Origin of the sequence: Ornatilinea apprima (genome assembly GCF_001306115.1) — a bacterium.
Taxonomy (GTDB): Bacteria; Chloroflexota; Anaerolineae; order Anaerolineales; family Anaerolineaceae; genus Ornatilinea; species Ornatilinea apprima.
The window spans coordinates 288358-346028 of the sequence record NZ_LGCL01000016.1 but is presented as its reverse complement, the minus strand read 5'-3'; the positions used below and the strand labels follow the sequence as shown (position 1 = coordinate 346028).

At 53.3% G+C, this 57671-nt stretch carries 50 protein-coding genes (2 of these 50 only partly in view); 27 read left to right on the top strand and 23 right to left on the bottom strand.

Annotated elements, in window-relative coordinates; translation table 11 throughout:
• A protein-coding gene (locus ADN00_RS06565) for a hypothetical protein (protein ID WP_075062152.1) crosses the window boundary here: on the top strand, nucleotides 1-2103 show its 3' portion. The gene continues 237 nt to the left of window position 1, outside the view; only the last 2103 of its 2340 coding nucleotides appear in the window; the start codon falls outside the window, past its left edge; the stop codon is at nucleotides 2101-2103.
• A gap of 77 nt (nucleotides 2104-2180) precedes the next feature.
• Here ADN00_RS06565 and ADN00_RS06560 read toward each other — a convergent pair whose 3' ends face one another.
• Nucleotides 2181-2669: a hypothetical protein gene (locus tag ADN00_RS06560; RefSeq protein ID WP_075062151.1), complete on the bottom strand. Its 489-nt coding sequence runs from the start codon at nucleotides 2667-2669 to the stop codon at nucleotides 2181-2183.
• Nucleotides 2670-3173: 504 nt separating this feature from the next.
• Between ADN00_RS06560 and ADN00_RS06555 the strand changes: the two genes are divergently transcribed.
• From ADN00_RS06555 to ADN00_RS06545, 3 genes are read left to right on the top strand one after another with little or no spacing between them, the layout of a single operon-like run.
• Nucleotides 3174-4598, top strand: coding sequence for an efflux RND transporter periplasmic adaptor subunit (locus ADN00_RS06555; RefSeq protein WP_075062150.1), 1425 nt, complete (start codon nucleotides 3174-3176; stop codon nucleotides 4596-4598).
• A 2-nt stretch (nucleotides 4599-4600) separates the two neighbouring features.
• Nucleotides 4601-5293 carry an ABC transporter ATP-binding protein gene (locus tag ADN00_RS06550; RefSeq protein ID WP_075062149.1) on the top strand — a complete coding sequence of 231 codons (693 nt, stop codon included), beginning with the start codon at nucleotides 4601-4603 and terminating at the stop codon, nucleotides 5291-5293.
• Between the two features lie 7 nt (nucleotides 5294-5300).
• Nucleotides 5301-6542, top strand: coding sequence for an ABC transporter permease (locus ADN00_RS06545; RefSeq protein ID WP_075062148.1), 1242 nt, complete (start codon nucleotides 5301-5303; stop codon nucleotides 6540-6542).
• A 98-nt stretch (nucleotides 6543-6640) separates the two neighbouring features.
• Here the strand turns inward: ADN00_RS06545 and ADN00_RS06540 are convergent, their stop codons facing one another.
• Together ADN00_RS06540 and ADN00_RS06535 are read right to left on the bottom strand one after the other, a co-directional pair.
• Nucleotides 6641-7312, bottom strand: a complete 672-nt coding sequence (locus ADN00_RS06540; RefSeq protein WP_075062147.1) for a response regulator — start codon at nucleotides 7310-7312, stop codon at nucleotides 6641-6643.
• On the bottom strand, nucleotides 7309-8763 hold the full coding sequence (locus ADN00_RS06535) for a sensor histidine kinase (RefSeq protein ID WP_075062146.1): 1455 nt from the start codon (nucleotides 8761-8763) through the stop codon (nucleotides 7309-7311). The genes ADN00_RS06540 and ADN00_RS06535 overlap by 4 nt, the downstream gene beginning before the upstream one ends.
• Nucleotides 8764-9419: 656 nt before the next feature.
• On the opposite strand from ADN00_RS06535, the gene ADN00_RS06530 reads away from it, so the two are divergent.
• The 11 genes from ADN00_RS06530 to ADN00_RS06480 all read left to right on the top strand — a co-directional run bounded on the left by ADN00_RS06530 (nucleotide 9420) and on the right by ADN00_RS06480 (nucleotide 23422).
• A complete protein-coding gene (locus ADN00_RS06530; RefSeq protein WP_075062145.1) occupies nucleotides 9420-10031 on the top strand; it encodes a flavodoxin domain-containing protein in 612 nt (203 codons plus the stop codon).
• Between the two features lie 181 nt (nucleotides 10032-10212).
• Nucleotides 10213-11409 carry a glycosyltransferase family 2 protein gene (locus tag ADN00_RS06525; RefSeq protein ID WP_075062144.1) on the top strand — a complete coding sequence of 399 codons (1197 nt, stop codon included), beginning with the start codon at nucleotides 10213-10215 and terminating at the stop codon, nucleotides 11407-11409.
• The gene (locus tag ADN00_RS06520) at nucleotides 11406-12728 is read left to right on the top strand and encodes a glycosyltransferase family 2 protein (RefSeq protein ID WP_075062143.1); all 1323 of its coding nucleotides are present in this window, start codon (nucleotides 11406-11408) and stop codon (nucleotides 12726-12728) included. The genes ADN00_RS06525 and ADN00_RS06520 overlap by 4 nt, the downstream gene beginning before the upstream one ends.
• Nucleotides 12700-13494: an ABC transporter permease gene (locus tag ADN00_RS06515; protein WP_075062142.1), complete on the top strand. Its 795-nt coding sequence runs from the start codon at nucleotides 12700-12702 to the stop codon at nucleotides 13492-13494. Before ADN00_RS06520 ends, ADN00_RS06515 begins: the two co-directional genes overlap by 29 nt.
• 1 nt (nucleotide 13495) lies before the next feature.
• A complete protein-coding gene (locus ADN00_RS06510) occupies nucleotides 13496-14752 on the top strand; it encodes an ABC transporter ATP-binding protein (RefSeq protein WP_075062141.1) in 1257 nt (418 codons plus the stop codon).
• A 36-nt stretch (nucleotides 14753-14788) separates the two neighbouring features.
• Nucleotides 14789-17056, top strand: a complete 2268-nt coding sequence (locus tag ADN00_RS06505) for a glycosyltransferase family 39 protein (RefSeq protein ID WP_075062140.1) — start codon at nucleotides 14789-14791, stop codon at nucleotides 17054-17056.
• Entirely contained in the window at nucleotides 17053-18465 is a 1413-nt protein-coding gene (locus ADN00_RS06500) for a glycosyltransferase (RefSeq protein ID WP_075062139.1), read from the top strand. The genes ADN00_RS06505 and ADN00_RS06500 overlap by 4 nt, the downstream gene beginning before the upstream one ends.
• The gene (locus tag ADN00_RS06495; RefSeq protein ID WP_075062138.1) at nucleotides 18466-19626 is read left to right on the top strand and encodes a glycosyltransferase family 2 protein; all 1161 of its coding nucleotides are present in this window, start codon (nucleotides 18466-18468) and stop codon (nucleotides 19624-19626) included.
• Between the two features lie 85 nt (nucleotides 19627-19711).
• A complete protein-coding gene (locus ADN00_RS06490) occupies nucleotides 19712-21550 on the top strand; it encodes an SLC13 family permease (protein ID WP_075062137.1) in 1839 nt (612 codons plus the stop codon).
• Nucleotides 21551-21577: 27 nt separating this feature from the next.
• Nucleotides 21578-22291, top strand: a complete 714-nt coding sequence (locus tag ADN00_RS06485) for a class I SAM-dependent methyltransferase (RefSeq protein ID WP_075062136.1) — start codon at nucleotides 21578-21580, stop codon at nucleotides 22289-22291.
• Nucleotides 22292-22417: 126 nt separating this feature from the next.
• Nucleotides 22418-23422 carry a tyrosine-type recombinase/integrase gene (locus ADN00_RS06480; RefSeq protein ID WP_075062135.1) on the top strand — a complete coding sequence of 335 codons (1005 nt, stop codon included), beginning with the start codon at nucleotides 22418-22420 and terminating at the stop codon, nucleotides 23420-23422.
• Here ADN00_RS06480 and ADN00_RS06475 read toward each other — a convergent pair.
• Entirely contained in the window at nucleotides 23419-24660 is a 1242-nt protein-coding gene (locus ADN00_RS06475; protein ID WP_075062134.1) for an MFS transporter, read from the bottom strand. The genes ADN00_RS06480 and ADN00_RS06475 overlap by 4 nt on opposite strands.
• A gap of 198 nt (nucleotides 24661-24858) precedes the next feature.
• Here ADN00_RS06475 and ADN00_RS06470 point away from each other — a divergent pair, with 198 nt between their 5' ends.
• Both ADN00_RS06470 and ADN00_RS06465 read left to right on the top strand, forming a co-directional pair.
• Nucleotides 24859-26340: a class I SAM-dependent methyltransferase gene (locus tag ADN00_RS06470; RefSeq protein WP_075062133.1), complete on the top strand. Its 1482-nt coding sequence runs from the start codon at nucleotides 24859-24861 to the stop codon at nucleotides 26338-26340.
• A gap of 231 nt (nucleotides 26341-26571) precedes the next feature.
• Nucleotides 26572-28440 carry a histidine kinase N-terminal 7TM domain-containing diguanylate cyclase gene (locus ADN00_RS06465; protein WP_075062132.1) on the top strand — a complete coding sequence of 623 codons (1869 nt, stop codon included), beginning with the start codon at nucleotides 26572-26574 and terminating at the stop codon, nucleotides 28438-28440.
• A gap of 96 nt (nucleotides 28441-28536) precedes the next feature.
• On the opposite strand, the gene ADN00_RS06460 is transcribed toward ADN00_RS06465, so the two are convergent.
• From ADN00_RS06460 to ADN00_RS06410, 11 genes are all read right to left on the bottom strand, one after another.
• Nucleotides 28537-29736: a pyridoxal phosphate-dependent aminotransferase gene (locus ADN00_RS06460; RefSeq protein ID WP_082389945.1), complete on the bottom strand. Its 1200-nt coding sequence runs from the start codon at nucleotides 29734-29736 to the stop codon at nucleotides 28537-28539.
• Between the two features lie 34 nt (nucleotides 29737-29770).
• The gene (locus ADN00_RS06455) at nucleotides 29771-30739 is read right to left on the bottom strand and encodes an ABC transporter ATP-binding protein (protein ID WP_075062131.1); all 969 of its coding nucleotides are present in this window, start codon (nucleotides 30737-30739) and stop codon (nucleotides 29771-29773) included.
• On the bottom strand, nucleotides 30736-31725 hold the full coding sequence (locus ADN00_RS06450; protein ID WP_075062130.1) for an ABC transporter ATP-binding protein: 990 nt from the start codon (nucleotides 31723-31725) through the stop codon (nucleotides 30736-30738). The genes ADN00_RS06455 and ADN00_RS06450 overlap by 4 nt, the downstream gene beginning before the upstream one ends.
• Nucleotides 31726-31741: 16 nt before the next feature.
• Nucleotides 31742-32827, bottom strand: coding sequence for a M24 family metallopeptidase (locus ADN00_RS06445; protein WP_075062129.1), 1086 nt, complete (start codon nucleotides 32825-32827; stop codon nucleotides 31742-31744).
• 3 nt (nucleotides 32828-32830) lie between these two features.
• On the bottom strand, nucleotides 32831-33754 hold the full coding sequence (gene opp4C / locus ADN00_RS06440) for an oligopeptide ABC transporter permease (protein ID WP_075062128.1): 924 nt from the start codon (nucleotides 33752-33754) through the stop codon (nucleotides 32831-32833).
• A gap of 26 nt (nucleotides 33755-33780) precedes the next feature.
• Nucleotides 33781-34743 (bottom strand): ABC transporter permease, encoded by a 963-nt coding sequence (locus ADN00_RS06435; RefSeq protein ID WP_075062127.1) that lies wholly within the window; start codon nucleotides 34741-34743, stop codon nucleotides 33781-33783.
• Between the two features lie 37 nt (nucleotides 34744-34780).
• The gene (locus tag ADN00_RS06430) at nucleotides 34781-35956 is read right to left on the bottom strand and encodes a M24 family metallopeptidase (RefSeq protein ID WP_075062126.1); all 1176 of its coding nucleotides are present in this window, start codon (nucleotides 35954-35956) and stop codon (nucleotides 34781-34783) included.
• An 8-nt stretch (nucleotides 35957-35964) separates the two neighbouring features.
• Entirely contained in the window at nucleotides 35965-37245 is a 1281-nt protein-coding gene (locus tag ADN00_RS06425) for a M20/M25/M40 family metallo-hydrolase (protein ID WP_075062125.1), read from the bottom strand.
• A 4-nt stretch (nucleotides 37246-37249) separates the two neighbouring features.
• Nucleotides 37250-38461 carry a M24 family metallopeptidase gene (locus ADN00_RS06420; RefSeq protein WP_075062124.1) on the bottom strand — a complete coding sequence of 404 codons (1212 nt, stop codon included), beginning with the start codon at nucleotides 38459-38461 and terminating at the stop codon, nucleotides 37250-37252.
• A complete protein-coding gene (locus tag ADN00_RS06415; protein ID WP_082389943.1) occupies nucleotides 38451-39788 on the bottom strand; it encodes a M20/M25/M40 family metallo-hydrolase in 1338 nt (445 codons plus the stop codon). The genes ADN00_RS06420 and ADN00_RS06415 overlap by 11 nt, the downstream gene beginning before the upstream one ends.
• Before the next feature lie 139 nt (nucleotides 39789-39927).
• Nucleotides 39928-41688, bottom strand: coding sequence for a peptide-binding protein (locus ADN00_RS06410; RefSeq protein WP_075062122.1), 1761 nt, complete (start codon nucleotides 41686-41688; stop codon nucleotides 39928-39930).
• Between the two features lie 301 nt (nucleotides 41689-41989).
• On the opposite strand from ADN00_RS06410, the gene ADN00_RS06405 reads away from it, so the two are divergent.
• The 7 genes from ADN00_RS06405 to ADN00_RS06370 all read left to right on the top strand — a co-directional run bounded on the left by ADN00_RS06405 (nucleotide 41990) and on the right by ADN00_RS06370 (nucleotide 49019).
• On the top strand, nucleotides 41990-42643 hold the full coding sequence (locus ADN00_RS06405) for a Crp/Fnr family transcriptional regulator (protein WP_152966272.1): 654 nt from the start codon (nucleotides 41990-41992) through the stop codon (nucleotides 42641-42643).
• A gap of 391 nt (nucleotides 42644-43034) precedes the next feature.
• Nucleotides 43035-44072, top strand: coding sequence for an amidohydrolase family protein (locus tag ADN00_RS06395; protein ID WP_075062119.1), 1038 nt, complete (start codon nucleotides 43035-43037; stop codon nucleotides 44070-44072).
• A 62-nt stretch (nucleotides 44073-44134) separates the two neighbouring features.
• Nucleotides 44135-45130: an aspartate carbamoyltransferase gene (gene pyrB / locus ADN00_RS06390; RefSeq protein ID WP_201781150.1), complete on the top strand. Its 996-nt coding sequence runs from the start codon at nucleotides 44135-44137 to the stop codon at nucleotides 45128-45130.
• A gap of 33 nt (nucleotides 45131-45163) precedes the next feature.
• Complete coding sequence (pyrF, locus tag ADN00_RS06385; RefSeq protein ID WP_075062118.1) at nucleotides 45164-46573, top strand: orotidine-5'-phosphate decarboxylase; 1410 nt, start codon at nucleotides 45164-45166, stop codon at nucleotides 46571-46573.
• A gap of 5 nt (nucleotides 46574-46578) precedes the next feature.
• Complete coding sequence (locus ADN00_RS06380) at nucleotides 46579-47502, top strand: dihydroorotate dehydrogenase (protein ID WP_075062117.1); 924 nt, start codon at nucleotides 46579-46581, stop codon at nucleotides 47500-47502.
• Entirely contained in the window at nucleotides 47499-48272 is a 774-nt protein-coding gene (locus ADN00_RS06375) for an iron-sulfur cluster-binding protein (protein ID WP_160317477.1), read from the top strand. Before ADN00_RS06380 ends, ADN00_RS06375 begins: the two co-directional genes overlap by 4 nt.
• 102 nt (nucleotides 48273-48374) lie before the next feature.
• Nucleotides 48375-49019 carry a flavodoxin domain-containing protein gene (locus ADN00_RS06370; RefSeq protein ID WP_075062116.1) on the top strand — a complete coding sequence of 215 codons (645 nt, stop codon included), beginning with the start codon at nucleotides 48375-48377 and terminating at the stop codon, nucleotides 49017-49019.
• Between the two features lie 131 nt (nucleotides 49020-49150).
• On the opposite strand, the gene ADN00_RS06365 is transcribed toward ADN00_RS06370, so the two are convergent.
• Nucleotides 49151-49648, bottom strand: a complete 498-nt coding sequence (locus ADN00_RS06365) for a ferritin-like domain-containing protein (protein WP_075062115.1) — start codon at nucleotides 49646-49648, stop codon at nucleotides 49151-49153.
• 386 nt (nucleotides 49649-50034) lie between these two features.
• Here ADN00_RS06365 and ADN00_RS06360 point away from each other — a divergent pair, with 386 nt between their 5' ends.
• Nucleotides 50035-51072: an NAD-dependent epimerase/dehydratase family protein gene (locus ADN00_RS06360; protein ID WP_075062114.1), complete on the top strand. Its 1038-nt coding sequence runs from the start codon at nucleotides 50035-50037 to the stop codon at nucleotides 51070-51072.
• Nucleotides 51073-51133: 61 nt separating this feature from the next.
• On the opposite strand, the gene ADN00_RS06355 is transcribed toward ADN00_RS06360, so the two are convergent.
• The 7 genes from ADN00_RS06355 to ADN00_RS19500 form a co-directional block, all read right to left on the bottom strand.
• Entirely contained in the window at nucleotides 51134-52219 is a 1086-nt protein-coding gene (locus tag ADN00_RS06355; RefSeq protein WP_075062113.1) for an ATP-binding protein, read from the bottom strand.
• A gap of 65 nt (nucleotides 52220-52284) precedes the next feature.
• Entirely contained in the window at nucleotides 52285-53226 is a 942-nt protein-coding gene (locus ADN00_RS06350; protein ID WP_075062112.1) for a radical SAM protein, read from the bottom strand.
• A gap of 62 nt (nucleotides 53227-53288) precedes the next feature.
• Entirely contained in the window at nucleotides 53289-53588 is a 300-nt protein-coding gene (locus ADN00_RS06345; RefSeq protein ID WP_075062111.1) for a metal-sulfur cluster assembly factor, read from the bottom strand.
• Nucleotides 53585-54517 carry an ATP-binding protein gene (locus ADN00_RS06340; protein WP_075062110.1) on the bottom strand — a complete coding sequence of 311 codons (933 nt, stop codon included), beginning with the start codon at nucleotides 54515-54517 and terminating at the stop codon, nucleotides 53585-53587. Before ADN00_RS06340 ends, ADN00_RS06345 begins: the two co-directional genes overlap by 4 nt.
• Complete coding sequence (locus ADN00_RS06335; RefSeq protein WP_075062109.1) at nucleotides 54511-55377, bottom strand: ATP-binding protein; 867 nt, start codon at nucleotides 55375-55377, stop codon at nucleotides 54511-54513. Before ADN00_RS06335 ends, ADN00_RS06340 begins: the two co-directional genes overlap by 7 nt.
• Before the next feature lie 14 nt (nucleotides 55378-55391).
• A complete protein-coding gene (locus tag ADN00_RS06330) occupies nucleotides 55392-55730 on the bottom strand; it encodes a NifB/NifX family molybdenum-iron cluster-binding protein (protein ID WP_075062108.1) in 339 nt (112 codons plus the stop codon).
• 54 nt (nucleotides 55731-55784) lie between these two features.
• Complete coding sequence (locus ADN00_RS19500) at nucleotides 55785-56873, bottom strand: NifB/NifX family molybdenum-iron cluster-binding protein (protein WP_082389941.1); 1089 nt, start codon at nucleotides 56871-56873, stop codon at nucleotides 55785-55787.
• Between the two features lie 207 nt (nucleotides 56874-57080).
• On the opposite strand from ADN00_RS19500, the gene ADN00_RS06310 reads away from it, so the two are divergent.
• Together ADN00_RS06310 and ADN00_RS19975 are read left to right on the top strand one after the other, a co-directional pair.
• Nucleotides 57081-57464, top strand: coding sequence for a PadR family transcriptional regulator (locus tag ADN00_RS06310; protein ID WP_082389940.1), 384 nt, complete (start codon nucleotides 57081-57083; stop codon nucleotides 57462-57464).
• Between the two features lie 14 nt (nucleotides 57465-57478).
• Nucleotides 57479-57671 carry the 5' portion of a DUF5320 domain-containing protein gene (locus ADN00_RS19975; protein ID WP_075062106.1) on the top strand. 47 nt of this gene lie beyond the right edge of the window, so 193 of the gene's 240 nt are visible here — the first part of the coding sequence; its start codon is at nucleotides 57479-57481; its stop codon lies off the right edge, out of view.

Sequence of the window (57671 nt, the reverse complement as noted above, 5' to 3'; positions counted from 1 at the left end):
TACATCGCCAACCCCAGCAGCAACCAGACCGCCAGCGTTGAGGTCTATATAGGCAATACGCTGCGCGGCACCTATTCCATCGCGCCCGGGAATGTAACCAATGCACGCTATTACAGCAGCGGGGTGGGGATTCAGGATGGCCCGGTGCGCGTGGTCAGCACCAACGGCGTCAACATCCTCGCCAGCCAGCGGGTAAATTTTCCCGACACATCTCCCACCGGATACAACGAGATCATGGGCTTTATCGCTCAAGACATGGGAACTGAATTTTGGTTCCCCTGGTACGACAACAAGACCATGCTGTCATGGGTGCTGGTGGGCAACCCCAGCCAATCGCAAACAGCCCAGGTCGAAATCTATGTTGGGAATGTCTTGCGCGGAACCTATTCCATCCCTCCCAATGGCCGGGTAACCCCGCGCTTTTTTGAGAACGGCGGCACCTCTGGCACCGGCCTGCAAGATGGCCCGGTGCGCGTGGTCAGCACCAACGGCGTTACCATCTTCGCCAGCGAGCGCGTTCATTTTAAGGGCGCGCCCCAAACCGGCTTCAGCGAAGTATTAGGCACACCAGTTGGCAAAATGACCACCGAGTATTGGTTTCCCTGGTACGACAACAAGACCATGCTTTCGTGGGTGCTGGTGGGCAACCCCAGCCAATCCGAGACCGCTCAGGTCGAAATCTATGTTGGGAATGTCTTGCGCGGAACCTATTCCGTCCCGCCTAACGGCCGGGTAACCCCGCGCTTTTTTGAGAACGGCGGCACTTCCGGCACCGGCCTGCAGGACGGCCCGGTGCGCGTGGTCAGCACCAACGGCGTCACTATCTTCACCAGCGAGCGCGTTCACTTTCAGACCTCGCCGCAAACCGATTTCAATGAGATCATGGGGCTGTCTCCCAGCCAACTCAGCACCGAGTTCTGGTATCCGTGGTACGACAATAATTCGATGCTTAACTGGGTACTGGTGGGCAACCCCAGCTCAACCGAAACAGCCAATGTAGAAATTTATATTGCTGGCGTGCTGCGCGGCACCTACAGCATTGGGCCGGGCGCGCGTGTAACCCCACGCTTTTTCGCGAATGGGGGTACCTCGGGGGCAGGGCTGGTGCAAGGACCGGTGCGCGTGGTCAGCACCAACGGCGTGAAGGTCTTTTCCAGCGAGCGGGTGCATTTTGCCGAATCTGTGCTGGTGCAGTCTCCGCCGCCTCCGGCATCCAGCTACTACATTAAAACCGTCAGCCCAGATGCCATGTTTGACCTGGGTTGTGAAAAAGGCACCTACGATCTGAACACCCCCGGCAAACAAGACAGCCTGACCATCCTGGCTTTTGGGAAGCCGCGCGAATTGTCGCCTGGTGTCTACGGCGCGCGCCTCTACGGACCGCTGGGACCGGTCACTAACAGTCAAATTCTGGAAGGGGTGAAAGCGTATGGATTGGGGTACAAGGCCTGCGTGGGCAGCGATACCGTCTCGACCCTGCGTGTGGGCCTGGGCACCAGTAATTACGTCTACCCCGGCGAAGAGAACCAGGTTACCTACGGTCACGGCCAGGCCTGGGCACAGCTGGTGAATGACACCAACCAGTATTTCATCAACACCGGATTGTATGGGCAGGTTTCCTTCGTGGGAGCCAGCGACATGGAGCTGAGCTGGAATTCTCCCTCGGTAACTCGCGGCTGGGTGGACGGCTATGATTCAAGAAACCAGTACCCGCTGTATAACTTTGGCGCGGCGGAAGGTTGCCCAACCCGCCTGGCGCCAACCTACAACTGCGCCAATGGCTGGCAATTGGAGGATGTGTGGTACATCTCCTATGGAAATGGCGCCTCATACCCGGTGCCCGAAATTTATGCCACAACGGGTATCAACGCCCGGCAGTGGGCCTGGGTGAGCGTGCACGGCTACCTGGCGCACCAAATGCCCATGTACTTCACCGGCGTGATGACGCAGTACGAAGCCTGCCTGCAACGGGGCGGCTGCAGCGGCATTGACAATACCCCGGCGATGGGCTGGCAGCAAATGTACGACGAGCTTAACCTCGACAGCCGCATCGCCCAAAACACGTTGCGCTGGTCTACCGATATTGAGTGGTACGGCGAATAAACCCTTTGAAACCCGAATTAAAAGGAAAAGGAACTGGCAATCATCTGCCGGTTCCTTTTTTGATCGCAGGGCCGGCATTACTCAGCCGGGTTTACGCCTTCAGGGTTGGTATCCGGCTCAGGGCTGGCTTCTTCAGATTCCACTTTCACCACACTGCGCAGCTGTTCTTTCAACTGCGCGATTTGTTCGGTGATTTCGCGCATGCGGTTGAACAACGCCTCATTGGCCTTAATGCCTTCATTAATGAGGAAAGCGGCACTTTCTGAGCGGCTCTTGGTAATGTCCGCGTCTACCATCATGTCCAGGTGCTTAAGCGCTTCATCATTGACCCGCACCATCACCACGTTGGCGCGCTCTTGTAAAGCATTGTTCAACGCCTGTCCAATTGTCTCCACCTGCTTCCAGGCATCTTGTAACGCGCTTTTGGCAGGCTTGGATTTTGACGCCGGATTTGAGCTGGTTTGAGGCTGCTCTTCCGTTTGGGAATCGTGGGCTTCCACGTCCACAATTTCAGGGATCTCTTCTTGCGGGGCTTCGGAGACCGGTTGAATGATGTCTGGTTCCATATCATCCTCATATATATTCTGTAATTTGTAATTCGTAATTATGTTATATGTTAGCACAAAACAATCGCGAAGTCAACCAGCATGGATAGGGGAGGGGGGTGCGGAAAAAATACTGCTTCTATTCCAACCACAGCAGACTTCGCCAGAATGCACAAGTTGAACGGTATGCAGAGAGCTCCAGCGACAGAGGACGAATAATGGATAACAAAAAACACAACTCGAATAGGAAAACCAGAACATGCGGCAAAAAATGACGGCGTCATTAGATGACCGCCATTGACCCATCCCACGTAAAAATTTGGATCAAATCAGTGGGGGAGACGACCTATTGCAGAACATTATTTCTAATCTTTATGATGTTGATAACTTATATTATACACAACAATAAAAATAACCCGATTCAGCCCTGGGATGGTACCAAAACGCGCCTCCAGAAGCATGCTCTTTCCCCGGCGCGCAGGTATAGTTGTAGCGATTAACGTATCCTTCTTTCGTAGAGGTCGCATGAAGAAAAAAACCTGGCTCATTTTTGCGGGCGTCGCTCTGGTCGCTTTGGCCGCGTTTGTGTTTTTCCAATTCCAAAATTCGCAGAACAGCCTCACCGCTAATCTGCAGCTCGTTACCGTGGAACGCGGTGATTTGAGCGCGGAAATCGGCGCCACCGGCACCGTGCGCGCCAACCAGACCGCGCAGCTTGTCTGGTCAACCTCTGGCATAGTGGATGAGATCAACGTCGAACTTTCTCAATCCGTCGCTGCCGACCAGGTGCTGGCCAGCCTGAGCCGCGGCTCTCTCTCCCAATCCATTATCCTTGCCGAAGCCGACCTGGTGAATGCCCGCAAATCGCTGGAAGATCTGCAAAACTCATCCACGCAAACTGCCAAAGCCAAACTTACCCTGGCTCAGGCTCAAATTGCCTATGAGGACGCGCTGGAAGACCTGCAGTCGAAGCAGTTTCAACGCGCCAGCCAGGCAACCCTCGACGGCTTGAAGGCCGACCTGATTCTGGCTGAAAACACGCTGGACTCAGCCGAGGAGCTGTTTGAGGGCGTCGCAGACCGCGCAGAAGACGACCCCATCCGCGCTACGGCGCTCAGCCAGCTTTCCAACGCGCGCAAAGCCTATGACCGCGCCAATTACAACTATGAATACGCCAACGCCCTGCCCGACTCGGATGAAGTAGAAGAAGCGCAGGCCAAGGTGGACGTTGCCAAAGCCAACCTGGAAGACGCAGAGCGCGAATGGGAGCGCGTTAAAAACGGCGTTGACGCGGATGAGATTGCCGCCGCCAAAGCGCGTGTCGCGGCCGCCGAAGCCACTTTGGACATGCAATATATCCAATCCCCTTTCAGCGGCACCATCACCGCCATTCATAACAAAGAAGGCGACCAGGTCAACCCCAATACTGCCGCCTTTCGCATCGATGACCTTTCAAAATTGCTGGTGGATGTGAATCTCTCCGAAATTGACATTAATCAAGTTACAATTGGACAATCCGCGCGCCTCACCTTTGACGCCATCCAGGGGAAAGAATACCAGGGAGAAGTCGTTGAGATCGCGCGGGTCGGAACCACCACCCCCAATGGGGTTGAATTCCAGGTTACGATTGAACTGTCCGAAATCGATGACGCCGTTTTGCCCGGCATGACTGCCGCCGTGGATATCATCACCAAGCGCATCGACGATGTGCTGCTGGTGCCCAACCGGGCTGTGCGGCGCGTGGACGGCAAGCAGGTCGTTTATCAACTCATCGGCGGTGAAATTGTGCCGGTCGAAATTGAAATTGGCGCGTATGAAGAAACCTACAGCCAGGTGATTTCTGGGGACATCCAGGAAGGTGAGCAGATTATCGCCAACCCATCTTCAGATATCTCATTTACACCCGGCTCTGGCGGACGCGGGATCATCATGGGCGCACCATCGAGGTAGAAATGATTGAGAGTCAACCAAACAACGATGTGATCATTGCCAACGATTTGCGCAAGATCTACAAAATGGGAGAAATTGAAGTCCGCGCGCTGGACGGCGTTACCTTCAATATCCAAAAAGGCGAAGTGGTCGCGATCATGGGACCGTCTGGTTCCGGAAAATCAACGATGATGAACATTCTGGGCTGCCTGGCGCTGCCCTCCAGTGGAGACTATATTTTGGACGGCGAGCGTGTCTCTGACCTGGACGACGATCAGTTGGCCGATATCCGCAACCGAAAAGTGGGCTTTGTTTTTCAGAGCTTCAACCTGCTCTCCAAACAGACCGCCCTGGCGAATGTGGAGCTTCCCATGCGCTACGCGGGCATCCCGGCCAAAGAACGGGTAGACCGCGCCACCGCCGCCCTCTTCGCCGTGGGGTTGGGCAACCGCCTGCACCATAAACCCACCGAACTTTCTGGCGGCCAGCAGCAGCGCGTAGCGGTAGCCAGAGCGCTGATCAACGACCCGGCCATCATCATGGCCGATGAGCCTACCGGCAACCTCGATTCCAAATCTGGCGTTGAGATTATGGACCTGATCCTCTCGCTTAACCGCGACCGGGGCACCACTATCATCATTGTTACCCACGACCCCCGCATTGGCGAACAGGCGCAGCGCGTGATTCGCCTGGTGGACGGCCGCCGGGTGGAGTAAGCCTGCCATGAACCTAAAAAACATCGCGCCCGCTTTCATTGAAGCTCTGGAAAGCCTGAATGCCAACAAAATGCGCTCCGGCCTGACCATATTGGGTATTGTGATCGGGGTGGGCGCTGTCATTGCCATGCTGGCGTTGGGCGAAGGCGTGCAGGCCAGCATCACCGGCGAGATCAATTCGGTCGGCTCAAATTTGATATTTGTTGTCGAAGGCAACCAAACCGAAGAAGTGCGCAACGCCCGCCCGCTGACTCTTTCGGACGTCAAAGCGATCAGCGACCCGTACCAGGCCCCCTCTGTACTGGCTGCTGTGCCGGCAGTGTCCGGTTCCGTTGAAATCAGCTACAGCGGTGTTACCGAGCAAAGCAGCCTCACCGGCACGCTGCCCGAATACCAGCAGGTGCGCTCTCTGGAACTGCTCGAAGGTGATTTCATCACCAGCGAGAACCAGAACGGCATTGCCTCGGTGGCCGTGATCGGAGTGGATGTAGCCGATACCCTTTACGGCCGCCAGGAACAGGTCGTAGGCGAAAGCATCCGCCTGAATGGCCAGCTCTTCCGTGTGATTGGTCTGCTAAAATCGCAGGGCGGCAACGCCATGGGCAGCCAGGATAACATTGTCATTGTGCCCTTCAGCACCGCTCAGTCCCGTTTGCTCAGCCGCGAAAACCACGAACAGGTGGATGTGATCTACGCCCAGGCAATTGACGCTGACAGCACGACAGCGGCCGTCAGCGAGATTACCGACACGCTGCGCGCCCGCCACCGCCTGAGTGTTGAAGACCCGGACGACTTTACCATTTTTACTCAAGATTCTTTCCTAGACATGGCCAACACCATCACCAGCACCGTGATTATCTTCCTGGGTGGTGTGGCGGGCATCTCCCTGCTGGTGGGCGGAATCGGCATTATGAATATCATGCTGGTTTCGGTTACCGAGCGCACCCGAGAGATTGGCCTGCGCAAAGCGCTGGGTGCCAAAAAGTCCGATATTATGATCCAGTTTCTGATCGAATCCGGTTTACTTTCGTTGTTGGGCGGCATATTGGGAATTCTGTTGGGCGCGCTGCTGTCCTTCGCGGTCAGCCAGATCGCCAACGCGGCTGGCACGCCGTTGAATCCCGCCATGACTATCCAGTCGGTGCTGCTCGCCACCCTTTTCTCTGCCGCGGTGGGCATCTTCTTTGGCATTTACCCGGCCAACCGCGCCGCTTCCCTGGAGCCGGTAGAGGCCCTGAGGCACGATTAATGGTTTGCAATTAATCAATTGAACAAGTTTTAACCAAAAAACGAAGGCGCTTGTCATCTCACGATCACAAGCGCCTTATTTCAACTGAATATCTTCGATTATCCTTGTTCGCGGCGGACGATGCCTTCCCGCCAGGCGAAGACGGCCGCCTGGGTGCGGTCGGCCAGGTGCAGTTTGCTGAGAATATTGCTGACGTGCCCCTTGACCGTCTTTTCGCTCAGCACCAGCCGCTCGGCAATCGCGGCATTGGAAAGCCCTTCGGCAATTAACTTGAGCACTTCCTGCTCCCGTTCACTGAGCGTCGCGTAGGGGTTCATTTCCCTGTCCGGGTCTTTCCGCAGCTCCTGCATCACCCGCGTGGCCACCCGCGGATGGATCACCGCCTCGCCGCGCGCCGCCGCCCGCACCGCGTCTGCCAGCTCGCCGGGTTCCACGTCTTTCAGCAAATACGATAACGCCCCGGCCTTGATCGCCGGGAAGATATGCGTATCCTCATGATAAGAGGTCAGCACAATCACCTGCGAGCGTGGGCTGACCTTGCGCACGCGCCAGGTAGCCTCCACCCCATCCATGCCCGGCATGATCAAATCCATTACAATCACATCGGGAACCAGGCTTTCGGCCAGGCTGACGGCTTCCAGCCCCGAACCCGCCTCGCCAATCACTTCCAGATCGGGTTGGGCATTGAGAAAGGAACGCACCCCATCCCGAACTATGGCGTGATCGTCCACCAGTAAAACGGTAATCTTTGGCTGCTGTTGTCCGGTCATGCTTGATCTCCTTGCGGAACTTGAAGGGAAAGAACGGTGCCGGTGCTGGTGCTGCGAATGTTCAACTTCCCTCCCACCGATTGAATTCTCTCTTGCATTGATTTTAACCCCATGCCTTTACTCACCGCGTCCGGGTCAAAACCGTGGCCGTTGTCACGAATACTGACTTCCAGGCAGCCCTCTTTGAAAACCAGAGCCACACTCGCCGCGGTCGCCTGGCTGTGCCGCGAGATGTTGGAGAGAGCCTCTTGCGCCACACGGAAGACAGCCTGGCTGGCCTCTTCGCTCAGGCTGCCGTCACCTTCCACCTGATAGATCGCGGCCACGCCGCTGTGCTTTTCCCATGCCTTCAACTGCTCGCGCAGCGCCTCAACCAGACCGCGCTCTTTCAGTTGAATGGGTCTGAGCATCTGAATCAGATTGGAAAGTTCTGCCTGAGCCTGGCGCGCCAGCGCCTTGGCCGACTGAAGCTGCTCCAGCGCCGCCGGGGCATTATTGCCCCACAGCGACTCGGCCGCGCCCAGATTCATGCTGATGGCGAACACCTGCTGCTTGACGCTGTCGTGCAAATCGCGCGCCAGGCGGTTGCGCTCTTCCAGCGCGGCCAAATCCTGGCGGTCTTTGAGCAGGTTTTCAAACTCAACCACCATGCGGTTGAGATCGCCCGCCAGTTCACTGATCTCATCGCCATGCCGGTCTTCAATGCGCACAGAAAGCTCACCGCGGCCCCAGGCACTGGTGGCTCTGGCCAGATGGTTCAGCCGGTTGGTGATCCCGCGCGCCATCAGCAGCCCAAAGACACTGCCCATCAACAGCGCCAAAATGGAAAACAAAATCAGAGAAGAGAGAAACACGCGCACCACCGCCGCCGCCGATTCCCAAAAGGTTGGCCGCTCCAGCTGAATGAAAACCACACCCACCACATCCCCCTGAAAAAAGACAGGGATGGCAAACGAAAACGCGCTCATGGCCTTGATCTTATACAGGTTGCCTTCCTCTTCGATCCCCATCAGCGCGTTTTCGATCACGTTCAACTCATCCGCAGCAACGGCCTGGAAGATGCTGGTCGAACGGGGGAACAAGTCCGGCCGGCTGGATTCAAGGATGGTTCCATCGGGGGCTAACACCGTTAAGGAACTGCGTTCCGGGTTATACGCCAGCCCGCCGCCGAACAACAGGTCTTGCCCCATCACACTCTCCACCCATGCTTGCACTTCCTCACGCTGCACCGGCTGCGCGGACAACGCCGGCACCAGCGCCTGCCCCGCTATACGCATATCGCGGATCAAATCGAAGGCGACCCCCGGGTGCACATAACCCGGGCGAATGCTTAAGGTCAGAATAAACAGAATTTGCAGCACCAGCAGCGAAGCCACTGTAACCAACATGTAGTTGAAGGTCAGTTTCCACTGCAGGCGTTGAAAAGACTGGAAAAAGCGTTTAATGTTCATACCCTCTTATCAGTTGCTTGAAATCGATAGCGCGTTATTTGATGATAGCGGTAAAACCAATAATTTCTACCCGTCTCGAGATTGGTCCCCTGCCCTACTCGGGTCGGGAATCAAACTCGAATATAGTAATATTGTTCTATTTTATTCTCCATCACGCGACTCAAAATTAGTATAATATTGAAAAGCCACCCGGTGTCAAAAAAGGAACCATGTACAGCGAACTGGCCGAATCAGTGGAACAATTTTTGGCAAATATCACACCGCAGACCCTGGAGGGTGAAATTTGCAAATGATCGCGCACAGCGCCCGACCCCGACGGCGGGATCGACGCCTACCGCCTGGTTCGCCATTTACTCGGCCGGTCTGACCTTAATAATATCCAGACCGGTTGGGCTTAACAGCGCATTCGACCAGTGCTTAAAGAAATTAAACAAATCCCTTCCCTGGTGCTTTTGATCGGAGACCGATGACCAAGTGACGCGGTCTGCCCGGCGGGAAGAGACACGTATCGCAATTAAGGCGTAGAAAAACGGCTGTTCGCTCTTTGCAGCCTGGCTGCTGTTTTTTTTCTATGTGTTTCCCACGGATCTTCACATTTCTTACACAATCTTTTCCTATGATCATCTCGTACTCATCCATTTACCTTAGGAGAAAGAATGACCAACAATTCAAAAATTCTCGTTACCTATGTGTCCAAATCCGGTTCCACCGCGGAAATCGCCCGGTTTATCGCCCAGCAGGTTGAGCAAGCCAGCCGTGCCGCGGTCGACGTGCTCCCCATGAGCGAAGTGAGCAGCCTGGAACCGTATGGCGCTGTCATCACGGGCGGATTCTTGTATCGCTTTGGCTGGCATCCTCAGGCGCAAGAATTTGTAACGCAGTATCAAGCCCAACTCAAAAAGCGCAAAACCGCCTTCTTCGTTGCCGGCATGGGCCTGATCAAGACCGCAGAATGCGACCAGTCCCCCTTTCCACTGTTTTTGGATGCCAATTTTGTGCGCCAACCTTCCCGGCCTGGCCATCTGAACGCCCTGGAAAAGCAAATGACCCTTCCGAATTACATGAAAGACACACTGCCCATTTTGGCTGAAATTCACCCGTTGAGCGTGGGGTTCTTCGGCGGCAAGCTGGATATGCAAACCCTCTCCTCCGTCGAGAAAATGATCTTGCGCGTAATTTGCCTGCTTACGGGCGCGAAACCCGGCGACTACCGCAACTGGGACTTAATTCAAACCTGGGCCGGTCAGGTCGCCGCGAATCTGGCGTAACCCAAACCAACCCACCTGCGTCAACCGGCTTGTTTCTGGCAATGGGAGTGTCTTCACCCCTGCGTGAGAAGCAAGCCGGTCTATTGCGTTTTCACCCATTCGCGGGTATAGTGGATGTGATATTAGGATAACTTTATCGCTTTTTACTAATACAGGCCTGATAGAGGGGTTAGAATATTTCATGCCTTCAGTGGTGCTTGAATTAGAATTTACCCAATTACCGGATAAGCTGACAGATCTTGACCGGTATCAAAAAGCCTTTATCCTGCTTAAATATGCTGGCTATCCGGTTGCAAAATTGTGGCTGCCGGTCAACCAGGGAATGGTTTCGCGCGCTCAATTGGAAGACGCAATTTTGAAGAATTGCGGAGAAGCCTTCTGGCAGCGCTGGGCAGAAGACCTTTTCCAGATTAACGAGAATCATCCCCCAAAATTTTCCCTCACCACCACCGTCGCGATTTGCACCCGCGACCGGCCGGAAGATCTGCGCACCTGTCTGCAAGGGCTCATGCTGCTCCCGGATGACGGGCAGGAAATTCTGGTAATTGACAACTGCCCATCCAGCGATGCCACCGCGCGGGTCGTTGCTGCCTTCCCGCGCGCCCGCTACGTGCTGGAAAAACGCCGCGGCCTCGACGTAGCGCGCAACCGCGCCCTGCGCGAAGCGCGGGGAGAGATTGTCGCCTTCATTGATGATGACGCCCGGCCCGACCCGCGCTGGCTGCGCGCCCTGCTGGCCAATTTTATTGATCCACAGGTGATGTGCGTAACCGGCCTGACCATGCCCATGGAACTGGAGACCGAAGCACAGGAATTCTTTGAGCATTACGGCGGGTTCGGTCGCGGTTTTCAACGCCGCGAGTTTGCCCGCCTCACCTTCAATCCTTTGTTCGGCGGGCAGGTAGGCGCGGGCGCCAATATGGCGCTTCGCCGCAGTGTGGTCGAGCAGGTGGGGCTGTTTGACGAAGCCCTGGATGCTGGCACGGCGACACACTCCGGTGGAGACGCGGATATGTGCTCGCAAATCTTGCGGAGCGGCTATAAAATCATCTACGAACCGGCCGCGCTGAACTGGCACCGCCACCGCCGCAGCCTGCCGGAACTGCACAAAGTGATTTACGGGTACGGCGTGGGGGTTTACGCCATGCTGACCAAAGAATTTCTCCTTAACCGCCGTGTTGGGGTGGTGCGCGTGATGTGGGGCTGGCTGCGTTACGGGCAGCTGCCGGGCTTATTCAAAGCCTTGTTCAATCCTTCTGCCAGCCCGCTGCCCGCCGCGTTCTATTGGGACGAACTGCGCGGCTGTCTGGCTGGCCCCAAAGCTTATCTAAAAGCCCGCCGCGAGCTTCGGGAGCAGTTGGAAAGCGAGGCTGTATGACACCCGCCCCGCGTATCTCCATCATTATTCCCACGCACAACCGCAAAACGCTGCTGCTCGAGAATCTGCAGGCCCTGGCGCAGCAAACGTTCCCAAGTAGCGATATGGAGGTGGTGGTAGTCGCGGACGGCTGCAGCGACGGAACCGCCCAGGCATTGCTTAACGCGTCCTTTCCCTTTGCGCTGCGAGTTGCCGAACAAGCGCCGCAGGGACCTTCCTCCGCCCGCAATCACGGCGCGCGCCTGGCGCGCGGTGAAATCTTGCTCTTTCTGGATGACGACATTGAAGCCAGCCCATATCTGGTGCAGGCCCACGCCGAAGCGCACGCCGGCCAGCCACGCCGGGTAGCCATTGGCTACCTGCCCCCCATTCTGCAGGCGCAGACCGGCTTTTTCCGCGAGGAACTGCGCGGCTGGTGGGAAGCCATGTTTTCACCCATGCTGGTGCCTGGCTACCGCTATCGCTATTCGAACCTGCTAACCGGGAATTTCTCTGTCGCGGCCAGTCTGTTCCATGAGGCAGGCGGCTTTGATCTTCAATTTCGCTGTCATGAAGATTATGAGCTGGGCTGGCGGTTGATCAAGCTTGGCGCCATTTTCCAGTTTGTACCGCAGGCGCTGGGCTACCATCACGAAAATACCCTGATGGAAAGAACTTTTCAGCGCAAACAAGACGAAGGCCAGGCCGATGTTCTTTTATCGCGCAAGCACCCCGAGCTGCTGCCCACTCTTCAAGTGGCCCGCCTGGTAAATTACGGAAGTTTTTTCACCCGCAAGTTTTACAACCTGGCCTTTGACCGCCCCGCGATGGGAGAGCGCGTTTCGCGCTTTCTTGCCCGGTTGATGAAGCTCATGGAGAAATGGGGGCTTTACTATCGCTGGCAGAAGCTGCTGGAGATTTTACTGGTTTATAATTACCTGCGCGGCGTGGCAAAGGTTTTCCCAACCCGCGCGGAATGGCACGACTTTGTTCGCCAAACCCATGCGCATCTAATTTGGGGCAAACCCGAAATGACGATTGACCTGGCGGAGGGACTGGATACCGCGCAAGCCTTGCTCGATCAATACCGGCCAGACGCGGTGAAATTTGTGTATGAACAGCACGTTCTGCGCCGCGAGCCTGCTTATCCGGGCGTTGAGTCCTTCCGCGGAGATCACCTGCGAGTCTATCTGGCGTATGTGCTGCGAGATGCGTATTTACGCTGGGCCGTGCGCCCCAACCGGGATGAAACTGACCCCCAGGAAGCTTTATTCGTGCAATTATTGGATCGCCATCTGGCGCAATTGAACTATGAGCAAATTCTCACCGAAACGAATTGACTCACAAAAACTGGTGTATTACCGCGACCTGGTCCTCGAGATGATCTCGCGTGACCTGAAACTGCGCTACAAAGGCTCTCTGCTGGGTGTGATCTGGTCGCTGCTTTTGCCGCTCACTCAGCTGCTGGTATTCACCTTCCTTTTCAGAAGAGTGATTCAACTCGATATCCCCAACTACCCCATCTTTGTCTTTATCGGCGTGCTGGCCTGGAACTGGTTTCAGACCTCGCTGGTCGCGGCCTCCGGGTCGATAACCGACAATCGCGACCTGATCAAGCGCCCCGGCTTCCCCACCTTACTGCTGCCAGTCATCACCGTGGCCACCAACCTGATTCAATTCCTGCTGGCCCTGCCGGTGCTGCTGGTGTTCCTGTACCTCAGCGGCGGGCAGCTGACATTGGCCTTCCTGCTGCTGCCACTCATTCTGCTGATCCAGTTTCTGTTTACCGTCAGCCTCGGTTATCTCACTGCTACCTTTCAAGTCAGCTTCCGCGACACCCAGCACCTGTTGGGTGTCGTCCTGCTGCTGCTGTTTTACCTCACCCCCGTTTTCTACGATGCCGGGTTTGTTCCCACTCGCTTTTTACCCATTTACCGCCTCAACCCCATGATGCACATCATTGGAGCTTATCGCAATATTCTTTCCAAAGGCGAGCCGCCCGACTTCGCCGCGATTGGCATTGTCTTCGCCGCATCGGCGCTTTTGCTCTGGATCGGACTGGCTGTATTCCGGCGCGCCAGTGACACCTTTGTGGAGGAGTTGTAGAATGAGCGCCGCTATTGAAGTCATCCACGTCAGCAAATGGTTCCGGCGGGCTAAAGACCGCCCCACCTCCTTGAAAGAGGCAGTGGTTAAAGGGCTGCAGTCCTTCAAACCAGCCAGCAAGTTCCACGCGCTGGAGGATGTGAGCTTCAGCGTGGAACCAGGCAGCATGTTAGGGATTATCGGCGAGAACGGCGCCGGCAAGTCGACTCTGCTGCGGCTGATCGGTGGGGTTGGGCAGCCCAATCATGGCACCATCCGCGTGCGGGGCAGGATCGGCGCGCTGTTAGACCTGGGCGCCGGCTTTCACCCCGACCTGACCGGCCGCGAAAATGTGTATATCAGCGGCGTCATCACCGGGCTGACGCGCCAGCAGGTGCGCGAGCGTTTTGATGAAATCGTTGATTTCGCTGAACTGCACGACTTTATCGATAGCCCACTGCGCACCTACAGCACCGGCATGCAGATGCGCCTGGCCTTCGCCATTGCCGCCCACATAGAACCCGAAATCTTGCTGGTGGATGAGGTGCTGGCAGTGGGCGACCTGGCTTTCCAGCATAAATGCCTGCAACGCATCCAGCGCTTCAAACAGGAAGGCGTAACCATTGTGCTGGTATCGCATGACATCAGCTCCATCCGCCAGCTGTGCGACGATGTCATCTGGCTGCGCCACGGAAAAATTGAAGCCCACGGCCCCACCGAAGTGGTGGTTGGAGAATATGTAGCCGAGATGACCGCTGAGACCCGCAAGCGCACCCCGGCAGCTCAACCCATTGACCACACCACGTCGGGTATTCCGTTGGTGGTCAACCAGAACCGCTTTGGCTCGCAGGAAATATCGATTACCAACGTGGTGTTGCTGGGCGCGCAGGGGCTGCCTGCCAGCGAAATCGACAGCGGCGACAGCCTGACAGTGGAAATTCACTACCAAAGTCAAAACTCGATTGAGCGCCCTATTTTTGGGATCACCCTTACCCGCGAAGATGGTTTCGTTTGCTATGATTCCAGCAGCGAAGCCAGCAGCCTGCAGATCAACGCACTCCACGATAAAGGTGTGGTGACCCTGCTGTTGGACCGGCTGGACCTGACCGGCGGCCAATACTATGTCGATGTGGGTATTTACCGACAGGATTGGTCGTATGCTTACGATTATCACTGGCACGTTTACCCGCTCACCATCCGGCCTACCAAAGGCGTCAAAGGGGTCATTCGCCCACCCTCTCACTGGCAAAACACAACCAGCAGCCCTGAGGATCGCTAAGCCGGGTGATGGTTTGTGTTGTTGGTAACAATAGATATGATGCAACATGATCCGCAATCAAAATCTCGCACAGCCCTCATGTTGGCCGTATGGGGGCTGTTGAGTTTGGTTGTGTTTGCTTTTGTCTATGGCCAGGGACTGGCCAACCTGATCAGCGGAGAGGGCCTCACCCGCGGCCAGGTTTACAATGACCTGCTGTCTTCCACATCTTTGCGGCTGTTCTGGGTGCTCGTTTGGGCAGGTGGTATGGCATTGGTCTTCCACGGAAAGATTAGACTGTTTTCACGCAAAGCGCTCTTCACCGCCCTGCCGGCGGGTATTTTCAGTCTGATTGCTGCCAGCCTTCTGATGTGGATCGGCCGGGTATCTGGCCCGGAAGCTTGGCTGCGCGGCGCAACCGGTGTGTTTGGCGTGCTGGCAGTATTGGCAGCAGCTTATCTTCACGGCAGGGTGATTACCCATTGGTTTTTCCGAAACACGTTTGCCCGGGGCATCGAGGCATTCGTTTTTTCAATGGCGCTCGGCCTGGGCAGTCTGTCTTTTTTATCACTTGGGCTGGCTTTCCTGGGGCAGTACACACCTGCCAGCCTGCTGATGATCATGGGCGCAACCGCGCTGGGCGGGCTGGTCTGGCTGTTGGCCAGCCGGATTCGAATCGGTGCTCATAATCAATTGGATGAAAGCCTGGAAATCAGCCTGCGCGAACCCACTAACGGGCTGTGGTGGGGGATTCTATTCACGGTGGGGATGATCAGCCTGGTGGGCGCGTTGGCGCCCGAAAGCGAATATGACGCGCTGTGGTACCACCTCTGGCTGCCGGCGCAATGGTTGCAGAGCGGGCATCCGGTGGATATTCTTGAGGAATACATTTCACTATACCCGATGAACTGGAGCCTGCTTTACGGGGCAGCCATGACTGTTGGCAATGTCATCAGCGCCAAACTCATCCATTGGGCCGCGCTGCTGCTGTGCGCGCTCAGCCTGGCTGCCTTCACCCGCCGGTTCTTTCCGCAAGCGCCGGCGCTGCTGGCGGCGGCTGTGTTCGTTGCCACCCCCACCGTGCTGTGGGAATCGACCACCGCCTACAACGATCTGGGGCTGACCTTTTACCTGTTTCTCGCTATTTACGCGCTGGAACGCTACATGGAGAGCGATCAAAGAAAATGGTTGCTGCTAACGGGGTTGATGGTGGGGCTGGCAATGGCCATCAAGCATCTGGCTTTGTTCGGCCTGCTCCTGTTAGCCATTATCCTTTTCCTGCAGAGGCTGGGGAAAAAAGAATGGAAGCGCGGGCTGGTAGAAGCGGGTGTGCTGGGGATTATCGGCCTGGTGCTGGCGCTGCCGTATTACGCGCGCAGTGCGCTCGCTTCGGGCAACCCGTTCTTCCCGGAAATGTTTGGCATCTTCGGCGCTACCCCGCCACAACGCTGGGATTGGGTCACCGAAAGCGGCTTGAATGCCTTCAAAGCGCGCTTTGGATTTGGCCGCTCGCTGCCTGCGCTGATGGGGCTGCCCTGGTTGCTGACCACCCGTGCGTACCGCTTTGGTGGGTTTCTGGGTTGTGCGTATTTACTGCTGCTTCCCTGGGGAGTTCTTGACTGGCGCGATGCGCGCTGGTGGCGCTGGGCGGGTTTTGCCCTGGCTTATCTGGCGTTGTGGGCTTCGCCAATCAGCAGTTTTCAACTGCGATTCCTGGTCCCGCTCACACCTCTGCTGGCTGTTCTGGCAGCCGCCGGCTACGAGCGCCTGCAGGCAACGCTTCGCGCGGCAGTTCCACGCCTCAGACCGCTGACTCTGCCCCTGTTGATGACACTGCTGTTGTGGATCAGCCTTCCGCCCTTCACCGCGCTGGCTGATGGGCCGGGCTATGGCGGCTGGCTGACGCATGTTGTGCGCCAGGCGCCCATTGCCGTGGTTTCCGGCGGCGAGTCTGAGCAAGATTACCTGAGCCGCGTTTTGTCTTCATACCCCGCCTGGAATTACATCAACCAGAACACGCCCGTGGATGCCTATATTCTCACCTTTTCTGGCGGAGACCATCTCTACAGCCAGCGCCGCCGCCTGCGGAGCGACTCAACCCTCGCCCGGCCAGCCACCTGGCAGGCGCAGACCGAATCACAGGCGCTACAGTGGCTGCGCCAGGCAGGCATCACCCATATACTCGCTGATCAGAAGATTATCAAAGCTGAAGATCAAACGACCATCCCTCTGATTCTGCAAGAGCGCTTTCTTCAGATATTCGGCCGGCTGGAATACCAAGACCGGTATTACGCCGTATACCGCCTGGCAGGAGACCAACCGTGAAGCCGATCTCCGATCTCCGCCCGCCACAAAACGCACCCCTGGTTAGCATCATCATTCCCACCCACAATCGGGGAGATTGGCTGAGAGACGCCATTGATTCAGCTCTGGCGCAAACCTGGCCAGCGGTTGAAGTGATCGTGGTGGATGACGGCTCCACCGATGGAACCGCCGGGTTGTTGGACACCTATCAGGATCGCGTGAGGGTGGCTCACCAAGCCAATCAGGGCGTCTCTACTGCCAGAAACCACGGTCTGCGGTTGGCCCAAGGCCAGTATGTTACCTTCCTGGACGATGATGATCTGCTTTTGCCGGAAAAAATTGAGAAACAAATGACCTGGCTGCAGAAAAACCAGGGATACCGTTGGGTGCACAGCCGCTATTTAATGGTAGACAGCGACAAGCGTCCCCTGATTCGTGTGGGGCTGCTTCCTGAAGGTGAGGTGCTCGCCAGGCTGGTATGCCAGAATTTTGTATGGATGGGCGCGCCCCTGATGGAAAAAGCGTTGGTTGATCAGGCTGGCGGGTTTAATCCGCGCTATTCAATCGCGGCCGATTTTGATCTCTGGCTGCGCATCGCCGCGCAAACTCCTCATCTGGGTTGCGTTCAAGAGCCATTGGGAGCATACCGCCTGCATGGCTCCAGCATGGTTACCAACATCCACCAACTGGAGAGGGAGATCATGACCATTCTGGATGCCTTCTTCGCCCAGAACGATCTGCCCTCGTCCGTGATGAGCGCGCGCCCCGCTGCCTACGCGGAGTGGCTGCTATGGCTGGCCATGCGCTATGCCGCCAGCGACTCGCAAGCGGATGCGGCGCGCTGTATCCACAGCGCCATCCAGGCCAAACCGTCACTCATCAGCGAACCACAGGTATTTCTGGAGCGCGCCGCCAAAGAAGCCGTGGATGCGCGGGTGAAAGACGCGCGCGCCTACCTGGGTCGCCTCATCGCCAGCCTGCCCGCTCCGTGGAATGGCGAACCACAGCAGGAGTTTCTTTACGGCCGTCTGGGGCTGTTGCAATCCTTGCAGGCCCTTCGAGAACAAGATTTTGTTGAGGCAGACTGCCTGTTGCAACAAGCCAGTCAGCACTTCGCCAGCCGGCAGGCGCTGCGGGTTGCTTTTGCCAGCGAAATGGTGCACGCCTGCATGACCTCACCCTGGAACCCATTTGATATGCTCGACTCGTTCTACTCAGCGGCGGCCCGGCCTGCATTTCAGGCTTTTTTGCCCCGGCGCTCCCAGGTTGAAAACGCCATCCTGATTGCCTGCGCGTTTGAGCAGTACCACAACCAGCATTATGCAAAGGCCTTCCGTCAAGCCTTACAAGGTGTAGCCATCCGGCCTGCCTGGCTGTTCAATCGTGGTGTGGTCAGCATGCTTTATCATTCAGCGTTGAAGGGGAAATAAATGCATCTGGTATCTGTGATCATCCCAACCTATAACCAGGCAGAATATCTTGCCACCGCGTTGGAGAGTATTTTCGCCCAAACCTATCCTTTGCTTGAAGTCATTGTTGTCAATGATGGCTGCATCGATAAAACCCCTTCTATCTTACAGGCTTATGAACCCAGGATTCGGGTAATTGAACAGGAAAATCGCGGCTTGCCCGCCGCGCGCAACCGGGGCTTTTTAGCATCACACGGGCATTATGTGTACTTTTTAGACAGCGATGATCAAGCCCATCCCGACTTTATTCAAACACTCGTCAATTTGCTTGACCACCACCCTGAATACGGCCTTGCCTACTCAGCATGGAAACAAATCGACTCCAACGGCTTCACCTTAAACGAGATCCATCCAAATCGCAAGGGAAACCTGTTGGAAGCCATCCTTACCCGCGAAATTTTCTTTTTCTCATCCATGTCAATCATGCAGCGCGAGTGGCTTCAAAAAGTGAATCTGTACGACGAGTCGCTGCATTGGAGCGATGATGCCGATCTATGGCTGCGCCTGGCCAGCAGCGGATGCCAGTTTGGCTATATTGATCAGCCGCTGGTAAATTACCGCATCCATCGAGAAAGCATGAGCGGTCAGGTGAAACCGGTTCAAATTGATGATTGGCATCGGGTACTGGACCGCTTCTTCGCCAATCCCACCCTGCCCACGGAAATCCAGCGACTGCGCGGCAAGGCCTATGCTGTTTTGAATTTTGAAACCGCCGGGCGCTATTTTCGAAGTGGAGACATCGAACACGGTCAGGAACAATTGCGCCAGGCTCTTTCGAAACAACCGCAGATTGAGCCGGATTGGTTTCTAAATTGGCTGGCCGGCACAGCCCTGGATGGCCGTACTGTTCACCCAATCCAATATATTAATCGCGTGTTTGATCATCTGATTCCTGAGATGAACCATCTCAAACCGCTGCGCACGCGCGCATTGGGTCAATACCACTTGGCTGCCGCATTCTCGGCCTTTCATGGTAACCAACCCCGCAAAGTGCTCAGGCACGCCATCCCTGCCGCTGTACTCAATCCGGGCAGTTTGTCCAATAATGGATTCATTTCCATTTTGTTAAAATCCATTTTCGCCCATTTCAAAGATCCGAAAAAAATTGAACGCGACCGCTGAATCAAGATATGGTCTCTCAAGGGTATAATTGCAGGAATTCAGCGCTCCACGTTTCGAGAGCAAACTTCTTACCCGCAGAGATTCAATGGAAACCAACCAAATCCTCCTTCTCGTTATTCTGATCATTCCCCTGATCCTGGTCTTTCTTAATCGACTGCGCATGGATATTGCGGCTCTCGCTATGGCGGTGCTGTTGGGGCTTTTGCAGTTTTTTGGAGTCGGCATGCTTGGCACGGCCGGATCTCCCCAGGAGGCCGTCAAAGCCATCTCCGGCTTAAGCCAGCCCGTAATCATCACCCTGATTTCTCTCTTCATTATCTCCCGTGGGTTGGATAAAAGCGGGGTTACCCGTTGGATTGCCCGCCAGCTCATCCGCGTTACCGGCACCAATGAGTCGCGCATCATCGCGCTTTTCACTGCCGTTACCGCCTTTCTTTCGCTGTTCATGAACAATCTGGCGGCTGGCGCGCTGCTGGCGCCATCCGCGTTGGAAGTCGCCAGGCGCACAAAAATCAAGCCCAGTAAATTGCTCATCCCGGTGGCGTACGGAAGCCTGCTGGGTGGTGTGGCCACCTACTTCACCACAGCTAACATTATCATGAGCGATTTGCTCACCATTGCCAACCCGCCGCAAGAGCCCCTCAATATTCTGGACTTCACCCCCACTGGCGGCCTGATTGCCATCGCGGGTATCGCCTTCTTCTTCTTTTTTGGCAAGAAATTACTGCCCGATCGGGAATCGTATCAAAACAGTTTTTTTGCCCGCCACACCGGCAGTGAACTGGAGGAATTGTACCGGATTGGTGAACGCCTCTGGACCGCTAGACTGTTTTCCGGATCTCCACTGATTGGCAAGACCATCTCAGAGGCGGGTATTGGACATAAATATGGGGTCACCATTGCGGCCATTAAAAATGGCATCGATGAATTTATTCTGCCGGATGCCAAATACATCATCGAATCCAACAGCGTGTTGTTCATTGTGGGTAGAGAAGAAAAGGTCATGGAAATGCAGCAAGAAGGGTTCAGTTTGCGCCCGATTGGCCAGAATGGATTCCTCAGCCCCCAGGGAATTCACTTCGCAGAAGTGGTGCTGGCCCCCCATTCGCAGTTTGAAGGGAAAACATTAAAAGAAATCGGTTTCCGCCAGAGGTTCAACTTAAACGCCATTGCTCTCAACCGGCGGGAACGCTGCTACCGCACTGATGTAGGCAGCATACCCGTCACCTACGGCGATTCACTGTTGGTCATTGGTTCCAACGCATTGATCCGGGCGCTCAAGCAGAACGCGGATTTTATCGTGATCGAGCCCAACCTGAGTGACCAGCCGCTCGATAAGCGCCGGGCTTTTCTCTCGATCCTGATTACGCTGGGCACAATTTCAGCTTCCATCGCCGGTATACCGGTTTACCTGAGTGTTTTCTTTGGCGCGATCTTGAGCATTATCTTACGAGTCATTCAATTGGACGAAGCTTATCAATCGGTCGAGTGGCAGGCTATTTTTCTGATAGCGGGCATGTACGCTGTCAGCCAGTCCATGGTTAACACCGGCATGGCCGAATTGATCGGGCAGGGAATGCTTTTCCTGTTTGAACCCTATGGAGGCATGGGAATCGCGGCGGGCGCATTCTTGCTGACGTCTTTGTTAACGCAGGTCATGGGCGGGCAGGTAACCGCGCTCATTTCTGGCCCCATTGCCATCAGCGCCGCGATCTCGATGGGGGTCAATCCACAGGCTGTGGCAGTCGCCACCGCAATTGGCTGCTCGGCGTCCTTCTTAACTCCTATGGCACATCCGGTAAATTTGATCGTGATCCAGCCCGGCGGCTATCACTTCCAAGACTTCTTCCGCGTAGGCTGGCTACTGACGATTATCTGTTTCTTCGTATTAATGGTCGGCATGAAAATCTTCTGGCAGCTCTAGTAGGGCCTCACTCAAGGAAACTGGCGCATGCAAACGATATTGGGGCAAATTGACGCCGGCCAAGTGCTGGACGTGGCCACCGGGCGAGGCGGATTCATTGAGATTCTGGTCCAAAATCTGCGTTCCTTCGAGCAAATCACGGGCGTCGATGTGCTCTCTGGTGGCGCGGCTGCCTTCGCGGAAAAATTCCAGTCTCATTCCAAAATCCATTTTCAACAAATGGATGCCGCCCATCTCGCTTTTCCAGACGTGTGCTTCGACACCGTTTGTATTTCCAACTCACTTCACCATCTGCCCCACCCGCGGCGTGCGCTCTTGGAAATGCTGCGCGTGCTGCGCCCAGGCGGGCAATTGCTGTTATGTGAGATGTACCGCGATGGACAAACGGAAACACAGCAGACGCATGTGTTACTGCATGACTGGTGGGCGGCAATTGATATGGCGCAAGGCATCACCCACTATCCCACCTTTACCCGCCAGCAGCTTGTAGGATTCCTGGAAGACCTTCCCCTGGCCAACCTGGCCTTGCATGATCTCTGTGATTTAAGCGACAACCCTCTCGAACCCTCCAATCTCGCCGATTTAGACCAGGTCATCGACCGCTACATCGCCCGTTCGCAAGGCCTGCCCAACGCGAAGGCGTTACAGGAACAGGGCGAAGCGCTGCGCCAGCGCGTTCACAATCTGGGATACCATGATGCGTCTGCGCTTTTGGCCATCGGGCAGAAATTCTCTGTTTGAAACAACGCCTGTTGTTTACATCATAAGAAAAATACGAGGATTTCTCTTTTCGTTGTAGAATAATTAATATTATTATATATAATATAAGTTATATTAACCTTGCATGTAAAAAACAGGTTTGCCATAATGAACGAGACCACTCCCCTCTCTCTGCAAGACGCCATTCAAAATTATCTGACCCTGGTTGAACAGTCTCGCAGCAAACGCACTTTTCTGACCTATCAGAATGCGTTGAAAAGCTTTTGTGAAACCCTGGAAGCCTACCAGCTCAACCCGCAAAAAACAACCGCCGCGGACCTGCCCGAAGACGCGATCAGTTGGTTTGCTGAGAACTTGAAAATCTTTGCCCCCGCGACCGAACGCCTGTACCTCACCGCCGCCAGTAATCTATACGAATACCTTTCGGCCGAGAACCTTTCCCAACCCAACCTGGCGCGCGTGCGCCAGCTCATCCGCCAGCGATCCCGCCGCCCCGGCCTGCGCCTGCCACAGTTCCCGGCCAGCGATATTGACCAACTGTTGGAAAAAATTGACCAACTGAAAGGCAAACCTTGCGAAAATGTGGAAGAGCATCTGCGCAATTTACGCGACCGCGCCTTTTTACTCACCCTGGCCGATACCGGTCTGCGCGTGCATGAAGCCTGCGCGTTACGGCGCGGTGACCTGGATTGGACCGATTATCGTGCGGTGGTGATTGGCAAAGGCGACCAGCAAGCCGTGGTGCGCTTTTCGGAGCGCGCCATGGAGGCCCTGCGCGACTATCTGAAAGCGCGCGCCGACCTGGACGGCTCTACCGGCAGGCCCCTGGCTTCTCTGCCGTTATTTACCCGCCATGATAAAGGCGCGGGAAAGAAAAAGGTAAAGGGCATGAACACCAATACCGGGCGCAACATCGTTACAGAGCGGGTCAAAGAATTCCTCGGAGCAGACGCAGCCGGAACCATCACCCCCCATTCATTCCGGCATTATTTTGTTACGCGCGTGCTGCAGGCCACCAACAACTTGCGCATCGCCCAACTGTTGGCCAGGCACAAATCAATCGCCGTCACACAGCGGTACAGCCACCTGACCGACAGCGAACTTGATCAGGGCTATTGGGATGCGATAGGCAGAAAAGAAAAGGAGAATTAGCCCATCTGCCGCACATTTGGGCGGAAGAACCAGATCCAGACACTGAATAGGAACAGTATCCCCGCGCACGCATACGCGGCAATCTGCTCACTGGTGTGCTCAGCCATCACTCCCACCAGCAGCGAACCCACCGGACCGCCGCCCAACAGCATCAGTGAATAGATTCCCATCACACGGCCGCGCAGGTCATCGGGCACCCTCGATTGCACCATCGCGTTGCTGTTATTCAGAACCGCGATCAACGCGAAACCGGTTACGGCCATAAAAACCAGTGAAAGTGGCAGCCATGTCGAAAGCGCGAATCCGGCGAGCGCCAGAGGCAGAATGAAACTGTTGATGCTCCACATTCTACCGCGGAAGCGGCTGCCGCTCAGCGACGCGATCAGTAATCCACAGATCACCGCCCCAACCCCGCGCGCTGAAAGCAACAATCCATTGGTTGTCGCGTCTCCATGCAAAATGGTAACCGCCCAGGCCGGAACCAGGGTAATCAGGCCGAATCCAAAGACATTCAGCACAAAGACCGTCAGGATCAGTGTGAATACCAATGGTTCTGAGCGGATATAGCCCACGCCCTCGACAATCGCCCGCATGGCCGAAGAGCGGTTAACCGGTGCGGGTTTGGGGGGCATTTTCATCAATCCCAGGGCGAAAATCACTGCAATAAATGAAATGCCATTGATCGAAAAACACCAGGCCGGCCCTGTAAGCGCGTATACCAACCCCGCGAATGCCGGGCCAACAATCGCGCCGGTGTTGAACATCGTTGAGTTCAACGCAATGGCATTGGTCAGGTCCTCACGCTCAACCAATTCAACAATAAAAGATTGGCGCGCCGGGGCATCAAACGCGTTGGCGACACCCAAAAGAAACGCCAGCACCAAAATATGCCAGGGTTGAACCACCCCCAGAAATACCAGCGCCGCGAGCACAAATGCCAGCGCCATCATCACCGTCTGTGTGATGATTAACAACGTCCGGCGAGAAACCCGATCAGCGATGACGCCGCCATATAGGATTAACAACCAGGACGGTAAGCCGGACACAAAGCCAACGTACCCCAAATAGGCCGCCGAGCCAGTCAGCTCGTATACCAGATATCCCTGCGCGGCGCTTTGCATCCAGGTACCCACCAGCGATACCAGCTGGCCGTAAAACCACAGGCGGTAATTTCGGTGCCGGAACGCGGCAAAGGTTGTGGAGAAAAAGGGAGAAAAACGCTGAGCAAGAGGTGTCAAAGTGGACCAGCAATTCAGGAAGATATAGTGTTTATCATACCATAACAGTATCGGGCATGGTATGAATCGCCTGTCAATCTAGGGTTGACACGGGCTTAATAACCACAATTGCCCTCATTAGTCCCCTCTTGGCAAGCGCGAAACCCGGGATTATACTTCTCCCTCGCGGCGCTTCCCTTTTCTTTCTTCAGAGTGAATATGGTTGGCAATGGCCTTGAGAAAAATGAGGTTATTGATGCGGAGTTGATTGAAAAGAATCAACGCCTTTCGCACTCGATTCTCTGGCGACTGCATTCCGCGTTCTACCAGCAAAGCGGCGTCACGGCCTGGAATCGCGGCCACGTCCCGCACTACATCACCAATAATCCCACCATTGCGGCTGCGTATGCCCACCTGGTGCTGGACTATCTCCAAAACCTCACAATCCACTCTCCGCAACAGCCGGTTTTCATTCTTGAGCTGGGAGGCGGCTCAGGACGCTTTGCCTTCTATTTTTTGAACTACTTTCTGCCAGAAACCCGGCATCTGTTCCCGCAGGGGACGCGTTTTGTTTACCTGCTCACGGATTTGGCCGAAAGCAATCTGAATTTCTGGAAAACCCATCCAGCCCTGCAGCCCTTCCTGCGCTCCGGCGAATTGGAGCTGGCCTGTTTCAATCCGCTCACAGACCACCAGATCAGCCTGACTTCATCCGGAACAACGCTGACCCGGCAGGATATTGCCAACCCCCTGATTGTTCTGGGAAACTACTTCTTTGACAGTCTGCCCAATGACGTGTTTTCCATTCACGGCGGCATTCTGTGTGAAGAGTTAGTCAGCCTGAAAACCCGCAAACCGCTCCTCGACCCTGTCGGCCCTTCCATTTTACCCTCGCTGGAGATCAGCTTTCGCCCGCGTTTCATTTCTGCCCCTTACTACCACAATCAGAAGTACAACCGATTGCTGCGGCAATACCTGGCCGCTTTCAGCGATTCTTATGTGCTCATGCCCATCGGCGCGCTGGAATGCCTGCGAAATCTGCTCTGGCTCTCCCGCGGAAAGATGTATTTTCTATCCGCGGATAAAGGGGACTTCCAGCTCAATGCCCTTCAAGGTCTAAATCAACCTGAGATCAGCCTGCATGGAAGCGCCATCTCGATGAAAGTGAACTACCACGCCCTGGCCGCATTCACCCGGCAAAGCGGCGGGCAAGCATTCCAGTCCAAACACCGCGATGAAGGTCTGGTCTTTTCCACATTTCTCTTTGGGGCTTCAGCAAACCTTTTACAGAGCGCTCGCCGGGCTTTCAACATGACATTCGAAACAGCCAGTCCGGATGATTTTTTCGTGTGGAAGAAAGCGTTGCAACCGTATTATTCCCAACTTCCCCTTGAGCAGCTGCTGGCGATCCTGAGGCTCAGTGGTTATGATCCGCAGATCTTTGGCGAAACGTTCCACCTGTTGTTGGAATACGCCCAAACAGCCGACCCTCGCCAAAAGGATTGGATCGCCGAAGCGGCGCGGCGGGTTTTTCTGCTCTACTACCCCATCGGCGAAGCACTCAACCTGTATCTCCCCCTGGCGCGCCTGTTTCTTTCCCTCTCCAGGCAGCCCGAAGCGCAAGCCTGCCAGCGGGCCTCGCGGGAATTCTTCGGTCCATCCACAGAAATGGACACGCTGCTTGCTCAAACAACCGCTTGAGCCTTATGGGAAATATTTTTCCGTCCAATTATTAATGCTTTTTTTATTGTGCACCGTTTAACATGCGAATATACTCAATGCAGGTCATTTTTATGTCCTCCATCTCTGGTGATCGTCATCCCTTTTTCTTGTCGCCGGTGGTGAAGTAACCTATCCTGTTAATAATGATGGATCCCAAAAGCCGGCTTTGACTCGCCCTTTTACCTGTTATCCCAAGCCCGAACCTCTTCCATGAATCAGTCTTATGCATTTGCATTAATCATCTCATCAGCCATCTCCGCCCTGGTGGCTGCCATGGCCTGGCGGCGGCGGACAGCGCCGGGAGCAGCGGGCTTAACCCTGGCGATGGCATCGCTGATCGCCTGGGCGCTGCCGTATGCTGTGCGCTGGTTGATGCAAGACGTTACCTGGCAGTATTTCTGGCTCGACGCCACATACCTGGGCGTGGTAACAGCGCCAACCGCATTTTTTATTTTTGCCTTGCAGGTAACCAACCACGCTGAATGGCTGACGCGCCAGAAGAAATTGCTGCTGGCGGTAGAACCGCTGCTCACCTTGCTGATCCTTTTCACTGACCGGTATCATGGACTTTTCTACGCCGGGCTTCGCAGTACCGGAACTATTCTGGATGGCGGCCCATGGTTCTGGATCAATGCCATCTATTCTTACCTCCTGCTGCTGATCGCGCTGATCTTATTCGTGAGGATGTTTTTGCGCACGAAGTACATTTTTCGCCACCAGGCCGGGGTGATGGTATTAGGTATGCTGATGCCGTGGGTGAGCAACGCCATCGGCATTCTGAAAATCAGCCCGTTCCCACAGTTAGATCTTACCCCATTCATGTTTATGATCAGTGGAGCCATCTTCGCCTTTGGGTTATTCCGCCTGCACCTGCTGGATATCGTTCCGGTCGCGCGCGATCAGCTGGTAGAGTCGATGAACGATGGGGTGATTGTCTTGGATGACGCCTTGAGGATTGTTGACCTGAATCCGGCAGCACGGACCTTATTGGGGCTGCATGACCATCATATTGGCCAACCCGCTGAAACCACCCTGGAATTTTGGCAACATCTTGGAATTGCAGTCGCTGAGCAGCCCGAAACGCAAGCAGAAATTCAAATCACGCTCTCCTCTTCTTCCTATTTCGAGGTTCGCTTATCACAATTGCATGGGTACCATCAAAAAGCCAATGGATATCTGATCATTTTGCGCGATATAACCGATCGAAAGCAGACTCAGATGAAGCTGCAACAATCGGAAGAGCAATACCGTTTGCTTTTCGAGAACGCCACCGAAATGATCGTGGTTGTGAAAGGAACCATGCTCAAGTTTTGCAACCCGATCACGTCCCAAATCACCGGTTATTCCATAGGAGAATTGACCAGCTCACCATTTCTGCGCTTTGTCCACCCGGAAGACCACGAGTATGTGCTTTCCAATCACATGAAACGGCTCAAAGGAGAACTAACCGATCCCCGCTACGAATTTCGCCTTCTAACCAAAGACAACCAGATCAAGTGGGCTGAAGTGAGCGGAATCCGCATTGATTGGGAAGGTGAACAAGCCACCTTGAATTTCCTTTCCGATATAACAGACCGGAAGCAAGCGGAAATGGCTCTCCAATATCAGAGCACGCACGATATTCTCACCGGATTGTACAACCGCCAATACTTTGAAACAGAATTGGAACGTCTGAAATCGGGCCGCCATTTCCCAGTCAGCTTGCTGATGGTGGATGTTGATGGACTGAAAAAGATCAATGATCAGTTTGGTCACCACGCAGGCGATGATCTGCTGCGCCGCGCGGCTGAAGTCATGAAAACCTCCTTCCGGCCAGAAGACATGATCGCCCGCATTGGCGGAGATGAATTTGTCATTATCATACCTGACGCCGATGAGGAAACCGCCCAAAAGGCCGTAAACCGCCTGAGAAGCCAGGTCGAAATCCATAACCAAACACAACCGGCTGACCGGTGGCTGTATCTCTCAATTGGCAGCGCTACCGGTGATAGGCATCACAATCTGTCCACGATTTTCAAGCAGGCAGACCAGGCCATGTATCTGGAAAAGAATCTAAAGAAGTCCTTACACGCAAATTAACAAAGAACGCTGAACCTCAAATCCATTTGAGAATTTGAGGTTCATTCATTTTTTACAGCTCAATCTAACTTTCTGCTATAGACAGATCATTGGGTTTTATTTCCCAGCAACACCTTTTAATTCGGCCAATTTCATCAGGGATTGATGAATCCGCTGCATGGCTTCTTCATATTTTGCGGTATCTCTCATGGTGCTGAACATAATTCGCAAATAGCCTTCTCCATGACTCCCGAACCAGTTCCCTGGTGAGACCCCGACATTGGCATCCTTGATGAGAAAATCCCGCACTTCAGTAGATGTTCCCAACGCGCGAATATCCACCCAGAAAAAGTATCCTCCTTCTGGCAACTGGCATTTCACCCCCGGAATTTGCTTCAGCAAATTGTAGCCATATTGGCGACGATAATTGAACACCTTCATCCATTCATCTACGTATGAAGGGTCTTGATAACCCGCCGCAACGCCATATTGGGCAAACGTATTGGTTGGACCCACGTAATTAAACGTGGCGATTTTGAGAATATCAATAATCTGCTTGGGAGCAACCATATACGCGACACGGAAACCGGTCAAACCAAGGTCTTTGGAAGTGCCGAATACCGAGATTGTGCGCTCTTTCATCCCTTTTAGAGTCGCGAAAGTGATATATTCGCGATTGTCATAGATGTTGCGTTCAAAGCTCTGGTCGACAACGACCATCAAATCATGATCTTCCAGAAATGCAGCAACGTCCTCCAAAACTTCTCGTTTGTAAACCGTTGAAGTTGGATTATTCGGATGGGTTAACACCAGGCAGCGAGTGTTGGGTGTGACTGCCTTTTCTAATTCTTCCCGGCGAATTTGAAAACCATCTTCGGGGTACACAGGCACACTGACACTGGTCGCGCCAATTTGAACCACGTCGTTGAAATTTTCTGCAAAGCCCGGATCAATGTTCAAAACCTCATCACCCATGTTGGGTCGGACACAGATCCGGATTCCAGCATATAAACCAAAAGCCGAGCTGGGAACCACGATTAATTCGTTTTCAGGGTCCACATCCAGATGATTAAACACTTTCAGTTTCTTCACCAGAGTTTCTTTTAATGGGGGTACCGCGTAGCTGTTATCCAACGCGTAATGAGTGTGCCCCCCGTCCAGGGCCTTTTTGGTTGCTTCAATAATATGATCCGGTATGCAGGGATCAGGAAAGAAAGGATCCGCCCCTACCAACATTAATTTCTTTTCCGGATCCAGATGGGTATAGGGTTCAAAATCTGGTGATTTTAAGGTTAACCAGCTTTCATCAATCTTCATTGGTCTTCTTTCACCTTTCCTCAATCATGTTCGCTTATCGCATGTGGCAGGCGACCATGTGATTTGTGTCTAGATCCCGCAATTCGGGAGCTTTGAGTTTGCATATCTCCTGCGCTTCTGGGCAGCGGGTGTGGAAGCGGCAGCCGCTGGGCGGATTCATCGGGCTGGGAACATCCCCTTCCAGAATAATCCGCTGGCGCTTTGCATTCGGGTTTGTGGTGGGTATAGCAGAAAGCAATGCCTGTGTGTAGGGGTGCAAAGGGTTCTTGTACAAATCGGCCTTGTCGGCGATTTCAACCAGGGCGCCCAAATACATCACGCTAATTCGATCACAAATGTGCTTCACGATTCGCAAATCATGCGAAATAAACAGGTAAGTGAGGCCCAATTTTTGCTGCAGGTCTTTCATCAAGTTAACCACCTGCGCCTGAATGGACACATCCAGCGCCGATACAGGTTCATCACACACCACAAATTTGGGATGAAGCGCCAGCGCTCGCGCTATTCCAATGCGCTGCCGCTGCCCCCCACTAAACTCGTGCGGATAGCGGTTAATTTGGTCTGGCCCCATGCCAACCAGCAGAAGGAGCTCTTTAACTTGACTCTCAATTTCCTTGGAAGATCCGATTTTATGAATATGAAACGCTTCACCAACGATCTCTTTTACCGTTTTCCTTGGATCGAGGGAAGCATACGGGTCTTGAAAAATGATTTGCATCTCTTTCCGCATTTCGCGCAGGTCATTCGGAGGTAATTTGAGAATATCCTGCCCCTCAAATAAAACCTGACCTTCCGTAGGCTCGATCAGTCTTAAAATAGTTCGACCAACGGTAGACTTTCCACAACCGGACTCACCGACAAAACCCATTGTCTCACCCGATTGAATGGCGAAACTGATGTCATCCACGGCCTTTACAAATTGTTTTTGGGTAGAGAACAGATTTGTCTGATTTACCGGAAAATATTTTTTCAGGTTTTTTACTTCGACTAGATTTGTATTCATTTTCCAGCCTCTTCTGTGATTGGGCTGTAGCGGAAACAGCGCACCTTTCGATCTTCATGCGATACCAATCCAGGTTGGGTATCTTTACAAATATCCATGGCATACTTACACCTTGGATGGAACCGGCATCCTTTTGGCATGGCGTAAATGCTGGGAACCAGGCCTTCGATCGTCTCCAGAGCTTCAAGGTCCAGAGTAATATCTGGAATTGAGTTCATCAATCCTTCCGTATAGGGGTGCAGCGGATTGGAGAACACAGCCTGAACCGGCCCGTGTTCAACAACCTTACCGGCATACATGATCATCACTTCATCCGCAACTTCGGCTACCACACCGAGATCATGTGTGATCATCATGATCGCAGTGCCAAGCTTATCCTTCAAATCTTTCATCAATTCCAGGATCTGAGCTTGAATGGTAACATCCAGCGCTGTGGTAGGCTCATCGGCAATCAGCAATGCCGGGTTGCAAGAAAGCGCCATCGCAATCATTACACGTTGGCGCATACCGCCGCTGAGTTGGTGAGGATACTCTTGTACCCGGCGCTCAGGTAAGGGGATGCCCACCAATCGAAGCATTTCAATGCTTTTTTGAATCGCGTCATTCTTCGATAATCCCTGGTGCAAACGTAAAACTTCTGCAATCTGGTCACCCACAGTAAAAACGGGATTGAGAGATGTCATTGGCTCTTGAAAAATCATAGAGATTTCATTGCCACGAATATCCCGCATTTCCTCTTCGCTGAGCTTCAACAGATCCTGGTCTTTGAAAATAATCTCACCACCGATAATCTTGCCTGCAGGTTCTTCCACCAGGCGGAGGATCGATAAAGAAGTTACGCTTTTTCCACAACCCGATTCACCCACGATCCCCAGCGTTTTCCCACGGCTTAATGAGAAAGAAACACCATCTACGGCCGCAGCCACACCTTCATCGGTGAAGAAATGGGTTCGTAAATCTTTGACTTCTAAAATTGTGTCTTCCATTCTTTACCTCCTGACATTAAGCCACGCCTATTTCAACGCGCAGGGTTTGCGGGCAAGCGGTCAGCACTTCGCATCCGTTTTCCGTCACCAAAACAATATCCTCAATTCTTACTCCACCAATCTCAGGCAGATAAAGACCGGGTTCAACCGTAAAGATCATGCCGGGTTGCATCATTTCCTGTGAGCCAATAACAACACGAGGCTGTTCGTGAATCTCCAATCCGACTCCATGACCCAGGCCGCGCAAGGCGTATTGTTCAACACCAGCCTGCTCAAAGACGGTCCGGTGAGCGCGGTCTATATCCCCGCCGGTGATCCCCGGCTTAATCACAGAAAAAGCTTGTTTTTGCGCGTCCGCAACGATGTTGTAGATCTCCACCATTTTGTCGGAAGGCTCACCCACCCAAATTGTGCGTGTGATGTCAGAATGGTATCCTTGAAAAATTGCGCCACAATCGACCACAACCATTTCTCCAGCTTCTATGCGCTTATCCGTCGGCCCGCCATGAGGCAGAGAGCCACGCACCCCCGAAGCCACAATGGTTCCAAACGCGGGACCTTCACTGCCTTCTTTGGCCAGACAGTATTCCAACTCAATCGCAACTTCCTTCTCTGTCATGCCGGGCTGGATGATATTCACAAGTCTGGCAACCGCGCGATCCGCTATCGCAATGGCCTGGCGTAATTTTTCCTGTTCTCCAGCATCTTTTACCGCGCGTAGTTGTTTGCCAATATCTTCCATTGGCACCCAATCAATGTGGGGCAAGGCGGAGCGATATCCGCGAGTGTCAAAATCGGTCAATTTGCGGGTTTCGTAAGCCAGTGTGCGAATCGAAAGCGAGTCGATGGCCTCTTTAATGGTCGGAAGCGGATCCAACAGATGGGTTACGACTTTGTACCCAACCGCCTGCTGCGTTGCCTGAAGGGTATAACGCTGATCCGTAATCAAAACAAGTTCACCTAGCGTGATGATCAGATAACCATTACTGCCGGTAAATTCAGAAAAATACCTTCGGTTTTCATACGAAGAGATATAGGCCGCGTCCAAATTTTGGTCGGACAACCATGCGCGAAGTTTTTCAATCCTCTGAGTGGTTTCCATCCGTTAACCTTTTCCTTTTAATTTCGGATCAAGCGCATCGCGCAACCCATCACCCACAAAATTGATACTTAGAACGGTGAGAAGAATTGCCAACCCAGGAGGAGCCCAAACCCACGGTCGAAAACGCAGCACCATGATGGACATGGCTTCGTAAAGCATGTTACCCCAACTGGGAATGGGTTGTTGAACGCCAACCCCCAAAAAACTCAGAGACGCTTCCGTAAGAATTGCTTGAGCGGTTTGCAGGGTAGCCTGTACCAAGATGGGAGCAAGGATATTGGGGATAATATGTTGAAGGATAATAGAACTGTCGCGTGCGCCCAGCGCCCGCGATGCCTGCACAAATTCATATTCGCGAACCCGCAGGATCTCGCCGCGCACCAAACGGGCTGTGTTTGTCCAGCTGACCAACCCAATAATGATCATCACATTAACTATGGAAGGTTTGAGCAGTGTTGAAACGGTAATGATCAAAAACAATACCGGAAAACAGTAAACAACGTCTACTACACGCATGATTACCGAGTCAACCCATTTTCCGAAATAACCTGCCAGCGACCCAAGAAAAATGCCCACGGATGTGGAAATCAAAATGGATATGATTCCAACACTCAACGAAATTCTTCCGGCATAGATGATCCGTGAAAGGATATCCCGCCCGAGGCTGTCGGTGCCAAGCAAAAAATTATGAGAAGGCGCGGCGTAAATATCCAGGCCGCCGGCCTCATTGGAAATGGATTTGTAGGGATCATAAGGAGCGATCAGCGGAGCGGCAATGGAGACGGCAATTAGAATGATGATGAAAGCCATCCCAAATAAAGCCAGCTTATTCTTTTTGAACCGCCGCCAGGCCTGCGCTGAATAGCTCTGACTGAGTTCACTTGCGCCAGGCTGCCGGGGAATTGAATTCGCGTTTACGATCGTCATAGATTAATTCCTTTGAAAAACTGCCGTTATGAATAACGGATGCGCGGGTCCACAAAGGCATACAAAATATCGGCAATTAGATTGCCCGCCAACACCAGCATCGAAGTGAAAAGATTCAACCCCATAATGACGGGGTATTCACGCGAAGTAATCGCGGAAATTCCCAATTGGCCCATGCCGGGCCAGTTGAATATGGTTTCCGTAATATAGGCTCCGCCGAATAAAAATGGAATGGATAGACCAAAAATGGTAATCACCGGAATGGCCGCATTGCGCAAAGCATGTTTGAAACGGACAGCTTGATTACTTAACCCCTTTGATCGGGCGGTGCGGATATAATCATGGGTCATGACTTCGATCATACTGGAACGCGTGAAACGCATGACAGTCGCCATTTGAGGCAGCGCCAGCACAAAAGCAGGCATGATCAGGTGCTTCACCCGATCAATGAATAGTTCAAATTCAGTTCCGGCCATATTAATGGTGACCATGCCAGACGTAGGCAGCCACGAAAGCTTGACCCCCAAAATATAAATCAGAGCGATGCCAAAGAAGAAAGACGGGATGGAGATTCCGATAAAGGCAAAAACGGTGAGCACATAATCTGAAGGAGAGTATTTATGCGTGGCTGAGAACACCCCTAAAGGAATTCCGATCATGAAGGATAAGATAAACGCGGTCCCTGTCAGCAGCAGTGTCGCCGGCAGCCGTTCCATAATCAGTTTTCCGACAGGTTGACCTGTTTTGACGGTATAGCCCAAATTTCCCTTAAAGATTTCATTCAACCAGTTGAAATACTGCACAATCAACGGTTTATCCAGCCCTAATCGCTGTTCAGCGCGGGCCAGTTCTTCAGGAGATATGCGCGGATTGATCATGGTCTGCATTGGGTTGCCAGGGGCAAGCTGCATGATCATGAAAGTCAGCAGGGTAATACCAATCAGAATGGGGATTGCTTGCAATAAACGCTTAAGGATGTAAGATCTCATCGATTGTCATTCTCCTTCTCAACAAAACTGGAGAGCTTTATGGCTGGATCAGGATTAGACTTTCCTGCCGGCGGCTGAGGTATTTCGCGCCTGTTGCGGTAACCAGCACATTTTCTTCAACCAGGATAAAAGGGCCCTCAGAAGGTAAGATCGTCGGCTCCAAAGTAAATACCATATTCTCAGCAATCAGACCGCGGGGGGCTTCACCGTATCGTTCCCATAAAGGACCTAAGAGAGTTCCGCCATCATGGGTCTCTCGTCCGATCTGGTGACCGGTGGCGTGTGAAATTTCAGGCATTCCCCGGCTGAGCAAATAATCTCTTGCAGCGCGATCGATCTCATAACCAGCTTTGCCTGGCTTCAAAGCCTCAAACCCCTGGCTAATAGCGCCATAAGCCGATTCAAACGCGTACTTCATTTCAGCAGGCGCTTCTACTTCACCGGGTTTCAAAAAATAAGCTGTTCGAGCGATATCCGACACATAACCTTCATAGTCCACGCTGAAATCAATAATCAACATATCACCGTGCTCAGTGGCCCAATCGGAAGGCGCGCGATGAGCGATATTTCCTTTCAGCACCATTGGCATGGAAAGCTGCTTATCCAGGCCGTTTACAACGCCTCGTTTTTCCATTGCTTGAACAAAGAGCTGCCCAATTTGTTTCTCGGTCAAACCAGGTCTGATCTGGGAAAATGCTTCAGCATAAATATCCAGAGTAATATCTACCGCTTTCTGAATACGCCGAATTTCCTCAGGAGATTTTATGCTGCGAAGATCTTTTAGAAACAGTTCTGAAGAAACCCATTCTCCAGAGAAGCAGTCTTTGAGGGTCTCTTGCAGCCAACGAAAACGACCAACCGTCAGCCCATCACACAAGTGCTCTTGTTGCGAATAATTCAGCGCGATTTTCTTCGGCGCATATTGAGCAACCAGAGCCTGCAGCGGTTGGGCTAAATTTTCTCGATATTTTATCACTTCGGTGAATAATCCGCTCTCTTCAATATCTTGCGCATCAATACTGCTGCAAAGCGCGTAGCGCTGGCCGCTTGAGGTTAAAACAAACGCGCCCGGCCCAACGGTCCGCACACCGGTAACCAGCGGCAAACATGGGTCGCTGCCTTCACTGGTTAAAATGATCCACACATCAATACCATGCTGAGCTAAGTAGTTCGCAGCCTGATCCATTTTTTCTTGGTTCACAGAATATTTCATTTTCTATCTCACTTTTCAACGCACAGGTCTAAAAGGCTTTTCACAAATACCTTGAGCCCAAAACGAAAAGATTGATCACTGATGCGCTCATCGTTATTGTGAACACGTTTAAGGGCTTCTTCGTAACTGTCATCCAGAAGAACAGGCGAAAACCCAAAAATGGATGCGCCTTCGGCGCATAAGAAACGTCCATCCGTACGTCCCAGGGCCAAGAATGGAAGCAAGTCGCCCTGGAATCCAAATAACCGCGCATTCTCCTCAAAAAGACGCAAGATTTCTGAGTCGGTATCACTTTCATACCCCTCCTCAAAAGTCGTTATCGTCCATTGCACCGGCAAATCAACCAGCTTTTCATTCAGTAATTGTTCAATCTCTCCCCGGCTCGTCCCCGGTAAAAGACGGAACTCTATTTGGGCTTCGGTGAGTTTCGGAATCACATTGGTCGCGTCACCCACCTGCAAATAATTGATGGTTAATGTGTCTGATAATTGGTACTGCATTAAAGAGGAAAGCACCGAGCGATCCATCTGTTTTTCGCAAGGATTGAGACCCGTCTCAATCAGGAAGTGACGAGTAAGTTGGGAATATTTTTCTTCAAAATGGTGAGTCGTTAAGCGGCGCAAGGCCTCTGCCAGATGATAAATCGCCTGATTGAGAGGCGGACAAGAAGCATGGCCGGTGTCTCCCTCGGCTCGTAAAGTAACCTGGCACACTCCTTTTTCTCCCGCGGCGACCAGCATATAGGTGCGTCCATTGGAGACAATCGGGAACCCGCCACCCTCGCTGATGATCAACCCGGAATGTTGTAAATCTGGCATTTCTTTCACCAACCACTCCATGCCAAAATGACTTCCTGCTTCTTCATCGGCGCTGGCTACGAAAATTACATCGCGATTGAGTTCATATTTTTTTAGAGCGAGGAAGGCCATCGCTTGCATGGCGGTTAATTGTTTTGTGTCCAGAGTACCGCGCCCCCAAATAAAGCCATCACGCTCAGTAGCAGAAAAAGGAGGATAGGTCCATTGTTCTGAATCGGCTGGGACAACATCCAGGTGAGAAATCAGGGCAATTGGAGGGCGCTTGCTTTCAGAAGAAAGCCGCGCCACCAGGTTGCACCGCCCAGTTGATTTTTCCAGGATTTGGCAGGTAATCCCGGCTTCGGCAAATCTTTTTGCCAGATAATTGGCAACAGGAGCCTCATTTCCTGGCGGATTGACGCTGTCAAATTGGATTAGATCTCTAAAGAGCTCCTTTCCTTGCTGCTCCCATTCCGCATCAAATAGGTCCATCACTTCAGGATTCCTCCGAGTTAAAGGGGATGAGGACAAGTTCATTCTGGCGGCGGCTGAGAATCCGAGCGCCTGATTCTGTAATCAGAATATTCTCTTCAACCAGCATGCAGGGTAACCCATTGTCTTGAATCACGGTGGGTTCAATTGCGTATAATTCACCAACCTGAACCTCACCCTCAACCTCGGGCCGGGGATAGGCTCGACGGGGACCCAGGGTTACTCCCCCATCATGACAATTACGCCCAATCTGGTGCCCAACCGAATGGCGAACGGTTGGAAAACCCCCATTTTCAATCACCTGACGGCCAACCTGGTCAACCTGCCAGCCCTTTTTTCCTGGTCCAATATAATCAATCACCGTTGTGATTGCCCGATGCGCTGTTTCAAAGGCATGTTGGATGTCTGCTGGCGCTTGAGTTTCACCCTCTTTAAGAAAATAGACGGTGCGAGCGATGTCAGAAACATAATCACGATACTTCACACTAAAGTCCATGATCAGAATATCACCAGGAATAACCCGGGCATCACCCGGTTGGCGGTGAGCAAGGCCGGCGCGCACAAGGCAAACAATCGGCGGGTCATAAGCAGAACCAATGCCATTGGTAACGCCCCGGTTTTTCATCCCTTGAATGAAAAAGTTGGAGATTTCTTTTTCGGATAGGCCACACTTCAGCTTCGAAAAAACTTCATCGTAAATCTCAATCGTGATGTCAATCGCTTTTTGAAGCCGCTCGACCTCCGTTGGGGATTTGATTCCACGTAATTGTTTTTGTAAATTCTCGCTGGATATTTCTATCGAAGCCAATTTTTCAGGCCCTACGATCTTTTGAAGCATCATGTATTGGCCCAGAGAGAGTCCATCGGAAAGATGGTCTGTCTGTGAGAAATTCAACATCAACCGAGATGGATTCATTTGCGCCAATACGTCAGATAGATTGGCCTCAAAATCTTTTTCATAAACTTGCACGTTCTGAAACAACCCGGTGCTTTGATAATTCCCCCGGTCTGATTGTGAACACAACACCGTATGGTCGCCGTCTTTTCTTAGAAATATTGCGGCTTCATGGACGGATCGCACCCCCACCATCAGGGGCATGGCCGGATCACTTCCTTCTCTTGTTAAAATCAACCACGCATCAACATGGTTCTGCTGAAGATAGTTGGTGGCGGTTTCAATTTTTTCTCGAGCAACTTGATATTCACTATTGGACATAGATTTTCTCCTGGCAGCTTTTGGTAACTGCATCGTAGAGCACTTCGATTCCAAATAACAAGGATTCGACAGAAATTCTTTCATCAACACCGTGAACCATGGACACCGCTTTTTCAAAGGTCATATCTTCAATCAGAACTGGGGAGAATCCACTGACATTTGCATTGAAATTTTGCAGAAAACGGCCATCACTGGCGCCAGTCGCAATAAACGGCACAACATCCGCCGCCGGAAAACGGTTCTTAATCGCATCCGACATTGAGGTAAACAAGGCGCTTGTAAAACTTGACTCATAACCGGGATTAAACCGGGTAATTTCTACTTCAACGGGTAATTCGGTTGTGAGATCGGAAATGACGGATTCCAGTTGAGACCGATCCACACCAGGTAAAGTTCGCACATCAACCAGCAATTCAGTCGCATACTTGATATTTCTATTTTGTTTACCACCACTCCAAACGGTGGCTGTGATCGTGTTGCGGGTCATGGCAGTGAGCAAGTTCAATAAAGCCGGACTAACTGTTTTTCCAATTTGGTTTAACCGGTCCATCAAGGCTAAAGAAGTGGGAATTTTGCATGCCGCGCTTAGCTGATCAATCAGATAATGAGTAGTCTCAGGTAATTTGCCCGGCCAATGGAAGTCTCGTAGTTTAAGAATCAGTTGGCTGCACGCAAGAATTGGATCATTATCGGGAAGATAAGGATTTGAATGCGGCGTTTTGGGGAAAGCAAACCGCAGTGTGGCGCTCCCCTTCTGCCCTGTTTCGCACAGGTAAAACACCTTACTGCCCACCGATATTGGAAATCCCCCACCCTCGCTGATCACATCCGCGTTTCGAAATATATGCGGCACGCGTTCAATCATGGTCATCATGCCCAAACGACTACCAGTCTCTTCATCGGCTGTTGCCAATAAATAGATATCTCGATTCGGAGAGAATTTCCGCCGTTTGATTAATAACAGAACCATCAACTGCATTACGGTTAATTGTTTGGCATCAATGGCCCCCCTACCCCAAATTATCCCATTTTGCTCCAAACCAGCAAATGGATCAATACTCCATTGTTCAGGGTTCGCGGGAACGACATCAAGGTGAGAAATCATCACCAAAGGCGGTTTTTCTGATGGATGACTCAATAATTTGATGAGGATATTCCCGCGTCCAGGAAAAGTCTCAAACACCTCATAATCAAGTTCATTCTCGCGGGCAATGGCTGCCAGGTAATTGACGGCCTGCATTTCGTTGCCAGGCGGATTGCTTGTATTGACACGAATCAAATTTTGTAGGTGATGTGACGCTTCTTTTCTTATTTCGGAAGGAATCATTATTAATTAACTCATCAAGGTTGGGCAAACGATTAGGATTGGCAAAAATAAAGCCTTTGAACTAGGCGATTACCGATAAGAGTGAAAAGAGGTTATCGAGGCGGGGGAAGCCTCGATAACCTCAAGAATAAGGCTTACGCTATTGGCTGATACTCCATTCGCGCGCGTTGAAGGTAACGCCACGGAAATCGGGATTGAAGCCTTGAACTTTGGTGTTGCTGACAAAGACAGATTTCTGACCATAGATCGGAATCCAGGGTTGTTCATCCGACAGCTTCTTTCCAATTTCCCAGAAGATCGCCTGGCGGGCATCTTGATCCGTTTCCAGCAACTGGTTGACCAATAACTCATCCATTTCGGGATCGCTGTAGCTGACAAAATTGTATCCGTTAGGCGGCATGAAAGCGCTGTGGAAGTAGGGGCGATATTCGTCGGGGTCCGCCTCAACACCAAACCCAAGGATGTAGGCATCGTAATCTTCCGCGGTCACGGTACGCTGTTTGCCCTCTTTGTCTTTGGGGAGCAGTTTTGTGACCAGCGTGGGGAAGTCCAGCTGACGAATTTCAACGCCCAGACCGATCTCGTCCCACATTTGTTTGAGCATTACGGCAGTTTTCTCGCGTTCCTTCTTACCGGTGGGAACCTCGATGGTGAATTTCAATTCTTTCCCATCTTTTTCGTAAATGCCAGCAGCGTTCTTGGTATAGCCGGCCTCTTCAAGCAAAGCCATTGCCTGCTCAGGGTTATACGGATAGGTCGTAACATTCGGGTTATGCGACCAGTGCGCGTTCGGGAACAGGTCTTCACAGACTTCACCATACTCGCCCAAAATGCTGGTGACAATTAATTGTTTGTTGACCGCGTAAGCCAGCGCCTGGCGAACTTTGACATCCTTGAAGTGCTCGTTGAGCAGGTTGAAGCCAATATAGTACACAGACAGATCATTGGAAGTCTTCACTTCGGCGAAATCGAGGGTTTTGACGTTCTCAACTTCAGCCACCGGAACCGGAACAATATCCACTTCCTGGTTCATGAACGCGGCAAGCATGGTGTTCTGATCGCCAAAGCGGTAGATGATTCCATCAAGGTTGGGCGCGCCTTTGAAGTAATCCATATTGGCAGTCAGCTCGATATACTGGGCGGGTTCCCATTTGACAAATTTGAACGGTCCGGTGCCAATGGGGGCGCGGTTGAAATCATCCTTCGCCCAATCAGCGGGAGAGACATCTTTGAGGATATGTTCTGGTAAAACACCGATGAACATATTCGCCAGGAAGGAAGCGTTGGCCTCGGCAAGCGTGAACTCAACCGTATAATCATCAATGACTTTAATGCCGGCCACGCTGTCGGCGGTTCCATTATGGAAATCAGCAGCGCCCAAAATCGGCTCCACGCGGCTGTAGGCACCCGCGTCGTACCGGGGGTCTGCCAGGGACGTGAAAGTGAAAGCAACGTCGTTCGCGGTGAAAGGCTCACCGTCATGCCACTTGACATTGTCATACAGATTGAATGTGTAGGTCTTTCCGTCTTCCGAAACGGTCCAATCTTTCGCCAAACTACCTTCAATGATCAACTGCTCATCGGGGCGCACGAGCGAATCGAAGATCATGTGGGTAATGTTGGTGTCGGAAGTGGTAGCCCAAACCATCGGGTTAAGATTTCCAGGCTCTCCTTCTTGAGCAATCGTTACAACACCGCCAGACCGGGCAGGGGCTTCTTCTGCGGCGGGTTCTGCTGCAGCGGGTTCTGCTGCGGCAGGCTGGGCGGCTTCGGTTGTTGGGGCAGTCGAATCAACCGGTTGTTCTGCGGGCGCGTTTTGCGGGGCCGCAGGCGTACAGGCAGCCATAACCAACATGGTCATGACAACCACCACAAAGACGAATTTGCGGATGCTTTTCATTATCTTCTGGTTCTCCTTCTATTGTTTTTCGGCCATTGGGTTTTTGGATAATTAAGTGGCAATATTATCCAGTCGGAAGTTATCCAGTACTATAACATTTAGGGCAAGATATTTATGTAACCCAGACTACAAATTTTCAAAGTCTTTCTCGTTTCTTCAGTCCTTTTTCCGACCCATTTACCTTTATTCCGCAACAGCCATTGGAAATTATTCGAGTATACTTGGATTGGTAGAAAACATCGAAGTTTTTTTCTGTGTTTTCTATAATCAGAAAGAAAGTCTTGTTTATTGGTTCCGTCCAATGTCTGAAAACTCCAGCATATACAGCCGTTTATGGGGCGATCTGTTCGCAGGGCACCCTACACTTTCATTTAAAAAGAATACAGTCATCATTGAAGAGGGGGAAACAATTGACCGGGTATATTACATTGTCAGTGGGCGGGTGAAGTTTTCCATCATTACATCCGAAGGAAACGAAAAAACCATGTATGTATTGAATAAGGGAAGTGTCTTTGGGGATGTATGGTCTGCAGCTCACCGCCCTTATTTCTTATCGGCTACAACGCTAACCAAATGTACTCTGGCCTATAAAACCCCATCGGAATTTATCGCAACTGTCTCATCCAATCCCCAGTATATGCAAGATTGGCTTTCTTATATCTGTGAAATTGTAGAGTTCCTGGTAGAGCACATTACCGACATCACTTTCCTGGATAGAGAAGCGCTATTGCGGAAATATTTATATCGGCTGAGCTTTAATTATGGAATCCCAACCGACGAAGGCATGAAATTAAACACTCGGATCACACATCAACTGCTGGCAGATTTGATTGGCTGTTCGCGGGTAACCATTTCTAAAATTATGGCGAAGTTATTACGAACCGGAGAGCTGACCAAGATTGACGGCTTCTTCTATATACCTGATATAAATACCTTCAAGGATGCGGATGAGTAATTTGTTCCTTGATAACCTTTTCAAAGTAGAATTTGATTCAATCTACGACAATCCTTTACCTGCCCACCAGCGAATGCTACACCACAGTCATATAAAGCAAGCTTACGCGGCAATCTACCCATTTGGGTCAAATATGCGGCACAAACCCTTTGCGGTAGACAGGATCACGCTTGACATTTTTTGTAGTGAACCTGGCGAACATTTTCGGCTGTTTGTTCGTTTATGAGCCAATTATCTTCCAGATAAGATTCTGTTGATCCTTGCCCGACTTGTAGAAAACTGTGATGGGTGTTAAAAAATTGTCTAAAAAATCTTGCCAATTCTTAAATCTCATGGTATAAATTATAAGTTTTGGGTACAGAACAAACGGGAATAAAGGAGCGCAGGCCAAATGAAATTGCCGGGGATGGTTGACGTGCATGTTCATTTGCGGGTGCCCGGAGGTGAGCACAAAGAAGACTTCCGCACCGGCAGCGCAGCGGCATTAGCCGGCGGCATTACCACCGTTTTGGCCATGCCCAACACCTTCCCTCCGATTGTTACAATTGACCAATTATCCGTCGCACAGGAAACAGCCAACCGCCAAAGCCTGTGCGACGTTTTTATGTACGCGGGCGCGTCTGCTGAGCATTTGAATGAGCTGCCCCGCCTGGGCGAGCAAGCCCCTGCTTTGAAGTTGTACATGGACCAGACTTACGGTCCTCTGAAGACCAACGGCCTGGAAAACCTGCTCCGGGTGTTTGAAAGCTGGCCAAAAAACAAAGTGATCTGTATCCACGCCGAGCAAGAATCCATCGCCGCTGCCCTGGGGCTGCTCAACGCCGCCCCGCGCCCCATTCATTTCTGTCATGTCAGCCGCAAAGCTGAGATTGAGCTGATCGCCGCCGCGAAAAGGCAGGGGCTGCCGGTTACCTGTGAGGTTACGCCGCACCATCTGTTCTTAACCGAACAAGACGCCACGCGCCTGGGCAGACTGGGAGATATGCGCCCCACCCTGGCTGAGCAGCGCGACGTGGACGCCCTGTGGGAGCATATCAACACCACCATCGACTGCATCGCCACCGATCACGCGCCCCACACCTTGCAGGAGAAACAGGGGGAAAATCCTCCGCCTGGCGTTCCCGGCCTGGAATCTTCCCTGCCACTGATGTTGACCGCCGCGTCTCAGGGCCGCTTGAGCTACGAGCGCCTGGTGGAAATGATGCACTTCACCCCCCGGCGCATCTTTTCCCTGCCAGCCCAACCCGAAACCTGGGTGGAAATCGATCCCGATTCCCGCTATGAATTTCCAGACCATCCTTTATACACCAAGTGCGGTTGGACGCCCTTTGCGGGCCTCGCCATGCAAGGCAGGATTCGTCAGGTGGTCTTGCGGGGAAAAACGGTTGTTAAAGATGGTGTTGTTTTATCAGACGTGAATCAAGATTAAGAGATCCTTTTGAGGGTCTCTTTTTTTGAAAAAAATCAAATTTTGCTGAGGAGCATAAAGACATGAATAGTATCGACCTGCCCAAACTGTTTGACCTGACCAAAATGTCGCGAAAACCCGGTTTCCAAAATGGTTTCTTCAAGAAAGACATTTTGTCGGTAGACCAGTTCGACCGCGACGGCCTGGCTTACATTTTTACCCGCACGGACGAAATGAGTGAAATGGTGGAAACAGTGGGCGCTTGCGACCTGCTGCATGGCTATACCCTGGCCTGCGTATTCTACGAGCCCAGCACCCGCACCAGCGCGTCCTTCATCGCCGCCATGGAACGCCTGGGCGGCAATGTCATTCCGATCACCCAGGGTATTCAATACTCCTCGGTTTCCAAAGGTGAAAGCCTGGTCGACACGATCATCACCCTTGAGCAGTATTCGGACGTGATTGTCCTGCGCCATCCCGAGATCGGCTCGGTGGCCAAAACCGCCAAGTACTCCGGCGTGCCGGTGATCAACGCCGGTGATGGCGCTGGCGAGCACCCCACCCAGGCCCTGCTGGATTTGTATACCATCCGCAAAGAATTGGGCAGCCTGAATGGGCTGCGCGTCGCCATGGTTGGCGACCTTCGCAACGGCCGCACCGTGCACAGCCTGACCAAACTGTTGATGAATTACGATATCAGCCTGCGTCTGGTCTCGCCGGATGTGCTGCGCCTGCCACTGGGCATGATGAACGAGCTGATTGACAAAGGCATTGACGTGCGCGAAACCGACCGCGTGGAAGACGTGATCAAAGACGTGGACGTGCTCTATGTTACCCGCATCCAGAAAGAACGCTTTACCGACATGGCGCAATACGAAGAGGTGAAAAACTACTTTGAAATCACCCCTGAGGTGATGGCAAACGCGAAAGACAAGATGGTCGTCATGCACCCCCTTCCGCGCGTTGGCGAAATCCATTACACCGTCGACAAAGACCCACGCGCCGCTTACTTCCGCCAGGTAAAAAATGGCATGTATGTGCGCATGGCGCTGCTGGCTGCCGTGTTGGGGCAGGCCTGATCCGTATTCATTCAAGGGGAAAGGAGGCTGAGGATGTCATTTTTTGAAAAACTGGAAGCCGCGATTGAACGCAACAACAGCCTGTTGTGCGTGGGGTTAGATCCACAGCTCGAATCGCTCAAAGGGGTCAGCGACCCCGCCGAGATCGAATCGCAGCTGGTGGCCTGGGGGCAGCGCATCATTGAGCAAACACACGAAGTGGTGTGCTGTTACAAGCCCAATTTTGCCTTTTACGAACAATACGGCCTGGCTGGGCTTCGCGCCTTGCAGCGCACGGTATCCCTGATCCCCGAAGGCATCCCGCATCTGTTGGACGCCAAGCGCGGCGACATTGGCTCTACCGCGCAGGCCTACGCCAACGCCGCCTACCAGCAGTGGCACGCCGACGCAGTTACCCTCTCGCCGTATCTCGGAGAAGACAGCATCAAGCCCTTCCTCAAAACGGAAGGTAAAGCGGCCTTCATCCTCTGCCACACCTCCAACCCCTCGGCAGCCCAGGTGCAGCATCACGGCCAGCCCGCGCTATACGAATTGATCGCGGAGACATCCAAAACCTGGGGCGGCGCGGACCAGATTGGGTTTGTAGTGGGCGCCACCCAGCCCGAAGCAATGGCCGCGGTGCGCGCGCGCTGCCCCGAACATTGGATTTTGGCGCCCGGTGTGGGCGCGCAGGGCGGCGACCTGGAAGCGGCCCTGAAAGCCGGTCTGCGCCCCGACGGCAAAGGCCTGATCCTGCCCGTATCCCGCGGGGTGATCGCAGCCGCCGACCCGCGCCAGGCGGCTATTGAGCTGCGCGACCAGATCAACACACTGCGCCAGCAGGCTGCCACCTTCTCCAAAGCGCGAAGTTATAAAGAGAAACTGGTCGCCAGCCTCTTTGAAACCGGCTGCATCAAGTTCGGCCAATTCACCCTGGCCTCCGGAAAGTCTTCCCCCATTTACATTGACCTGCGGAGGGTGATCTCCTTCCCCGCGTTATTTGAAATGGTAGTCAACGGCTACGCGCAATTAGCGCGAACCATCTCCTACGACCTGCTGGCCGGCGTGCCCTACGCCGCCCTGCCCGCTACCGCTGTAGTGGCAGCCCGCCTGCAACAGCCCATGATCTACCCACGTAAAGAAGTGAAACAATACGGCACCGGCCAGGCGATTGAAGGCGCGTATACCCCTGGGCAAACGGCCGTGATGCTGGAAGACGTGGTTACCAGCGGCGGCAGCATCATCAAAGCCGCCGAGACCCTCCAGCAGGCCGGGCTGCAGGTGCGCGACGTGATTGTGCTGGTTGACCGCGAGCAAGGCGGGCGCGAAGAACTGCATCGCTCCGCCAACCTTACCCTGCACGCTGTGGTTACCATCCGCGAGATCCTCACCTTGTTGCGGGAGCAAAACCTGATTGACGCGCCCACCTACCAGGAAGTGTGGGCCTACCTGGAGCAGGCCTGATATCTATGACCGATTTATCCTGTGCCTTCTTAAACCTTCACCTGAAGAACCCTACCGTGCTGGCTTCGGGCATTTTAGGCACCAGCCCCACCTTGCTCGAGCGTGTTGCCCGCGCCGGGGCCGGGGCGGTTACCTCGAAAAGCTGCGGACCCGAGCCACGCGCCGGCCATCCCAATCCAGTCTGCCTGGATTGGGGCGGCGGATTGATCAACGCCATCGGCCTGACCAACCCCGGCATTGAGGAGGAAACCCGCCACCTGACTGCTTCGGCACAGCGCCTGCGCCCGCTGGGTGTGCCGCTGATTGCCAGCATCTTCGCCCCCAGCGTGGAAGCCTTTGCCGAAGTGGCGCGCAAAGTCTCTGCAGCGCTGCCTGACCTGATCGAAGTGAATATCTCCTGCCCCAACGTGGGCGATGAATTTGGCACACCTTTCGCCGGCCTGCCTGAGACCGCCGCGGCGGTGACCGCGGCGGTGAAAGCCGCCACGGATATCCCCATCAGCGTCAAACTGGCCCCCAACGTGCCGGTAATCGCGCGGATCGCCCGCGCGGTGGTAGAGGCTGGCGCGGACGCCATCACCGCCGTCAATACCATGCCGGGTATGGTCATCGACGCCGACGCGGGCAGACCCGTGCTGGCCAACAAAATGGGCGGCATCTCCGGCCCAGCGCTCAAACCCATCGCCCTGCGCTGCGTGGCCGAAATTGCCCGCGCGGTGAAAGTGCCAATCATCGGCACCGGCGGCATCACCACCGGGCGCGACGCGGCCGAGATGATCATGGCCGGGGCATCGGCCGTGGGCATTGGCAGCGCGGCCTGGTACCGCGGTCCAGAGGTGTTCGACGCCATCGTCAGCGAGCTGGCCGAATGGATGCAAGCGGCCGGATATTCATCCATCGAAGAAATGCGAGGCATAGCCATTCAATGACCACCCCTTTGAGTTTCTCGCCGTTAAGAATTGTTGACATTCAAATGGAAAATGAGCGCGCGCGCTCATTGGTCTTTGACCGCCCGCTGACCCACGCGCAGCCCGGCCAATACCTGATGGCCTGGCTGCCGGAGGTTGGCGAAAAGCCCTTCAGTATCGCCGGCAGTGATCCGCTAAAGATCACCGTGGTGGCGGTTGGGCCAGTCAGCCAGGCGCTTTGCCAATTGAAGATTGGAGAGCGGGTGTGGGTCCGCGGCCCGCTGGGCAGCGGCTACCAGCCCGGCGGCAGGCGGCATTTGCTGGTCGGCGGCGGGTACGGCGCCGCGCCGCTCTTCTACCTGGCGCAAACCCTTTTGGCCCGCGGAGAGGAAGTGCAGGTCTGCCTGGGCGCGCGCGGCCAGGCGGATTTAATGCTGGTTTCTGCGTTTGAAAGCGCCGGCTGCCGCACCCGGATCACCACCGATGACGGTTCGGCGGGCGAGAAAGGTCTGGTAACCCAGGCGGTTCAAGCCGCCATCGAGACCTTTTCACCCGATACCGTTTATGCCTGCGGTCCGGTGCCCATGCTGGTGGCGGTCGCGCGCCTGTGCGAAGAAAAGTCCATCAACTGCCAGCTTTCCTGGGAAGCCTTAATTCGCTGCGGCATGGGCTTGTGCGGCTCTTGCGAGCTTGACCCCGAGATTTGCCAGCAAACCGGCGTGCCGCAGGGCTGGCTGACCTGCAAAGACGGCCCGGTTTTTCAGAAAAATAACCAGAACTCTCTATCATAATCATTGCTGCTTAAGATCACTATCAAGAACAAGAATTTACCAGTAGAATAAAGTTTGGACGGTACTGTTGCAGCGAAACTGGATTGTCTCTGTGGAGGTCAAATGTCTGAACCGATTTCTCGCCGCAATTTCCTGAAAAAAGGCCTGCTCATCGGCGCGGCTAGCGGGGTCGTCTTGTGCGGCGGCACCAGCCTGGTGGCGACCTACCGCCCTCCCCTGGAGAAGCCCACCTTCTCTACGGAATCCAACGGATTGAATCGCATCTTAATCGCATACGCCACCAAAGCCGGTACAGCGGCGGGCATCGCGACTCATATTGGCGAGCAATATGCAAACCAGGGCCTGGCCGTGGATGTGATGCCTGTCGAACAGGTCAACGATCTGAGCGCGTACGCCACCGTGATCGTCGGCAGCGGAATCTACATCGGAAAAATCATTCCCAAAGCCATGGACTTTATCGAGAAGAATCAGTCCGCCTTACAGAACAAGTCGTTTCATATATTTATTGCCTGCATGACCCTTCGCGAAGATACGGATGAAAACCGCAAAATCGTCAGCGATTACCTGATCCCCGCGCGGGCGGTGGTCAAACCGCAAAGCGAAGGCCTGTTCGCCGGTACGATCAATTTGTCTCACCTGAACCTGCTTGAAAAGATGGTGGTTTCGTCCATGCAGGTGCCGGAAGGTGATTACCGCAACTGGCCGCAGATTGAGGCCTGGGCGCAGGCCATTCCCACAGCGATATAAAATTGGATAGCTTTCACCCAAAAAGCTGCTTATTTCAATTCAGTAGAACTTTCAGACAATCAGAAACACCCAAACCCGATTAAAAACAAAACCGGACGGCCAATCAACCGTCCGGTTGTTGTTGAAATTCTTTACTTGCGAATCATCAGCATTTCAATGTCTTCATCCAGTGACTGCAAGTCTTCTTCGTGCTCCACTTCTTGCTCCAGAATGGTCAGGACAATATTGTAAGTTACGGGGTCTTTGTCCTTGACCATCTCCAGTACCTTCTGGTACACATCGATGGCGCACTGCTCGCCCTTGATGTTCTGGGCCAAAATTTCTTTCACAAAGGCATCCGTGGGCGCGTCATAACCGCAGTGGGTGTTCTTGAACCACTCTTCCGGGGTAATCAATGGCGTGCCGCCCAGTTGGATGATACGCGCGGCGAGCATGTCCGCGTGGGACAGTTCTTCGGTGGCATGCAAAAGCAGCTCAGAAGCAACCGCGTCTTTCATCGGGCCTTTCACCACTTTCGCGCCCAGCCAATACTGGTAGTAGGCCAGCCATTCATCTGCGAACGCGCGGTTGAGAGTTGCCAATAATTCATCTACATCCATACCGACGATAGATCGTCCTTTAGTACCCATACGTTTCCTCCTCGTGTGAATTGATTTTGAATCCGGACTTTCCGCCTATTCAAGCAACGGTTTATATATCTCCAGGTTCTCATTTATTATACACAATTCACGCGAAGAAAAATGCTTCTTCGTTATTTATTGGTCGAATTTGGACTTTTTCAACTATTTCTTTACTTGTAAGACGGTATTCCCTTCCTACCTGGCCGATCGGTTGTTCTTTAAGTCCAGGGGGTTGTGAGCACGGCCCTCAGGTATTTCAAGGAAATTACAATACTGTAATTCTAATCCCATCGCGGATTGCATTATAATGCGGTAAGACAAACTAATTTTTGGGGCAATCTTTATCATTCGCGGATTTTTGCAGGATAATTCTGCAATGAAAGAGGAACTAAACTATGAAAATTTATATCACCGGCATCAGCGGATTTCTCAGCATCAATCTGGTGCGGTACCTGCTTGCACAGGGATATGAAGACATTTCTGGCATCGACCTGGTGGACTTTACTTACCCGGAACGTGATCAAATCACCTTCCTGCAAGGAGACATCCGCGACCGTGAGGCGGTGAAACGCAGCATGCAAGGCGCGGATATTGTTATTCACACCGCCGCCGCCCTGCCGCTCTACACCCCCGAAGAAATTTACTCCACCGATGTGGAAGGCACCCGTATTCTGTTTGAACAGGCGTTGGAATACGGCGTCAAGCGCTTCATTCATATTTCTTCTACCGCTGTGTACGGCGTTCCCGACCACCATCCGCTGTATGAAACGGACAAAATGATCGGCGTGGGGCCTTATGGTGAGGCCAAAGTCAAAGCCGAAGAAATCTGCCATGAATTTCGCGATAAAGGGATGTGTGTGCCCGTCTTGCGCCCCAAGTCTTTTGTGGGGCCGGAACGGTTGGGCGTCTTCGCCATTTTCTATGAATGGGCCAGCGAAGGCCGCCATTTCCCCATGATCGGTTCCGGAAACAATCGCTACCAGCTCCTCGACGTGGAAGACCTGTGCCGCGCCATCCATGCCTGCATCACCCTCGACGCGGACGCGGTGAACGACACGTTCAACATTGGCGCGGCGCGCTACACCACCATGAAGCAGGATTATCAGGCCGTGCTGGATGCCGCCGGGTTTGGCAAGCGCATCATCCCCTTCCCGGTTGGGCCGGTCATCCTTGCCCTGAAGGTGCTGGAAGCCATGAAATTATCCCCCCTCTACCCCTGGATCTACGAGACTGCTTCCAAAGATTCGTTTGTTTCAATCGAAAAAGCCCAGAAGGTGTTGGGCTTCGACCCGCAGTACTCCAACCAGGAGGCCATGCTGCGCAATTACCAATGGTACCTGGAAAATAAAGACGGCTTCACCGAAGGCGAAGGCGTAACCCACCGCGTCCCCTGGAAGCAGCAGGCGCTCAAGCTGTTCAAGGTGTTTTTCTAAATTGCATTTCCATGAAGACAAAGAACCGGCCTTTCAGGCCGGTTTTCTTCTTTTCTGGTGTTTAATGGAGATGAGCGGACCGGCGCACCTGCCGCCAGTCCTCTTCCGTCGGCGGCGGATCTTCTTCTCCGGGTCGGCGCACCAGGCTCAAGGCGTCTTGCGGGCAAACCGGCACGCACAGGCCGCAGCCCACACAGCGCATCGCGTCCACGCGGATCACGTCTTCCAGCGTCAGGGCGCTAAACTGGCAAGCCTGCATGCACTCCCCGCAGCCAACGCACAAGCTCTCGTCCACCTGGTTGACAAACGCCGAGCGCGCCACCACATTCGCGATTCCCATTTCGGCCATCCCGCGCAGCACACCGCAAGAGCAGGTACAGCAATTGCAGATATACCACAGCTCGCGCTGATGGTTGCTCACACAGTGCACCAGGCCGGCTTGCGCCGCGCGCTGCAAGGTTTGCAGCGCTTCTTCCTGGGTTTGCATGCGGATGCCGGTCACGTTGTTATCAAAGGCGTTGGGCTGGGTGCTCAAAATCATGCACACATCCAGCGGATGGCCGCAGGGTTTACCGATCAGAGCTTTTTGCGTGCGGCAGATGCAGTCTACCACGCCCCACGACTGCGCCATATTGACAATCTCGGACGCGCTCTCAAACGGGCGCACTTCCATATTATTCTTCACGCTTTCGCCGACTGGAATCACGCGGTGAACCTGAGGCTGCTCCAGCAGCGCGCGGTGGAAAGCCGATTGATAGTAGGCTTCATACAGCTCGGCCATTTCCGCGTCCATGCGGTTGACCTGCGCTTCATAAATTCCCACCACAAAGGGCATCAAGCCAAACCCCAGCCGCCCCTCTTTGGTCTTGCCGATAGTGATCAGCCCTTTTCTGGACATCTCTTTCAGCAAACCGGCCGTCTCGCGCATATCGCGCCCCAACCGCCCGGCGATCTGTGCCGGGGTTTCCAGGTCAAGTGATAACTGCGCCGCCAGTTCCGCTTCGGGCTCGCTGAACAACTTGGCCAGCAGGCGCAGATCCGACTCGTCCTCCGCCGCGGGAAAACGGTTCGGCAGCTCATCCAACACGCGCGCCAGCCGCCGGTAGACAGAATCCGTAGAAAAAGAAGTGGGGATGGTTGTATTCATTTGCTCATTATAAGCGAGAAATAGAATACCATACCTTTCTTTTCCTCCAATCAGGGCTTTCGCTCCTATTTTTCTGCGTGTTTACGCAGGAAGAAAACCTCTTCGCGATAGGGGATCGCAATCATCCGCGCTTCTGCAACAAGTCTCTCCACGGTTGACCAGTCTTCCCCGGCTTGTTCTACCATTTTTCGCAATGCGCGTTCGCGAATTGGATGGACAGCAGTGATAGCCAGCAGGTCATCAACAAAGCTGCCGGTTGAATGAAAATCAGCAGCCTCTGCTTCAAACAATAAATCCATAAAGGGTACTCGCTCAGCGAAAAATTCCAGGATGCTTCCCAACTGCCCTGCCTCCGGTGATTTTACCCAGGTTTCAGCCGGTGGGCGGGTTGGGATGGAAAGGAAGGAACGCGAAGGCTGAAGCTTCAATAAGTAGGCTGCCAATCGCTGGAGAGAGTCTTGGCTTTCATTGATTCCAGACACCAGCATGGTTTCGGTAACCAGCGTGCCTGAGAACATACGCTTGAAATCCATCATGCCGTTGAGTAGCGCAGACAAAACCAAATGACCCTGCGGACGATTTATTTTCTTCCATTCCAGATCATCAACAGTGTCTACTTTTAGAGAAACCCAATCCGCGGCCGACAATTCTTCCCGCACTTCAGGCCGGTCAATCAAAGCGGCATTTGAGATCACCGCGACAGGAATCTGAAATTGTTTTAACGACTGGATTATTGCTCCCAATTGCAGATCGAGCGTGGGTTCACCGTCTGGCACCAGGGTTAAGTAGTCAATCGGTAGGCCAAGCTGGCGGCTGCTGGCGATTTTTTCTTCTACCTCACGCAGAATTTGAGCCAGCGGATAAAAAACTCTTCGCTTCAGGGTGAGCGCAGTCGTTCTCCCCACCTGGCAGTATACACAGGAATACGGGCAGTGCTTGGGCGGGATGTGATTAATTCCAAGGCTGTGTCCTAACCTTCTGGATGGAACTGGACCAAAAGCGATCATCCTCACCCCTTTCAACTCATCACATCAGCAGAACCTATCGGTAAAAGCTGATTGGCAGTTCATCAAGACTGCAAAATGGTTTTCAATAACGCATTGAGCTGGTCAGCCTGAACATAATCAACCACCTGCATGTGCTGGCGGTTAACCCCCGGCACATCGCTGACCGCCTGAATGATTTCCATTGCCAAAGGAACCGCGATGGGGCAAAGGGGGGACGAAGGCCGAAAGGTGTAAGAAATATCCCCGTCCTCGTCGCAGACCAAATTCTCGATCAGGCGCATGCGCACCACATCCACACCCGTCTCCGGGTCCATCACCTCGCGTAATTTTTCCAACACCGCACCAATTAACTTTTCGTTCATCGGTTCACCTGTAGATCCATCATCCTGGCCATCGTCGCCGCCCAGGTCTGTGCCGCGGCTTGCGCAGCCGGTGATTTGGGGAACATTTCATTGATCGGAAGGCCGGCAAGCATGGCCTGGGGAACGCTTTCGTCAAAAGGAATCTCACCGGCAATTTCAACGCCCTGCTCTTCGGCAAACTCCCGAATCTGGCGCGCGCCTTCCGGGTAAAGATCAGCCTTATTGATGCAAACCAGCACCGGCACATGGAAATGTTGCAGCGTTCCAAACACGCGTTTCAGATCGTGCAATCCGGCCAGGCTCGGCTCGGTTACCACCAGCCCCAGGTCTGCCCCGGCGCAGGCCGAGATCACCGGGCAGCCAATGCCGGGCGGCCCATCCACCACCATCAGGGGTAAATGAGACTCTTCAGCCCTCAGGCGCGCCTGCTGCTTGACCAGGGTAACCAGTTTGCCGGAATTTTCCCGGCCGGGGAACAGCTCGGCGTGGAACAGCTCTCCGTAAGCAGTTTGAGAATGGAACCAGTTACCCTCCTGCTGTTGAACCATGCGGATGGCCTCTTCCGGGCAGGCATAAACGCACGCCGCGCAGCCATCACACGCGATGGGATCGATGGCATATTTTCCCAAGGAATGGGGATCGGGTAAGGCCGCGTCATAGCGACAAACCGACTCACACGCGCCGCATCCCGTGCACAGGTGCGGGGTAATCTCCGCCAGTGATCCGCCCCAGAACTCATGCGTTTCAGACTGATTGGGGCGTAGAACCAGACTGAGATTGGCGGCGTCTACATCCGCGTCTACGAATATGGCTGAAAGCGAATTTTGATTCGCCAGGTGCGCGAATGCTGCGCACAAACTGGTTTTACCCGTGCCCCCTTTTCCGCTTAAAACCACCAACTGCTGCGCCCGACGGGGTTGGTTTAGCATGGTTTGCCTGCTTTCACCTGATCACAAATCGCCTGGTACAGTTCCACAAAATCCTGCCGGTACTCTGGACGCACAGCCATCAGCGATTCACCCGCGGCGATCCCGCTGGCGATTTTTTTATCGAACGGCACGCGCAGCAGAATGGGAAGCGAGAGCTCAAGCAAATAGGCCTCCACCTGCGGGCTGCCAATTCCATCGCGGTTGACCACAATCCCGGCGGGAATATTCATATCCTGCACAATTCCGATCATTTGTTTCAGGTCATGCAGGCCAAAGGGAGTGGGTTCGGTTACCAGCAGCGCGTAGTCCGCCCCGCGCAGCGTCTCCACCACAGAGCAGGACGCCCCCGGCGGTGAATCCAGAATCACCAGGGCATCGTCGGGGGCCTGGTCCATGCGCTTCAATTGGCGAATCACCGGGGTAGGCATTGGCTCGCTGATGCTTAATACTCCGCGTCGAAATTGAATGCCCTCGGCCGTGAAGCCAGACTCAAGCATGCCAATCGGGTTATCCACTTCGCTGATCGCCTGCACCGGGCAGTTTAAGGTACAGCTTCCGCATCCGTGACAAAGCTGCGGAAATACCATAATGGACTTAACCACATTCGCCAGGGCATGAAACTGGCATACTTCCACACATTTACCACACATTGTGCATTGGTCGACCTGAATTTGTGGGATTTTAATTACTGCCTGGGTGCTGTAGGTAAAGTTTGGCCTGAGGAACAAATGTCCATTCGGGGCCTCCACGTCACAATCCACGTACCAGGTTTCTCGTTCCGCCGACAGGCTTAGCGCCAGACTGGTGGCGATGGTCGTTTTGCCGGTTCCGCCTTTGCCGCTGGCTACCGCGATTCGCATTTTCTAGTCCTCTTTCACTTGAAAGCGGGCAGCAGCCCCTGCTCATAACGGCTGAGAATCTGCTGCACGCTGGAGGTGTGATCGCCAAACAGGCGCATCTCCACATTTGCGGCGGCCAGCGCGGAGGCGGCGTGCGGGCCAAAATCTCCGCTGATGGCAACATTGGCCTTCTGATCAATCAAGAATTGCGCGGCGGCCACACCGGCCCCGCCAGAATGACTTGCTCCGGGGTTGGCAAGCGCTTCCCATTGGCCGCTTTCCGTATCCATCTTGATCAAGTAAGGGCAGCGTCCAAAGCGTTCATCAATGGCTCCATCCAATTTCGGCTCTTGCGCGGAGATAAAAATTATCATGTTGTATCCTTGTTTGGTATAACTTCGTTCCAGGCCCGACTACAGAAATTCAGCCTAGTGCAGCAATTCCGTATGGTCAATCAGTTTTCCATCGATAAACGCCTGGACGGCTTCGTCAATATCGCGATGAGTCGTTACCACCGGTTGGATGTTGAGCTGGGTCATGCTCTGGTACGCGCCCATTCCCATGCCGCCGCACAATAAGACTTTACAATCCGCGATCGTTTCAGCCATGCTGACATGCTTGTTGTGTGAAGAGGCATCCATGCCATGCCCGGCGCCGTGTGATTCCTCCGCGGGTGATTGAGAAACAAAATGGGAATGGCCCATCTTATTGCGCATCTCCCGCGCCACCACCTGCCCCTCTTCAATGGTCAAGATCAAATAATACTGCGCGCGGCCAAAATGCTGGCTGATCGTCTTTCCGTCATCGGTGATCACTGCAATTTTCATATTAATCTCCTTTTTCAATGTTTGAATGGAAAAATGTCTACCACCTGGTTCTTCATGTTCATCAGATGGGTAAAGAACAAGCAAAATTTGCGCCGCATCTTCCCCAATATTTTCCCAACAATGCGGCAGGTGCGATTCAAACAGCAGGCTGTCGCCAGCGGTCATCAGATACTCTTCCTCGTCGATTCTGTACCGGATGCGGCCGCCCAGGCAGTAAACAAATTCTGAACCGGTGTGAACGATCATCCGGTCTCCGCTGCCCATGCCTGGCTGCAAGCACACCACAAACGGCTGAACCGCCTGACCGGCAAAGTCTTGACCCAGGTTTTGCATTTGGGTGCTGCCGAACGCGGTTTGCGGCCTTTGCCCGGCGCTGGTGAAAACAATCCTTTTTTCAACCGCAGGAATCTCAAAAAATGCGGAAATGGGCACATTCAGCGCCTGGGCGAGCTGCTGCAAAGTGCCCACCGAAGGAGAGGACTTGCCATTTTCCACCAGGCTAAGGGTGTTGATATTCAAACCGCTCAAATCTGCCAGCCCACGCAGAGATAACCCCTGCCGGGTGCGCAGATCACGCAAATTCCGCCCGACCAGGATTTCAGCAGGCTCTTGATCGTTTAAGTTCAACACGTTGAATTGGGTCAACACCGCCACCGTTACTTTCGCTTCATCATCGCCCTTCCAGCGCAATCCTCAAAAGGAATCTTCCAACCCATCTCAAGGGCAGGCAAGGCTTCCAATTAATTACCATTATTATAGTACGATAATCATATTTTTCAAGGTTTCTTCATAATTCATTCATAAATAATACTTTTTATTCTATAAAATTCTATTGACTTTAATAGAATAGAGTGATATACTGATGATACGGTAGAAGCGCAAGAAAGGAACGCGGGTATGCCAAGACATCGCCGGGGATGGGCAATGGAATCGGAGGGTCGGGGCCGCGGGCGGCACTCGCCGCTGGCCGTTTCACTGCTCGAACCCGCCTTGCTGGTTCTGCTTAATGACCAGGCGCGCCACGGGTATCCCCTCCTTGCTGACCTCGAGAAGATGGGCATGGGCACCATCCACCCCAGCGTGGTCTACCGCACCTTGCGAGACATGGAAGAACTGGAATGGATTCAGTCCACCTGGGATGGAGATGAAACGCAGGGACCTCCCCGGCGGGTTTATCGCCTGACGGAGCGAGGTGAAGAGGTTCTAAAACATTGGCGCGAAGAAATGAAAAGCATCCGCGAACTGCTCTCAGAGCTGATCAGCAGAACGGATAATGTATAGAAAGGAGTAATCGTATGCCTGCTAGAGATGGAACAGGGCCGTTTGGAAGCGGCCCAGTTGGAAGAGGTATGGGACCATGCCGCGGCGGTTATACGGGATGGGGCCGGGGACGAGGCTTCATGCGCGGTTTTGGCGTTCGCTCCCTGCCAGCAACCCCTGGAGATGAAAAAACCTGGCTGGAATCACAAAAGGCCTGGCTGGAATCCC

Excerpts from the sequence above, each read along its gene's own strand:
- ADN00_RS06410 (WP_075062122.1), bottom strand. The coding sequence starts at position 41,688 with ATGAAAAGCATCCGCAAATTCGTCTTTGTGGTGGTTGTCATGACCATG.
- ADN00_RS06420 (WP_075062124.1), bottom strand. The coding sequence starts at position 38,461 with ATGTCCAATAGTGAATATCAAGTTGCTCGAGAAAAAATTGAAACCGCC.
- ADN00_RS06480 (WP_075062135.1), top strand. The coding sequence starts at position 22,418 with ATGAACGAGACCACTCCCCTCTCTCTGCAAGACGCCATTCAAAATTAT.
- ADN00_RS06370 (WP_075062116.1), top strand. The coding sequence starts at position 48,375 with ATGTCTGAACCGATTTCTCGCCGCAATTTCCTGAAAAAAGGCCTGCTC.
- ADN00_RS06355 (WP_075062113.1), bottom strand. The coding sequence starts at position 52,219 with ATGAATACAACCATCCCCACTTCTTTTTCTACGGATTCTGTCTACCGG.
- ADN00_RS06340 (WP_075062110.1), bottom strand. The coding sequence starts at position 54,517 with ATGCTAAACCAACCCCGTCGGGCGCAGCAGTTGGTGGTTTTAAGCGGA.
- ADN00_RS06425 (WP_075062125.1), bottom strand. The coding sequence starts at position 37,245 with ATGGACCTATTTGATGCGGAATGGGAGCAGCAAGGAAAGGAGCTCTTT.
- ADN00_RS06515 (WP_075062142.1), top strand. The coding sequence starts at position 12,700 with ATGAGCAAATTCTCACCGAAACGAATTGACTCACAAAAACTGGTGTAT.
- ADN00_RS06545 (WP_075062148.1), top strand. The coding sequence starts at position 5,301 with ATGAACCTAAAAAACATCGCGCCCGCTTTCATTGAAGCTCTGGAAAGC.
- ADN00_RS06430 (WP_075062126.1), bottom strand. The coding sequence starts at position 35,956 with ATGAAATATTCTGTGAACCAAGAAAAAATGGATCAGGCTGCGAACTAC.
- ADN00_RS06460 (WP_082389945.1), bottom strand. The coding sequence starts at position 29,736 with ATGAAGATTGATGAAAGCTGGTTAACCTTAAAATCACCAGATTTTGAA.
- ADN00_RS06360 (WP_075062114.1), top strand. The coding sequence starts at position 50,035 with ATGAAAATTTATATCACCGGCATCAGCGGATTTCTCAGCATCAATCTG.
- ADN00_RS06350 (WP_075062112.1), bottom strand. The coding sequence starts at position 53,226 with ATGATCGCTTTTGGTCCAGTTCCATCCAGAAGGTTAGGACACAGCCTT.
- ADN00_RS06405 (WP_152966272.1), top strand. The coding sequence starts at position 41,990 with ATGTCTGAAAACTCCAGCATATACAGCCGTTTATGGGGCGATCTGTTC.
- ADN00_RS06450 (WP_075062130.1), bottom strand. The coding sequence starts at position 31,725 with ATGGAAGACACAATTTTAGAAGTCAAAGATTTACGAACCCATTTCTTC.
- ADN00_RS06470 (WP_075062133.1), top strand. The coding sequence starts at position 24,859 with ATGGTTGGCAATGGCCTTGAGAAAAATGAGGTTATTGATGCGGAGTTG.
- ADN00_RS06465 (WP_075062132.1), top strand. The coding sequence starts at position 26,572 with ATGAATCAGTCTTATGCATTTGCATTAATCATCTCATCAGCCATCTCC.
- ADN00_RS06520 (WP_075062143.1), top strand. The coding sequence starts at position 11,406 with ATGACACCCGCCCCGCGTATCTCCATCATTATTCCCACGCACAACCGC.
- ADN00_RS06535 (WP_075062146.1), bottom strand. The coding sequence starts at position 8,763 with ATGAACATTAAACGCTTTTTCCAGTCTTTTCAACGCCTGCAGTGGAAA.
- ADN00_RS06530 (WP_075062145.1), top strand. The coding sequence starts at position 9,420 with ATGACCAACAATTCAAAAATTCTCGTTACCTATGTGTCCAAATCCGGT.
- ADN00_RS06415 (WP_082389943.1), bottom strand. The coding sequence starts at position 39,788 with ATGATTCCTTCCGAAATAAGAAAAGAAGCGTCACATCACCTACAAAAT.
- opp4C (WP_075062128.1), bottom strand. The coding sequence starts at position 33,754 with ATGACGATCGTAAACGCGAATTCAATTCCCCGGCAGCCTGGCGCAAGT.
- ADN00_RS06525 (WP_075062144.1), top strand. The coding sequence starts at position 10,213 with ATGCCTTCAGTGGTGCTTGAATTAGAATTTACCCAATTACCGGATAAG.
- ADN00_RS06435 (WP_075062127.1), bottom strand. The coding sequence starts at position 34,743 with ATGAGATCTTACATCCTTAAGCGTTTATTGCAAGCAATCCCCATTCTG.
- ADN00_RS06550 (WP_075062149.1), top strand. The coding sequence starts at position 4,601 with ATGATTGAGAGTCAACCAAACAACGATGTGATCATTGCCAACGATTTG.
- ADN00_RS06345 (WP_075062111.1), bottom strand. The coding sequence starts at position 53,588 with ATGAACGAAAAGTTAATTGGTGCGGTGTTGGAAAAATTACGCGAGGTG.
- pyrF (WP_075062118.1), top strand. The coding sequence starts at position 45,164 with ATGTCATTTTTTGAAAAACTGGAAGCCGCGATTGAACGCAACAACAGC.
- ADN00_RS06510 (WP_075062141.1), top strand. The coding sequence starts at position 13,496 with ATGAGCGCCGCTATTGAAGTCATCCACGTCAGCAAATGGTTCCGGCGG.
- ADN00_RS06490 (WP_075062137.1), top strand. The coding sequence starts at position 19,712 with ATGGAAACCAACCAAATCCTCCTTCTCGTTATTCTGATCATTCCCCTG.
- ADN00_RS06495 (WP_075062138.1), top strand. The coding sequence starts at position 18,466 with ATGCATCTGGTATCTGTGATCATCCCAACCTATAACCAGGCAGAATAT.
- ADN00_RS06505 (WP_075062140.1), top strand. The coding sequence starts at position 14,789 with ATGATGCAACATGATCCGCAATCAAAATCTCGCACAGCCCTCATGTTG.
- ADN00_RS06445 (WP_075062129.1), bottom strand. The coding sequence starts at position 32,827 with ATGGAAACCACTCAGAGGATTGAAAAACTTCGCGCATGGTTGTCCGAC.
- ADN00_RS06485 (WP_075062136.1), top strand. The coding sequence starts at position 21,578 with ATGCAAACGATATTGGGGCAAATTGACGCCGGCCAAGTGCTGGACGTG.
- ADN00_RS06365 (WP_075062115.1), bottom strand. The coding sequence starts at position 49,648 with ATGGGTACTAAAGGACGATCTATCGTCGGTATGGATGTAGATGAATTA.
- ADN00_RS06375 (WP_160317477.1), top strand. The coding sequence starts at position 47,499 with ATGACCACCCCTTTGAGTTTCTCGCCGTTAAGAATTGTTGACATTCAA.
- ADN00_RS06380 (WP_075062117.1), top strand. The coding sequence starts at position 46,579 with ATGACCGATTTATCCTGTGCCTTCTTAAACCTTCACCTGAAGAACCCT.
- pyrB (WP_201781150.1), top strand. The coding sequence starts at position 44,135 with ATGAATAGTATCGACCTGCCCAAACTGTTTGACCTGACCAAAATGTCG.
- ADN00_RS06455 (WP_075062131.1), bottom strand. The coding sequence starts at position 30,739 with ATGAATACAAATCTAGTCGAAGTAAAAAACCTGAAAAAATATTTTCCG.
- ADN00_RS06310 (WP_082389940.1), top strand. The coding sequence starts at position 57,081 with ATGCCAAGACATCGCCGGGGATGGGCAATGGAATCGGAGGGTCGGGGC.
- ADN00_RS06395 (WP_075062119.1), top strand. The coding sequence starts at position 43,035 with ATGAAATTGCCGGGGATGGTTGACGTGCATGTTCATTTGCGGGTGCCC.
- ADN00_RS06330 (WP_075062108.1), bottom strand. The coding sequence starts at position 55,730 with ATGATAATTTTTATCTCCGCGCAAGAGCCGAAATTGGATGGAGCCATT.
- ADN00_RS06560 (WP_075062151.1), bottom strand. The coding sequence starts at position 2,669 with ATGGAACCAGACATCATTCAACCGGTCTCCGAAGCCCCGCAAGAAGAG.
- ADN00_RS06335 (WP_075062109.1), bottom strand. The coding sequence starts at position 55,377 with ATGCGAATCGCGGTAGCCAGCGGCAAAGGCGGAACCGGCAAAACGACC.
- ADN00_RS06540 (WP_075062147.1), bottom strand. The coding sequence starts at position 7,312 with ATGACCGGACAACAGCAGCCAAAGATTACCGTTTTACTGGTGGACGAT.
- ADN00_RS06555 (WP_075062150.1), top strand. The coding sequence starts at position 3,174 with ATGAAGAAAAAAACCTGGCTCATTTTTGCGGGCGTCGCTCTGGTCGCT.